This window comes from Caulobacter sp. GW822-FHT01G02 (assembly GCF_058802865.1).
This window is the reverse complement of record NZ_JBXAON010000001.1, coordinates 938,286-995,956: the sequence shown is the minus strand read 5'-3', so window position 1 is coordinate 995,956 and position 57,671 is coordinate 938,286. Positions and strand designations below refer to the sequence as shown.

Annotated in this window: 37 protein-coding genes (1 of these 37 only partly in view); 16 read left to right on the top strand and 21 right to left on the bottom strand. The window is 68.0% G+C overall.

The window, feature by feature from the left end:
* A protein-coding gene (locus AC1RNC_RS04575) for an RNA polymerase sigma factor (RefSeq protein WP_492884063.1) crosses the window boundary here: on the bottom strand, positions 1-507 show its 5' portion. Its footprint begins 114 nt before the window's first position; the window shows 507 of its 621 coding nt (coding positions 1-507); it begins with the start codon at positions 505-507; its stop codon lies beyond the left edge, outside the window.
* 263 nt (positions 508-770) lie between these two features.
* Between AC1RNC_RS04575 and AC1RNC_RS04570 the strand changes: the two genes are divergently transcribed.
* Positions 771-1,145: a hypothetical protein gene (locus tag AC1RNC_RS04570; RefSeq protein WP_492884061.1), complete on the top strand. Its 375-nt coding sequence runs from the start codon at positions 771-773 to the stop codon at positions 1,143-1,145.
* Between the two features lie 33 nt (positions 1,146-1,178).
* Here the strand turns inward: AC1RNC_RS04570 and AC1RNC_RS04565 are convergent, their stop codons facing one another.
* Both AC1RNC_RS04565 and AC1RNC_RS04560 read right to left on the bottom strand, forming a co-directional pair.
* Complete coding sequence (locus AC1RNC_RS04565; RefSeq protein ID WP_492884059.1) at positions 1,179-1,934, bottom strand: DeoR/GlpR family DNA-binding transcription regulator; 756 nt, start codon at positions 1,932-1,934, stop codon at positions 1,179-1,181.
* Between the two features lie 107 nt (positions 1,935-2,041).
* A complete protein-coding gene (locus tag AC1RNC_RS04560; protein ID WP_492884057.1) occupies positions 2,042-5,059 on the bottom strand; it encodes a TonB-dependent receptor in 3,018 nt (1,005 codons plus the stop codon).
* Between the two features lie 298 nt (positions 5,060-5,357).
* Here AC1RNC_RS04560 and AC1RNC_RS04555 point away from each other — a divergent pair, with 298 nt between their 5' ends.
* The 6 genes from AC1RNC_RS04555 (at position 5,358) to AC1RNC_RS04530 (ending at position 15,710) form a co-directional block, all read left to right on the top strand.
* On the top strand, positions 5,358-7,343 hold the full coding sequence (locus AC1RNC_RS04555) for a calcineurin-like phosphoesterase C-terminal domain-containing protein (RefSeq protein WP_492884056.1): 1,986 nt from the start codon (positions 5,358-5,360) through the stop codon (positions 7,341-7,343).
* A 205-nt stretch (positions 7,344-7,548) separates the two neighbouring features.
* Complete coding sequence (locus tag AC1RNC_RS04550) at positions 7,549-10,263, top strand: TonB-dependent receptor (protein WP_492884055.1); 2,715 nt, start codon at positions 7,549-7,551, stop codon at positions 10,261-10,263.
* Complete coding sequence (locus tag AC1RNC_RS04545; RefSeq protein ID WP_492884054.1) at positions 10,251-10,841, top strand: RNA polymerase sigma factor; 591 nt, start codon at positions 10,251-10,253, stop codon at positions 10,839-10,841. Before AC1RNC_RS04550 ends, AC1RNC_RS04545 begins: the two co-directional genes overlap by 13 nt.
* Complete coding sequence (locus AC1RNC_RS04540; protein ID WP_492884053.1) at positions 10,831-11,802, top strand: FecR family protein; 972 nt, start codon at positions 10,831-10,833, stop codon at positions 11,800-11,802. Before AC1RNC_RS04545 ends, AC1RNC_RS04540 begins: the two co-directional genes overlap by 11 nt.
* A 129-nt stretch (positions 11,803-11,931) precedes the next feature.
* On the top strand, positions 11,932-14,586 hold the full coding sequence (locus AC1RNC_RS04535) for a TonB-dependent receptor (RefSeq protein ID WP_492884051.1): 2,655 nt from the start codon (positions 11,932-11,934) through the stop codon (positions 14,584-14,586).
* A gap of 98 nt (positions 14,587-14,684) precedes the next feature.
* On the top strand, positions 14,685-15,710 hold the full coding sequence (locus AC1RNC_RS04530; protein WP_492884049.1) for a phosphatidylinositol-specific phospholipase C domain-containing protein: 1,026 nt from the start codon (positions 14,685-14,687) through the stop codon (positions 15,708-15,710).
* A gap of 39 nt (positions 15,711-15,749) precedes the next feature.
* On the opposite strand, the gene AC1RNC_RS04525 is transcribed toward AC1RNC_RS04530, so the two are convergent.
* From AC1RNC_RS04525 to AC1RNC_RS04515, 3 genes are read right to left on the bottom strand one after another with little or no spacing between them, the layout of a single operon-like run.
* Positions 15,750-17,171 carry an amino acid permease gene (locus AC1RNC_RS04525; RefSeq protein WP_492884047.1) on the bottom strand — a complete coding sequence of 474 codons (1,422 nt, stop codon included), beginning with the start codon at positions 17,169-17,171 and terminating at the stop codon, positions 15,750-15,752.
* Positions 17,172-17,223: 52 nt separating this feature from the next.
* Complete coding sequence (locus AC1RNC_RS04520; protein WP_492884045.1) at positions 17,224-18,426, bottom strand: M24 family metallopeptidase; 1,203 nt, start codon at positions 18,424-18,426, stop codon at positions 17,224-17,226.
* On the bottom strand, positions 18,423-19,688 hold the full coding sequence (locus AC1RNC_RS04515; protein ID WP_492884044.1) for an NAD(P)/FAD-dependent oxidoreductase: 1,266 nt from the start codon (positions 19,686-19,688) through the stop codon (positions 18,423-18,425). The genes AC1RNC_RS04520 and AC1RNC_RS04515 overlap by 4 nt, the downstream gene beginning before the upstream one ends.
* Positions 19,689-19,763: 75 nt before the next feature.
* On the opposite strand from AC1RNC_RS04515, the gene AC1RNC_RS04510 reads away from it, so the two are divergent.
* From AC1RNC_RS04510 to AC1RNC_RS04500, 3 genes are all read left to right on the top strand, one after another.
* Positions 19,764-20,663 (top strand): dihydrodipicolinate synthase family protein, encoded by a 900-nt coding sequence (locus AC1RNC_RS04510; RefSeq protein WP_492839514.1) that lies wholly within the window; start codon positions 19,764-19,766, stop codon positions 20,661-20,663.
* 115 nt (positions 20,664-20,778) lie between these two features.
* Entirely contained in the window at positions 20,779-21,777 is a 999-nt protein-coding gene (locus AC1RNC_RS04505) for a 4-hydroxyproline epimerase (protein ID WP_492884042.1), read from the top strand.
* A gap of 112 nt (positions 21,778-21,889) precedes the next feature.
* Positions 21,890-22,537, top strand: coding sequence for a GntR family transcriptional regulator (locus AC1RNC_RS04500; protein ID WP_492884040.1), 648 nt, complete (start codon positions 21,890-21,892; stop codon positions 22,535-22,537).
* A 10-nt stretch (positions 22,538-22,547) separates the two neighbouring features.
* Here AC1RNC_RS04500 and AC1RNC_RS04495 read toward each other — a convergent pair whose 3' ends face one another.
* Positions 22,548-23,771 (bottom strand): hypothetical protein, encoded by a 1,224-nt coding sequence (locus AC1RNC_RS04495; protein ID WP_492884038.1) that lies wholly within the window; start codon positions 23,769-23,771, stop codon positions 22,548-22,550.
* 99 nt (positions 23,772-23,870) lie between these two features.
* Here AC1RNC_RS04495 and AC1RNC_RS04490 point away from each other — a divergent pair, with 99 nt between their 5' ends.
* Entirely contained in the window at positions 23,871-26,153 is a 2,283-nt protein-coding gene (locus tag AC1RNC_RS04490) for a S9 family peptidase (protein ID WP_492884037.1), read from the top strand.
* 142 nt (positions 26,154-26,295) lie between these two features.
* Here the strand turns inward: AC1RNC_RS04490 and AC1RNC_RS04485 are convergent, their stop codons facing one another.
* The 7 genes from AC1RNC_RS04485 to AC1RNC_RS04455 form a co-directional block, all read right to left on the bottom strand.
* Complete coding sequence (locus AC1RNC_RS04485) at positions 26,296-27,885, bottom strand: S10 family peptidase (RefSeq protein WP_492884036.1); 1,590 nt, start codon at positions 27,883-27,885, stop codon at positions 26,296-26,298.
* A gap of 44 nt (positions 27,886-27,929) precedes the next feature.
* Entirely contained in the window at positions 27,930-29,711 is a 1,782-nt protein-coding gene (locus AC1RNC_RS04480) for a DUF885 domain-containing protein (RefSeq protein ID WP_492884034.1), read from the bottom strand.
* A 46-nt stretch (positions 29,712-29,757) separates the two neighbouring features.
* Entirely contained in the window at positions 29,758-31,527 is a 1,770-nt protein-coding gene (locus AC1RNC_RS04475; RefSeq protein ID WP_492884032.1) for a DUF885 domain-containing protein, read from the bottom strand.
* 25 nt (positions 31,528-31,552) lie between these two features.
* Positions 31,553-33,916: a beta-L-arabinofuranosidase domain-containing protein gene (locus AC1RNC_RS04470; protein ID WP_492884031.1), complete on the bottom strand. Its 2,364-nt coding sequence runs from the start codon at positions 33,914-33,916 to the stop codon at positions 31,553-31,555.
* Positions 33,917-33,928: 12 nt separating this feature from the next.
* Positions 33,929-35,716: a DUF885 domain-containing protein gene (locus AC1RNC_RS04465; RefSeq protein WP_492884029.1), complete on the bottom strand. Its 1,788-nt coding sequence runs from the start codon at positions 35,714-35,716 to the stop codon at positions 33,929-33,931.
* A gap of 34 nt (positions 35,717-35,750) precedes the next feature.
* A complete protein-coding gene (locus AC1RNC_RS04460; RefSeq protein ID WP_492884027.1) occupies positions 35,751-37,412 on the bottom strand; it encodes an amidohydrolase family protein in 1,662 nt (553 codons plus the stop codon).
* 61 nt (positions 37,413-37,473) lie between these two features.
* Positions 37,474-40,332: a TonB-dependent receptor domain-containing protein gene (locus AC1RNC_RS04455; RefSeq protein WP_492884025.1), complete on the bottom strand. Its 2,859-nt coding sequence runs from the start codon at positions 40,330-40,332 to the stop codon at positions 37,474-37,476.
* Positions 40,333-40,903: 571 nt separating this feature from the next.
* Here AC1RNC_RS04455 and AC1RNC_RS04450 point away from each other — a divergent pair.
* Positions 40,904-41,407, top strand: coding sequence for a YybH family protein (locus tag AC1RNC_RS04450; RefSeq protein ID WP_492884023.1), 504 nt, complete (start codon positions 40,904-40,906; stop codon positions 41,405-41,407).
* A 3-nt stretch (positions 41,408-41,410) separates the two neighbouring features.
* On the opposite strand, the gene AC1RNC_RS04445 is transcribed toward AC1RNC_RS04450, so the two are convergent.
* Positions 41,411-42,511: an alpha/beta fold hydrolase gene (locus AC1RNC_RS04445; RefSeq protein ID WP_492884022.1), complete on the bottom strand. Its 1,101-nt coding sequence runs from the start codon at positions 42,509-42,511 to the stop codon at positions 41,411-41,413.
* Positions 42,512-42,910: 399 nt separating this feature from the next.
* Here AC1RNC_RS04445 and AC1RNC_RS04440 point away from each other — a divergent pair, with 399 nt between their 5' ends.
* Genes AC1RNC_RS04440 through AC1RNC_RS04425 form a run of 4 tightly spaced genes read left to right on the top strand, consistent with a single transcriptional unit; the run spans position 42,911 to position 48,890 of the window.
* Positions 42,911-46,351, top strand: a complete 3,441-nt coding sequence (locus AC1RNC_RS04440; protein WP_492884020.1) for a response regulator — start codon at positions 42,911-42,913, stop codon at positions 46,349-46,351.
* Between the two features lie 3 nt (positions 46,352-46,354).
* Positions 46,355-47,176 carry a CheR family methyltransferase gene (locus AC1RNC_RS04435; RefSeq protein ID WP_492884018.1) on the top strand — a complete coding sequence of 274 codons (822 nt, stop codon included), beginning with the start codon at positions 46,355-46,357 and terminating at the stop codon, positions 47,174-47,176.
* Positions 47,173-47,751, top strand: coding sequence for a chemotaxis protein CheB (locus AC1RNC_RS04430; protein WP_492884016.1), 579 nt, complete (start codon positions 47,173-47,175; stop codon positions 47,749-47,751). Before AC1RNC_RS04435 ends, AC1RNC_RS04430 begins: the two co-directional genes overlap by 4 nt.
* Positions 47,748-48,890, top strand: coding sequence for a hybrid sensor histidine kinase/response regulator (locus AC1RNC_RS04425; RefSeq protein WP_492884014.1), 1,143 nt, complete (start codon positions 47,748-47,750; stop codon positions 48,888-48,890). The genes AC1RNC_RS04430 and AC1RNC_RS04425 overlap by 4 nt, the downstream gene beginning before the upstream one ends.
* 46 nt (positions 48,891-48,936) lie before the next feature.
* On the opposite strand, the gene AC1RNC_RS04420 is transcribed toward AC1RNC_RS04425, so the two are convergent.
* The 6 genes from AC1RNC_RS04420 to AC1RNC_RS04395 form a co-directional block, all read right to left on the bottom strand.
* Positions 48,937-50,565, bottom strand: coding sequence for an alkaline phosphatase D family protein (locus AC1RNC_RS04420; protein WP_492884012.1), 1,629 nt, complete (start codon positions 50,563-50,565; stop codon positions 48,937-48,939).
* An 82-nt stretch (positions 50,566-50,647) separates the two neighbouring features.
* Positions 50,648-53,848, bottom strand: coding sequence for a TonB-dependent receptor domain-containing protein (locus AC1RNC_RS04415; protein ID WP_492884010.1), 3,201 nt, complete (start codon positions 53,846-53,848; stop codon positions 50,648-50,650).
* Positions 53,849-53,981: 133 nt separating this feature from the next.
* Positions 53,982-54,971, bottom strand: a complete 990-nt coding sequence (locus AC1RNC_RS04410; protein ID WP_492884008.1) for a FecR family protein — start codon at positions 54,969-54,971, stop codon at positions 53,982-53,984.
* Complete coding sequence (locus AC1RNC_RS04405; protein WP_492884006.1) at positions 54,940-55,542, bottom strand: RNA polymerase sigma factor; 603 nt, start codon at positions 55,540-55,542, stop codon at positions 54,940-54,942. The genes AC1RNC_RS04410 and AC1RNC_RS04405 overlap by 32 nt, the downstream gene beginning before the upstream one ends.
* A 70-nt stretch (positions 55,543-55,612) precedes the next feature.
* Entirely contained in the window at positions 55,613-56,806 is a 1,194-nt protein-coding gene (locus tag AC1RNC_RS04400; RefSeq protein WP_492884004.1) for a hypothetical protein, read from the bottom strand.
* A gap of 84 nt (positions 56,807-56,890) precedes the next feature.
* Entirely contained in the window at positions 56,891-57,670 is a 780-nt protein-coding gene (locus tag AC1RNC_RS04395; RefSeq protein ID WP_492884002.1) for a transglutaminase-like domain-containing protein, read from the bottom strand.
* Position 57,671: the final 1 nt, after the last annotated feature.

Genomic DNA, 57,671 nt, shown 5'->3' with positions numbered 1-57,671 from the left:
CTCGACGACCGACTCCGTGACGCCGAGGCGTCGCGCGGTCTCCTTCTGCGAAAACCCGTGGATGCGCCGCAGCTCGACCACCTGACGGCATACCGGCGGCAACATCGCGATCAACCCCAGCACCCGTTCCAGTTCGCGCCGCGCGCCGATCACCTGCTCGGGCGAAGGATCCTCGTCCATCACCCGCAGAGTTTCCATATCGGTGACGGTCTCGATTCTGACCACCCGTTCGCGGCGCAGGCGCTGCAGCAGAATGGATCGGGCGGCGGCCAGGAAATAGGCCCGCCCATTGCGAATGTGCCCGATCGTGTCGAGCTCGGCGAGCTGACAATAGGTTTCCTGGATGACGTCATCCACGTCGCTTGAGCGCCGCATCGCCCGCATCAGCCAGGCCCGAACATAGGCTTCGTGCGGCAGGATATGCAACGCGACCCAATCGATGATCGCTTCACGACTCTGGTTCACGTCCGCCTCGACCCCGCGCTCTGCGGGCGGGAAGAGCACCATCGCGTGACAGGTTCATGACGCGGGCCGATCCATGCGCCCCCGGCGGTGCGCCCGAGACGCAATCATTTGCCCGTCGCACGGCTGTCCGTGCTACGAGTTCCCCGAGGCGCGCAATCACGCCATTCGGACAGGTTCCCGAGCGAACGGTCCCAAGGTCCCGAAGCGGGAACGCCCTACGCCATCAGCAAATTGCCGGGCGCCCCAAGGGTTCGGACCGACGATCTCCGCGGGTTCTCCGCCTCCGTTAGAATTGGAACGTCGACGTGGTCAGCCGAAAGCTTCTGATGGCGCTGTGCGCGATCGCCTATGTCGGCGCCGTCGGCTTTTCGGTCACGGATCTTCTGCGCGACCCGCCCTTGAAGTCCTACGCCATCGCCCCTGGAGACGATTGGACGCGATGCGTCGAAGTGCGCGCCACCAGCGAGCGCCTGGCCCGTCGAGAAGCCTTGAAACGCCCGCTACCCGTGAAGGCGGAAGGCCACTGCACCACCCTCCCCGTCCTCAAGGCGGTGGACCTGCGCCTGGTGTGGGAGCGCGGCTTCAACGCCCTGCTCGTCGTCTCGGCGATCCTGGCGGCGCTGTGGAGCGCCGAGTTCGCGACCCGCGCCTGGCGCCAAAGCGCCGCGCAGTCGACCTGAGCGCCCGATAGCTCACAAGCCCGGCGGCGGCCCTTAGGCGACCACGACCTCCGCATGGGAAAAGGCGTCCTGGAACGCCGGGCTCAGCGCGGCGTCGGTGACCAGGATGTCGACGTCCTTCAACGACGCGGTGTGGACCAGGCCGATGCGGCCGAACTTGCCCTCGTCCACCGCCAGCAGCACCCGGCTGGCCGTCGAATAGGCGATGCGGCTCATGATCGCCTCGCTGGGCGAGTGGTCCATAAGGCCATGCTCCAGGTTCACCGCGCCGACGGTGAGGACCGACAGGCTTGGCCGGAAGCCCGCCAGGAAGTCCTGGGCGTGGCGGTCGGAGAACGACTGGTAGGCCGCGTTCAGCTCGCCGCCGGCCAGGAACAGGGTGTGGCCCCGATCCTTGCGCACCGCCTGCGCCACGGCCAGGGAGTTGGTGATGATCTTCAGCTGGCGGTGCTCGCCCAGGGCCTTGGCCACGAAGCAGGACGTCGAGCCGCTGTCGAGGAACAGGGTGTCGCCGTCCGAGATGAACTTGACCACCGCCTCGGCGATCCGGGTCTTGCCGGCGACGTTCTTCTGCATGCGCAGATCGAACGGGCCTTCGATCTCCTGCGGCGGCAGGCGGACGGCGCCGTGCAGGCGCACGATCGTCCCGGCCTCCTCCATCACCCGCAGCTCGCGCCGGATCGTCTCTTCCGAGACCGACAGCGCCTTGGCGATGTCGGTGATGGCGCGCGTCTGGTTCGGCTCCAGCAGGTTCAGGATATCGCGCTGACGATCGTAGCGTTTGAGCATTCTCTGTCCGTCTCCGCGGGCCGCGCGACACTATGCCGTGAGTCCCGATAGATGAAGTGCGCCCCGGCCGGCGGGGATTGGGGAGACCGGCCGGGGACGCGCGCGTCCTAGAAGGCGACGCGCAACTGGATCCGCGCGTAGCGCGGGGTCTGGTAGTCGACCGGCTTGCGGAAGTTGGTGTCCGCCACGCCGCTGCCGCCCACGTCGCCGAACTCGTGATAGGCCGTCACCGCGTGCGAATTGAACAGGTTGAAGACGTCCAGCCGCAGCGAGGCGTCGAACCGCTCGCCCGGCGTCGGCAGGGTCACCACCGCCGAGGCGTTGAACTGCGTCACCCAGTCACCCTCGAAGGCCGAGCCGCGCTCGACCACCTTGCCCTGGCAGTAGAAGCCGTAGCCCTGATAGCCGTAGGCGGTGGCGTCGACGGCCTTGGGCACGATGCCGATGCAGCTGTACTTGCGCGGTGACTGCACCAGACCGTTGCCGCCCAGGGTCAGCCAGTCGTTGACCTTGTAACTGCCATAGGCCTTGAACGTGTGGCGGCGATGGTTGGGCAGGTAGCCGTCGGCGCCGTTCAGGAAGCCCGGCGAGTCGAAGTCGGCCGTGGTGTTGATCGCCAGCTGGCCGTTCTCCGAGCGCACGCCGCCCTCGTAGTTCCCCTTCAGGCTGGCCCAGGTGTACGACCCCGAGACCGACCACTGGCCGTCGAACGCCCGGTCGAAGGTGAAGGTCATGGCGTTGTAGTCGCGCTTGGGCTTGGGATAGGTCAGGTCCGCGGCCGACAGGGTGACGATCGGCTTGGAGCCGTCCGGCAGGCTGTTGAGGCGGATCTTCACGTCCTCGCCCGGATTGACGATCACCCACTGGCGACCGCCGCCGAAGCTCGACTGGCACTGGGCGGCGCTGAAGCCGGCCTTCACGCAATAGGCGCGCGCGCCGGTGTCGATGGCCACGTCCTCGACGATGTTGTTCAGCTCGCGGTGGGTGAAATAGGCGCCCACCTTGATCAGGTCGCCGACCCGGCGCTCATAGCCCAGCACGAACTCGTCGGCCGACTGCGGCTTGAGGTTGTGAGCGATGGACTCGGCGGTGTCAGCGACGAGGCCCGAGGCCGAGACCAGGCAGTTCGACACCTTGGTGTCCGGACAGGCCGAAACGCCGTTGGCCGTGGTGATCGCCGCGCCGATGGACGGGTCGCCATTGGCGCCGACGCCGTTTAGCAGGTTGTAGCGAGTGTAGGTCACCAGCGAGCCGGCGAACTTCAGCGACAGGTCGCTGGGCAGCGGCAGGTAGTAGCGGCCGAAGAAGCCGTAGAGCTTGGACTTGCCGTCGCCGAAGGGGTCGCCGGAGACCGACAGGCGCGGCGCCCACTGGTTGCCCGGGTCGTAGAAGCTCTTGTCCTCGGCGTTGCGGTTGTCGAAGCGGTCGTTGCGGACGCCCGCCTCGACCTGCAGTCGGTCGTTGAACAGCGACCACTGATCCTGGGCGTAGAACGCCTGGTTGACGGTGCCGAAGCTGCCGCTGTTGCGATAGACGCGGGTCGTCACGTACTCGACGCCGGCCGGCAGATTGCTCTGGTCCGAACCGTTCGAGCGGTACAGCTTGAAGGCCCCCCGTCCGATCGTCTCGAAGAACTGGGTCGCCGTGTTCTTCTCGTGGTCGTAGCCGATCCGCAGGTGGTGGGCGCCGAACAGGTCGAAGTTGAAATCGGCGTCGGCGCGATAGAACGTGCGCTTGTCGTCGTTGAACGACTGGGCGTCGGTGACCTTGTTCAGGCCGATGTTCACCCCCGCCGTGTTGCTCCGATAGTCGACGACCTGCTCGTGGGTCGTGTCCAGCGGCAGTTGGCCGTCGCGGAACTTGTTGACGCCATAGGCCGCCGACAGGGTGAACCAGGGCGTGAAGGTGCCGGTGTAGCGGCCGATATAGTTCTCGCCGCCCGAGCGCTGGTTGGTGCCGCCCGTCTCCGCCCCAACCGCCTTGGTCGTCGGATCGTAGTTCAGGCTGCGGTTACGCACGTCCTTGGTGGTGTCGAAATAGGTGAACTCCAGGTGCTGCTTGGAGGTCAGCCAGCCGTCCAGCTTGCCGCCCCAGAACGGCGCGTCGTCGCTGACCCGGGTGGCGTTGTTGCCATTGGCCTGGGGCGTGAAGCTCTTCAGCTTGCGCTGGTTGTAGAGGCCGTAGAAGAACAGGCGGTCCTTGATGATCGGCCCGCCCAGCTCGGCCACCCACTCCTCGCGGCTGGACGTGGAGTCCTGGAAGTTGTTGCGGAAGGTGTTGGGCGCGCTGTCGCGCAGGTCGCCTGGCTCCCAGGTCGCCGTCACGCCGCCGTGGAAGACATTGGTCCCCGACTTGGTGACGGCGTTGACGAAGCCGCCGGTCGAGCGGCCGAACTCGGCCGGATAGCCGCCGGTCTTCACTTCCACCGACTTGTAGAAGTCGAACGGCACTTCCACGGGCAACAGGCCCATGCGGAAATTGGTGATGTTCAGGCCGTTCACGAAGAAGGCGTTCTCGATGAAGCTGGCGCCCGAGATCGAGATCTGGTTGGCGAAGCTGCCGTTGGCCGAGGACGAGCCCTGCACGACGCCCGGCGACATCAGGGCGATGTCGCGCAGCGAGCGGCCGACCGGCACGCGCTCGACCAGTTCGCCGATCTCGATCGCCGCGCCGGTGGTGGTGATCTCGAAGTCCGGCGTGCGCATGCGGCCGGCCTTGACCACGATGGCCTCGACCGAGCCGACCGGCGCCAGGGTGAACTGGTTCGACCCGCCCGAACGGCTGATCAGCACGCCCGCTTCCGCATAGGCGTCATAGCCGTCGGCGCTGACCGAGACGCCGTAGGTCCCCGGAGCCAGCTGCGGAATAAAATAGGCGCCGCTGGCGTTGGTGGTCGCCGAACGCTTCACGCCCAGGCTTTCCGAGGTCAGCTGGACCACCGCCCCGGCGATCGGCTTACCTTCCGCCGACTGCACGCGGCCCGAGGCCTGGACGTTGGTGTAGTCCTCGGCGAAGGCCGGCGCCGTCATCAGCGCCACCGCCGTAATGCTCGTGCTGACCAGGGCCAGCGCCCGCAACGCCAGAACGCCGCTCAGGCGCCGCCCGGCTCGAGTTTGTTGCCTCACGACCGACTCTCCCAAAGAGAAATTTGTGCCCGACGAGCGTTGCGGCCGTCCTGCCGGCCGCTGCCCCCTCGCCACGGTCTCCCTTAGGCGCGATTTGTGGATGTGATGTGACATTTGTTGATTTCATGTTCATGTCACGCGAGATTGGCTTGCGCTTTGTGAGCATATTGACCACAAAACCCTCAGATCCCCACACCGAAGCCCTCCGATGGTGGTCAGATCGACGTCACCGCGCGGGCTTCATCGGGATGTGTCAGACGTCCGCCAAACAGGGGCGTCTTCAGCCAAGAGGCCTGTCGTGACCAAGACTTCCCTGCCGATCGCCCTGCTGTGCGCGATGATCCTCGGCGGATGCGCCAGCGCCGCCCTGGCCGCGCCGGCCAGCCCGACGACACCCTATTTCGCCGACATCGACGTGCGCCGCGACGCGCGGACGGACGACAGGACGATCGCCGGCGTCGTATTCGATGACGTCAACCGCAACGGCCGCCTGGACGCGAGTGAACGCGGCGTGGCCGGGGTGAAGGTCTCCAACAGCCGAGAGGTGGCGCTGACCGACAAGGCCGGCCGCTACGTTCTGCCCGCGCGTCAGGACATGGCGGTGTTCGTGATCCAGCCCAGCGGCTGGCGCGTGCCCACCGACACGCGCTGGGTTCCCCGGTTCGCCTATCAGCACAAGCCGGCCGGCACGCCCAAGGCCCTGCGCTATGGCGGCCTGCCGCCGACCGGTCCCCTGCCCTCGGCGATCAATTTTCCGATCATTCCCACAGAAACCGGTCAGACCTTCGACTGCGCGGTGCTGGGCGACGTGCAGCCGGCGTCCAATATCGAGGTCGGCTATGTCCGCGACTCGCTGGTCCGCGAACTGGTGAACGCGCCCAAGAAGCCGGCCTGCCTGCTGGCCCTGGGCGACATCGTCAGCGACGACCTTCATCTGATCCCGCGCACGGCCGAGGTGATGGGCGCGATCGGCGTTCCGCAATGGTGGGTGCAGGGCAATCACGACTACGACCACGACGCCGACCACGACATCGACAGCTCCGACACCTGGCGGCGGCTGTACGGTCCCAACAACTATGCGTTCGAGATGGGAGAGGCGGTGTTCATCGTGCTGGACAACGTCTCGTTCCCCTGCGGCGAGGATCCGCGCGAGGCCAGGGAGCGGCCGTTCTGCAAGCAGTACTGGAAGACCTATAACGGCCGCCTGCTGCCCGACCAGATGACCTTCATCGCCAATGTGCTGAAAACGACCGACCCGAAGAAGCTGGTCGTGTTCGCCGCCCACATCCCGTTCGTCGGTTTCGACAACAGCGAGTCCCAGCCGCACCAGACCGACAACATGGGCGAGCTCTACGCCCTGGTGAAGGACCGTCCGGCCCTGTCCCTCACCGGTCACAGCCACACGCTGGAGAACATGGCGCCCGGCGACTCGATGGCCGGCTGGAAGGAGAATGTCGGCGTCTCGACCATCCCGTTCCGCCACCTGGTGGCCGGCGCTGTGGCCGGTGACTGGTGGGGCGGCGACTACGACATCGACGGCGCGCCGATGAGCATCCAGGGCGACGGCTCGCCGCGCGGCTATGTCGACTTCGCGGTCAAGGGGACGAACTACACGCTCGACTACCGCGCCAGCGGCCTGCCGCGCGACCGGGCCATGTGGCTGTCGGTCAGCACCCCGGCCTTCCGCGACTGGGCCGAGAAGATCTTCGCCTGGCGCGACGCGCCCGAGGACAAGCGCGATCCCGTGCCGCCGCTCAGCGTCCAGGACCTGCCGGACGTCAAGCTGCTGACCCCGACCGACCTGGCCGGCCAGAGCTGGCTGACCGCCGACGTGTGGATGGGCGACTCCACGACCAAGGTCCTGGTCGCCATCGACGGCGGCGCGTCCCGGCCAATGACCCGCACCCAGGACATGAAGGGCGAAACCGTCCACAGCGGCGCGGCCTGGTCGGATCCGTTCGCCCTGCAGCGCCAGCTGACCATGGCCCGCGCCGCGATCCAGAGCCGCTCGGGCGATCCGGAAGCGCAAGGCTACGTCCAGGGTCGCCAGAAGCGCCTGCCGCCGATGCCGCCCCAGCCGCGCGGCTCACGCGCCGACCATTCGCCGCACATCTGGCGCTACGACCTGCCCAGGGACATGGCCGAAGGGATGCACACGGCGGTCGTCACGGTCACCCGCGACCAGGGCGCGCCGTCCCGCGACACCCTGGTGTTCGAGGTCCGACCGACCCGTCCGAAACCGACCTTCGACTTCGAACACTGGGACAAGTTCAAGAACCAGTAGCGAGCCGCCGCCGGACTGTCGTCCGACTGTCATACCCGCTCGCTAAGGAGGCCTCGGCTTCGAGCCGCGCGCCCTCCCGCTTGGCATGTCACCAACCTTACTCCCTTGCACGATCGGGCTCGCCCTGCTGGCCGCGTCGAGTGGGGCGCAGGCCGCGCAGAGCGGGCTTGGCGACAGCCTGAACACGCTGGCCGCCGAAAGGAACGTGCAGATCCTCTTCCCGCCCGACCTCGTCGTCGATCGATCGGGGCGAAAGCCGCCGCGTTTCGTCTCGACACGCCGGGCGATCGAACTCCTGTTGGCGGACGCGCCGGCCCATGTGCGCGAGGTCCGTCGCGGCGTCTTCGTGGTCGAGCGCTCGGGGACCGTCGACACCGCCCGCCCGCCGCTCCCGGAGCCTCCGACGCGGACCGAGGTCGAGCCCGTAACCGTGATCGCGGCGTATGCGGCCAGTCTCGACCGGTCGCTGGCCCTCAAGCGGACCGCCGTCCACGGGCTGGACGCCGTCAGCGCCGAGGACATCGCCCGCCTGCCCGCCGGCAACGCCGCCGAAGCCCTGCAGCTGGCGCCGGGCGTCAGCCTGGAGCGCCATCGCGGCGTGGGCCTCTATGTCAGCGTCCGAGGCCTGGGGCCGCAGTTCCAGAACGTGCTGCTGAACGGTCGTCCCATCGCGCTCAATGATCTGGTCGAGAACGGCGGCTTCCGGGGACGTCAGTTCCGCTTCGAGGTGCTGCCCGCCGACGTCATCGACCAGATCGAGGTGGTCAAGACCACCACCGCCGACATGGACGAAGGCGCGCTGGGCGGCGACATCGACGTTCGCACCTTCAAGCCGCTGGATCGCGGCAAGCGCTCGGTGATGTCGGTGCGCGCCTCCGAGGGACGCGTCGGCAAGGTCGATCCGTCGGTGTCGGGTGTCTGGAGCTGGGTCGACGCCAGCGGCCGCCTGGGCGTGCTGGCCAGCGGCGTGGTCGATCGACGGCGGATCCGCAACGATCGGCTCTACCAGACCGGCTGGAACCTGGACCGGTTCGGGTCGGTGCTGGGACCGGGGCTCTACACCCCGACCCGGACGCGGCCGACGGTGGAGCTGGAGGACCGACGCATGGCGTCCGGCGATTTCGCCCTGCAGTGGCGGCCGACGAATCGTCTCGGCCTCGACTTCGACCTCCTGGCCACGCGCCTGGACGCCCACTACGACGAGTACGGCCTGGACATCTATCCGGACGACCCGTCGGTCTCGAGCCCCCGCTTCGTGGCGGGCACGCAACGCGTCAAGGGCGACACCGTCCAGGCCGGGACCATCGACAACGTCCGCTGGATGGCCTCGCACGAGATCAGCCTGAACCGCCACGACCTGGTCGCCCTGGGCGGTCATCTGCGCTGGACGCCCGGCGCCTGGACGGTCGATGGCGACTGGGGCTATTCGCGGGCGCGCAGCTACCACCCCGACGGTCGCGGCACCGTCCGCGCGCGCGTCGCCTTCTTCGCGCCCCTGACCTACGATTTCAGCCACGGCCTCACTGGCGGCCCGGATCTGCGCACGACGGTCGACTACGCCAATCCGGCCAACTTCGTCGGCCAGTCGTTCGACTACACCTTCAAGGACTCCCGCGACGTCGACGAGACCGTCAAGCTGGACCTCGCTCGGCCCATCGGCGCGTTCGACCTCACCCTGGGCGTCGAGCGCCACCGGCGGGCCCGCGACTATCGCCGACGCGACTGGACCCTGGACACCCTGATGGGCCAGCCGCTGACCAGCCTGGGGACCTCGGCCTACGGCCCGACGCCGTTCGCGGACTTCCTGTCGGGCGTCGGCTCGGACCTGCCGCGCAACTGGGTCGCGCCGAACGCCCAAGCCTTCTACACGCTGCTCTACACGCCAGACGTCGCCGCGCGTCCGCCGTCCACCGCCGACCTGCGCAACTCCTTCGTGGTCGAGGAGAACATCCGCTCGGCCTATGCCCGCCTCGACTTTCAGGCTTCCGCGTTCGGCTGGCCGATCGACGGCAATCTGGGCGTTCGCTACGCCGCCACGCGCCAGGTCTCCCGGGGCGTGCTGTCCAGCGGCTCCGATCCCCTGCCCGCCGAATGGCGCAAGGCCTATGGCGACTGGCTGCCCAGCGCCAATCTGAAGATCGAACTGTCGCCGCGCGTCTATCTGCGCCTGGCCGCCTCGCGCGTGGTCAGCCGGCCCAACGTCATCGACAACGCCCCGCGCATCTCCGTCGCCCGCGACACCCCGACGGCCAACGGCGGCAATCCCGAGCTGGATCCGTTCCTGGCCACCCAGCTGGACGCCTCGGCCGAGTGGTATTTCCCGACAGGCGGGGCCCTGGCCCTCGCGATCTTCGATCGAAGATTGGACGACTATATCACCGCCCAGAACACCTTCATCGAGGTGCCCGGACGCGGCCAGGTGCTGCTGTCGACCAACGTCAACGGCGGGCAGGCGCGGATCCAGGGTCTGGAGCTGACGTTCAGCCGGGTGTTCCGCGACCTGCCCGCGCCGTGGGACGGTCTGGGCGTCCAGGGCGCGGCGACCCTGGTGCGCAGTCAGGCCAACTACTTCGCCGGCGACCGGGTGATCCGCAACACGCTGCTGGGCCTGTCGCGCGCCACCTACAGCGCCCTGGTGTTCTACGAGAAGGGTCGGGGGTCGGTGCGACTCGGCTACAACTGGCGCGGTTCCTATCTGACCTCGATCGGCAGTTCGATCACGGCGCCGGCCACCACGGCGGCGTTCGGATCGCTGGACGGGGCGGCCTCGTGGCGGCTGAACCGCCGCGCCACCCTTTCCCTGGAGGGCGTCAACCTGACCGACGCCCGCCGCTACGTCTATGGCGAGACCCGCGACCAGCCGATGGAAATCCATCACTGGGGCCGGTACCTGTCCGCGAGGATGAGATGGGCGTTCTGACCTTCCGTGGCGCGGGGACGCGCGCCGATCCGCCCGACGGGCCCAGCGAGTCGGCCCCGGCCAATCCGCCGCTGGAAGCGCCGCGCTTCGAGGCGCTGGTGTCGCGCTATCGTCGCCCGTTGCTGCGTTTCTTCCAGCGCCGGTCGGTCGGTGTCGAGGACGCCGAGGACCTGACGCAGGAGGTCTTCATGCGACTGTCGCAGCGGTTCTCGCGCCTGCATTGGGGCAATCCGGACGGACTGGTGTTCACGGTCGCCGCCAACGCCCTGGTCGACCACGAGCGGCATCAGCGCTCGCGCCAGCGCGGACGCCACGTCGAGGTCGACCCCGCCCTCCCCGCCGACGAGCCCACGGCCGAGGCGACCCTGGCCGGACGCGAGCGGCTGGCCAAGCTGGTGGCGGCCCTAGACCACTTGCACCCGAACGCGCGCGCGGTCTTCGTGCTGTGCCGCTTCGAGAACCTGACCCAAGCCGAGGCGGCGGCGCGGCTGAACCTGTCGCTGAGCGCCGTCGAGAAGCACATGATGAACGCCCTGACGCGCCTGCGCGAAGCGATCGAGACCGCGCATGACGCCTGACGACGACATGGATCCCCGCCGCCTGATGGCGGCCAGCCTGACCCGTCCGCTGAGCGCCGCCGAACAGGCCGCGCTGGACGCCTGGTCGGCGTCCTCCGCCGAGGCGCGCGAGGAAATCGCCCGCACGCGCGAGGTGTGGCTGGCCATGGGCCTGGCCGCCGAGGATCCGACCGTCCGCGCCCTGCGCCGCGAGGTCCGTCGAGAGGCGCGCCTGGACCGCCCGGCCGCGCCGGATCGTCGCCCGCTGGTCGCCGGCCTGGCCCTGCTGGCCGCCGCCCTGGTCGTCGGCGTGGTTCTGAAGGTGCAGCCGCAAGTCGACACCTATGCCGCGCCCGCGCACGCCCCGGCCCGCCTGACCCTCGCCGACGGCAGCCACGTGGTGCTCAGTCCGGGCGGCCGCCTGACCACGCGCTTCAAGGCGCGCGCTCGAGACGTTTCGCTGGACGCTGGCGACGCCTTCTTCGAGGTCGCCCACGACAAGACCCGGCCGTTCGAGGTGGCCACGGCGGGCCGGACGCTCACGGTGCTGGGCACCCGCTTCAACGTGGCCGGCGGCGGTCGGCTGACCGTGTCGCTGGTCGAGGGCTCGCTGCGCGTCAGTCAGCCGGGCGCGGCCAGCGTGCTGCTGCGTCCCGGCCAGCGCTATGTCGGGACATCCGGGGTGGGCGGCGACGCCCAGGCCGGCGACGTGAAGGGCGATGCGGCATGGACCGACGGCCGCGTCGTGCTGGCCGATGTCAGCCTGTCCGAAGCGGCCGAACGGCTGTCGCGCGCCTCGGGCCGTCACGTCGCGCTGACGGATCCCGCGCTGGCCCGCCTGCGCCTCTCGGGCTCGCTGGACATCGGCCGGATGGACGACGTCGGCGCGGCCCTGGAGGCCCTGCTGCCGGTGCGCGCGCGCCTCACGCCCGAGGGAGACCTGAAGCTGTCTCCGGTCGCCGGTTCGTCTCGGCACGGATAAAATCCAGACTTTTCAACAGGATCGTCGCAAATATTTCACCGATGCCGGACTGAGGTTCGGCGTCGCTCCCTCCGTTCTTCTGCCCTGACCCGCGCCTCCCCGCGGGCCCAGCAAAGACCGGGGGATACCATGTCCAACTCGAAGTTCCTGTCCGCGCCCTGCGCGGGCGCCGTCGCCGTCCTCGCCTTCGCCGCCCTCGGCGCGGGCCAGGCCCAGGCCGCCGACACCGCCGCCGAAACGGCCGCGCCAGCCGCCGCCGAAACGGCCGACACGGTCGACGCCGTCGTCATCACCTCGTATGGCAAGAGCCTGCAGGCCGCCGCCGCCCTGAAGCGCTCGGCCGCGTACGGCCTGGACGCCGTCAACGCCGAGGACATCGGCAAATTCCCGACCCGCAACGCCGCCGAGGCGCTGCAGCTGGTCACCGGCGTCACCATCGACCGCCAGCGCGGCGCGGGCCTCTATGTCAGCGTCCGGGGCCTGGGCCCGCAGTTCCAGTACACAGAGCTGAACGGCCGCTCGATCGCCGTCAACGACCTGATCGAGAACGGCGGCGCCAAGGGCCGTCAGTTCCGCTTCGAGGTGCTGCCCGCCGAACTGATCTCGCAGATCGAGGTCGTGAAGACCCCGACCGCCGACATGGACGAGGGCGCCCTGGGCGGCAATATCAACATCAAGACCTTCAAGCCGTTCGACCTGGGCAAGAAGGCCGCCTTCTCGGTGCGCGAGACCTATGGCGACGTGCGCAAGAAGGCCGACCCGTCGGTCTCGGGCCTGGGCAGCTGGACCAATGCCGACAAAACCATCGGCGTGCTGGCCTCGGGCCTCTATGACGAGCGCCACGTGCGCAACGACCGCCTGTACATGGTCGGCTGGAACCTCGATAAGTTCAAATCGGTGTTGGGCTCGGGCCTCTACACGCCCACCCGCACGCGTCCGACCGTCGAGACCGAGCACCGCAAGCTCTATTCGGGCGCCATCTCGGGTCAGTGGAAGCCCAACAACGACTTCCAGACCGACGTCGACCTGCTGGTGACCCGGCTGGACGTCGACTACGACGAGTTCGGTCTCGACATCTATCCGGACGACGCCACCTTCGCGACGCCGCAGTTCGTGGCCGGCAGCCAGAAGGTCGTCGGCGACACCGTCGTGGCCGGCACGATCAACAACGTGCGCTGGATGGCCTCGCGCGAGACCAGCATGAACCGCCACGACCTGACGATCTTCGGGATCAAGCAGGCCTGGACGCCGGGCGCCTGGACGTTCAACGCCGAGTACGGCTATTCGCGCGCTCGCAGCTACCATCCGGACGGCAAGGCCACGACCCGCGACCGCATCGCGTTCTTCGCGCCGCTGAGCTTCGACTTCTCGCGCGGCTCGACGTCGATCCCGCAGCTGACCACCAATGTCGACTACACCAACCCGGCCAACTTCGTGGGCCAGGCGTTCGACTACACCTGGAAGGATTCGCGAGACAGCGACGAGACGTTCCGCCTGGACGGCGCGCGCGTCTTCTCGGGCTGGTTCACGAAGATCGCGTTCGGCGCCGAACAGCACAACATGAACCGCACGTACCTGCGTCGCGACTGGGTGCTGAACGACATCCTGAACACGCCGCTGACGACCCTGGGCGCCAGCTTCTACGAGGCCATGCCCTATAAGGGCTTCCTCAAGGACTTCGCCGGCAATACGCCGCGCACCTGGGTCACCCCGACCAGCGACGCCTACTACAACAAGCTGTTCACCTCGGCCGTGGCGGCTCAGCCGTGGTCGGCGGCCGACCTGCGCAACTCGTTCATCGTCGACCAGAAGATCCACAGCGCCTATGTGCGCGGCGACTTCAAGTTCGACCTGGGCGGCGTGCCGGTCAGCGGCAATCTGGGCGTCCGCTACGCCGAGACCAAGCAACTGGCCAGCGGTACGCTGACCAGCGGCTCGACGCCGGTGCCCGTGGGCTATCTGAAGGAATACAAGAACTGGCTGCCCAGCCTGAACGTCAAGCTCGACCTGCGTGACGACCTGGTCGGCCGCCTGTCGGCCTCGCGCGTCGTCAACCGTCCCAACGTCACCGACAGCGCCCCGCGCATCAGCGTCAGCCGCGACTCGCCGACGGCCTCGGGCGGCAATCCGGACCTGGATCCGTTCCTGGCCGACCAGTACGACGCCTCGCTGGAGTGGTATCCGGCCCCGACCACGGCCGTGACCGCCGCGGTGTTCATCAAGACGATGGACAACTACATCACCGCCCAGAACACCACGATCCAGGTGCCCGGCCGCGGCGACGTGCTGCTGTCGGCCAGCGTCAACGGCGGCGACGCCGAGGTGCGCGGCTTCGAAGCCGCCTACAACCAGTCGCTGTCGTTCCTGCCCGGCCCCTTCGACGGCTTCGGCGTGCAGGCCTCGGTGACCCTGGTGGACAGCAAGGCCAACTATTTCGCCGGCAACCGTCAGATCAAGGACGACCTCGTGGGCCTGTCCAAGCAGAGCTACAATCTGGTCGGCTACTATGAGAAGGGCCCGATCAGCGCCCGCCTCGGCTGGTTCTGGCGCTCGCGGTATCTGCAGTCGATCGGCAGCACCACCACCGCTCAGTCCTATATCGCCCCGTACGGCTCGCTGGACGGCTCGCTCTCCTACCAGATCACCCCGCAATACGCGGTGACCCTGGAAGGGTCGAACCTGACCGACGAGGTCCGCTTCACCTACGGCAAGACCAAGGACCAGCCGATGGAGATCTATCACTGGGGCCGCACGGTCTCGCTGACGCTCCGCGGCAAGTTCTGACCCCTCCCCTGAACGCCCTCTGCTCTTAGAGGTCGTCACCTCGCGCGGACCGGTCATACGCCGGCCGGTTCGCGCCTTTTCCTTCCCATGAGGTCGCCATGCGCCCGCTGTTTCTCGCCGCCGCCCTGTCGGTCGTCGCCTTCGCAACCCAGGCGGCCGAAGCGCCGAAGATCAACGGCCTGCATTGGCTGGGCTCGCACAACAGCTACCGTCCCGAGCTTGATCCCGCCGCCCTCGCGCACCAGCGCCAGGTGATGGGCGAGCGCTCGCGCGGCGTCGAATACGGCCATCCGCCGATCACCGCCCAGCTGGACCTGGGCGTCCGGCAGCTGGAATTCGATCCCTACGCCGACACGGCCGGCGGCCTCTACGCCGGCCCCTACGCCAACGACCCGGCCAAGCTCGCGATCATGAAGACGCCGGGAGCCAAGGTGCTGCACGCCCCGGTCGTCGACGCCCGCACCCTGTGCCTGCGCCTCTCGGACTGCTTCGCCGAGGTGGCGACCTGGTCCAAGGCCCACCCCGATCACCAGCCGATCGTGATCTTCGTCAACACCAAGGAAGAGCCGTTCAACACCCCGGCCATTCCGAACCCTCCGCTGTGGACGGAGGCCGACTTCGCCGGCCTGGACGCCGACGCGATCAAGGCGTTCGGCCGCGACCGGATCATCGCGCCGGACGATGTCCGTGGCGCGCGCGCCACCCTGCGCGACGGCGTGACGGGCGGCGGCTGGCCGACGGTGGACAGCGCGCGCGGCAAGGTCCTGCTGGTGCTGGACGCCAATCCCCGCATCGAAGAGGCCTATCGCGCCGGCCATCCGTCCCTGAAGAACCGGATGCTGTTCGGCCTCTATGCCGACGACCAGGCCGAGGCGGCGGTGTTCAACATCCAGGACCCGCGCCCGGCCCAGGCGATGATCAAGGCGCTGGTCGCCCAGGGCTTCCTGGTCCGCACCCGCAGCGACGCCGACACCACCGAGGCCCGCAACCACGATCTGGGCCGCCTCGAGGCTTCGGTCAACTCGGGCGCCCAGATCATCAGCACCGACTACTATCCCGGCGCCCCGGACCCGCTGGGCCTGGGTTTCGTCATCCGTCCGGCGTGGTTCGACGCCAGGCGCTAAGAGAGTACGTCGGCGGCGGGCGTCCGCCGCCGACGGGCCTCAGGTCGCCGTCGAGGGCGTGTTGAGGAAGCTCTTGCGACGGCCGTAGAGCAGGTAGACGACGATGCCGACCAGGTTCCACACCAGGAACCGGCCCAGCGTCGCCGGCGGCAGGCTGATCATGAAGTAGAGGCAGCCGACCACCGCCAGCGGGCCGACGACCCACACCGCCGGGCAACGGAACAGGCGCGGCAGATCGGGCTTGGTCACCCGCAGCACCATCACGCAGACGGCCACGCAGATGAAGGCCAGCAGGGTGCCGGCGTTCGACAGCTCGGCGATCTCGTCCAGTCGGAACAGGCCCGCGACCACCGCCACGAAGGCGCCGACCATCAGGGTCAGCATCACCGGGGTGCCGCGACGGGGATGCAGCTTGCTGAGGCTGTGCGGCAGCAGGCCGTCGCGCGACATCACGAAGAACACCCGCGTCTGGCCGAACATCATCACCAGGATGACGCTGGGCAGGGCGATGACCGCCGCCGCCGCGATGGCGACCGCCGCCCAGGGGTGGTTCAGGCTGCGCAGGATGAAGGCCAGCGGCTCGCCGCTGCGGGCGAACTCGCTATAGGCCCAGGCCCCGACCGCGCAGGTGGCGACCAGCATGTAGATCAGGGTGCTGACGATCATCGAACCGACGATGCCGATGGTCAGGTCGCGCTTGGGGTTCTTGACCTCCTCGGCCGAGGTCGAGACGGCGTCGAAACCGAAGAAGGCGAAGAACACGATCGCGGCGGCCGCCATGACGCCGCGCGTGTGGCCGTTCACGGTCTCGGAGGCGAAGCCGTAGGGCATGAACGGCGTGAAGTTCTCGGGTTTCAGCGCCGTGATGGTCAGGAACACGAACACGGCCAGGGCCAGGATCTTGATGGCCACCAGGGCGATATTGACCACCGCGCTCTCCTTGGCGCCGCGGATCAGCAGGGCGGTGACCGCCAGTACGATCAGCACCGCCGGCAGGTTGACGATACCGCCGCCGTGCGGTCCGGCCAGCAGGGCCGCCGGCAGGACGATGCCGGCGCTCTTCAGCAGGCCGACCATATAGCCCGACCAGCCCACGGCCACGGCGCTGCAGGTCACCGAATATTCCAGGACCAGGCTCCAGCCGACGATCCAGGCCAGCCCCTCGCCCAGCACGGCGTAGGCGTAGGTGTAGGCGCTGCCGGCCGCCGGGATCATGGTGGCCATTTCGGCATAGGTCAGGGCGGCGAACACGCAGAGCACGCCACAGGCCGCGAAGGCCAGGATCACGGCGGGGCCGGCCCGCTCGGCGCCGATGCCGGTCAGGGTGTAGATGCCCGTGCCGATGATCGCGCCGATGCCCAGGGCGATCAGGTGCGGCCAACTCAGCGTCGGCTTGAGGCGGCGGCTTTCCTCGACGCGGAGCACCGCGTCCAGCGCCTTGCGGCGCGTCCAGAAGGTCATCAGTCCCAGTCCCCTGTTGCTGTCGCGCCCGGCCCCCTCGCCGGTCCGCGCTTTACGAAAATGGCCTGTCGATCGAGGCCGAAGGCTTGGTGAACCAGGCCGCGCCATCGGGCGTGACATGGAAATGGTCTTCGAGCCGGACGCCGAACTGGTCGGGCAGCACGATCATCGGCTCGTTGGAAAAGCACATGCCAACCGCCAGCGGGGTCGTGTCGCCGCGCACCAGATACGGCCCTTCATGGATCGACAGGCCGATGCCGTGGCCGGTGCGATGCGGCAATCCTGGCAAGGCGTAGTCGGGACCCAGGCCATGACGTTGCAGCACGTCGCGCGCCACCTGGTCGATCACCTCGCAAGGCACGCCGGGTCGCACGGCCGCGAAGGCGGCGGCCTGGGCCTCATGCTCGATCGCCCAGATCCGCCGATGCTCGGCGCTGGGCGTTCCGAAGACATAGGTGCGGGTGATGTCGGAGTGGTAGCCGTCGATCTGACAGCCGGTGTCGATCAGCACGAGGTCGTCCTCGGCCAGGCTCTGCTCGCCCGGCACGCCGTGCGGATAGGCGCTGGCGACGCCGAACTGCACCGCGCAGAAGGTCGAGCCGTTGTCGGCCCCGCAGGCGCGGTGGGCCGCGTCGATGAAGCGCTTGACCTCGCCGGTGGTAATCCCAGGGCGCAGGATCGCGGCGGCGCGACGGTGGACCTCCAGGGTCAGGCTCTTGGCGTACTGCAGCAGCGCCAGCTCGGCCGGCGACTTGATTCCGCGGCAGCCGTCGACGACGGGCGCTGCGTTCAGCACGGTGAGGTTGGGCGCGGCCCTGCGGACATCGTCGAAGGCCTGGAAGGACAGGGCCGGGTCGAAGGCCAGGGTCGTGACGCCCAGCGTCTTCAGCATCCCGGCGACCAGCTCGCCCGGCGGCTCGTCCTCCTGCCAGAGGCGGATCTCGGCCTCGAGACCGAGGCTGGCTTGCAGCGAGCCGAGCTCGAAGGCCGGGCAGATCATGATCGGTTCGCCCTCGACGGGCAGCAGCATGGCGACCAGCCGCTCTGTCGCGCCCCAGGTCACGCCGGCGAAGTAGCGCAGGCTGGCGCCGGCCCCGATCAGCAGCGCCTGCGCGCCCAGCGCCCGTGTCAGGTCCCGCGCCTTGGCCAGGCGGACCTGGCGCTCGGCGGCGTCGATCGGCGCGGGCCGGCCGGGCGGCGGCGCGAGGTCAGCGAGTTCCTGTTCGGCGGAAGATCCGCCAATGCCGGTCGTCATGCGGCGATCTCCTTGGCGCGTCGCACGACGCCGGGGGCGAAACGGTCCAGGTCGAAGGGCGTCAGGTCAACCGACGCCGCGCCGCCGCCGGCCAGGGCGGTGACGATCTCGCCGGTCGTCGCCGCCAGGGTCAGGCCCAGATGCTGATGGCCGAAGGCGTAGATCAGGTTCGGCGCCCGGCGGCTGACGCCGATGGCCGGCAGGTAGTCGGGCAAGGTCGGACGCGCGCCCATCCACTGGCTGCGCGACGCCGCCATCGGCAGGCCCAGTTCGTCGACGTGCTTATGCAGACGGGCCCATTTGCGCGGATCGGCCGGAGCGTCCTGGCGGGCGAACTCGACGAAGCTGGCGGCTCGCAGCCGGTCGCCGAACCGGGTGACGATCATCGACCGATCCTCGAACACCACCGGCGGCAGGTCGCCCCAGGCCCCCACGTCGCCTTCGATATGGTAGCCGCGCTCGGCGACGATGGGCGCGACGTGGCCGAGGCCCCGCATCAGGGTCCCACTGCCGACGCCGGCCGCCAGGACGACCTGATCCGCTCGCAGCGCCTCGCCGTCGTCCAGCGCGACGACCGCGCGACCGCCCTCGAGCCTCAGCGCCGTGACCCTCGCCGAACGAATCATGCCGCCCAGGGCCACAAAGGTGTCGCGCAGGGTCCGCAGGGCCAGGCCCGGATCGCTGATCTGGCCGCTGTTCTCGAAACGCAGGCCGCCCGCCGGAGCGACGGCCAGACGGCTGGCGACCTCCAGCAGTTCGATGCCCCGCAGGTCGCGCGTCCGCGCCTGGCCGATGTCGGCCGCGCCCCAGGCCGCCCTGCCCTTTTCGGCGCTGGCCAGGCTCTCCCAGACGACGATGTGGCCGCGCTCACTCAGCAGGTCGGGCCGGCCGGCCGCCGCGGCAAGACGTCGCCAGGCCGGAATCGCGTCGGCGAGCAAGCCGCCCAGCGCCGCCTTTCCGTGATCGAAGGCGTCCGGCGCGCAGGCCTGGACATAGCGTCCCGCCCAGGCGCCCCATGAGAGGATGTCGACGAATCTGAAGTCCAGGGCCCCGCCCCGCGGGAACCAGCGCGCCGGCGCCGATTTCAGCGCCTTCATCGAGGCGATCGGTTCGACCTGTTCGATGGCGATATGGCCGGCATTGCCCCATGACGCGGACGGACCGGCGCCCTCGTCGATGAGCAGCACGTCAGCGCCCGCGCGTCGGAGACCCAACGCGCAGGCAAGCCCCACCACGCCTCCGCCGACAACGACTATACCCATTGAACAGCCACCAGGCCTTTACCTCGAGATCTCATATCGTATATGGTAGACGAACATCACAGAGGTGCAAGCGGTATGAATTCGATCTCCTGGCGCGGCGTCTATCCAGCGGCGACCACTCAATTCAATGCGGACTCGTCCATCGATTTCGAGGCGAGTCAGGGCGTCCTTGACGCTCTGATCAAGGACGGCGTCCACGGGCTCATCGTGCTCGGCACCTGCGGCGAAAACAACTCGCTTGACGCCGATGAGAAGCGCGCGGCGCTGAAAGCCGCCGTGGAAGTCGTCGCGGGGCGCGTTCCGGTGGTGGTCGGTGTCTCGGAAATGACCACCGAACGCGCCGCCAAGTTCGCCAAGGACGCCGAGGCCATCGGCGCCGACGCCCTGATGGTGCTGCCGGCCATGGTCTATGTTCCGACCGAACTGGAGCTGGAGCACCACTTCCGCACGGTCGCGGCGGCCACCAGCCTGCCGCTCATGCTCTACAACAACCCGCCAGCCTATCGCGTCTCGATCACCACCAGCGTGCTGCAGCGACTGGCCGACGTGCCCAACATCGTCGCGGTCAAGGAAAGCGCGCCCGACACCCGCCGTTTCACCGATCTGCTCAACGTCTTCGGCGATCGCTACATCCTGATGGCCGGCCTCGACGATGTCGCGCTGGAAGGCCTGCTGCTGGGCGCCCACGGCTGGGTCTCGGGGCTGACCAGCGCCTTCCCGCAAGAATCGGTGGCCCTTGTGGCCGCCATCGACCGCGGCGACCTGGCCGAGGCCCTGCGGATCTACCGCTGGTTCATGCCGCTGCTGCACCTCGACGCTGAACATGATCTCGTCCAGTCCATCAAGCTAGCCGAGCAGATCATGGGCCGGGGCTCCGAGCGGGTCCGCGCGCCGCGCCTGCCGCTGGCCGGCGCCCGTCGCGCCGAGGTGACCGCCATGGTCGAGAAGGCCGCGGCGACCCGTCCCGTCGGCTAGATCATTGTTCGATCCAACCGGATCGGACAATGATCCAGACTTCTGTTTGACGCATTTTCCGACGACCGGCCGGCGGCCGCTTCGTCGGAAAATGCTCTAGGACCACCAATCAGCCATGCGCCACACCTTCTTCTGTATTGACGGCCACACCGCCGGCAATCCCGTACGGCTGATCGTCGGCGGCGCGCCCCTGCTCCGGGGCGCGTCGATGAGCGAGCGCCGCCAGGACTTCCTGGAGCGCTTTGACTGGATCCGTACGGGCCTGATGTTCGAGCCGCGCGGCCACGACATGATGTCCGGCGGTTTCCTCTATCCCCCCACCCGCGACGACACCGAGGCCGGCATCCTGTTCGTCGAGACCAGCGGCTGCCTGCCAATGTGCGGCCATGGCACGATCGGCATGGTCACCTTCGCCCTGGAGAACGGCCTGATCACCCCACGCGTCCCGGGCCGCCTGAAGCTGGAAGTGCCGGCCGGCGTCATCGACATCGAATACAAGACGGCCGGCGACAAGGTCACGGCGGTGAAGATCGTCAACGTACCGGCCTATCTGGCGGCGACCGACATCGAGATCGACGTTCCGGGCCTGGGCCCGCTGAAGCTGGACGTCGCCTACGGCGGCAACTTCTACGCCATTGTCGAACCGCAGGGCGCGTACAAGGGCCTGGACGCGTTCAGCGCCCAGGACATTCTGCGCTACAGCCCTATCGTCCGCGAACTCGTCCGCGAGAAGACCACGCCGGTCCACCCGCTGGATCCGACCATTCGCGGGGTCAGCCACGTCCTGTGGGCCGACGGCCCCAGCACCGAAGGCGCCGATGGGCGCAACGCGGTGTTCTATGGCGACAAGGCCATCGACCGCAGCCCCTGCGGCACCGGCACCTCGGCCCGCCTGGCCCACCTTCACGCCAAGAACAGGCTCAAGGTCGGCGAGACCTTCGTGCACGAGAGCTTCATTCGCAGCCGTTTCATCGGCAAGGTCGAGGCGGAAACCGCGATCGGGAACCAGGCCGCGATCATTCCGTCCGTCGAAGGTTCGGCGATCTCGACAGGCTTCAATACGATCTGGATCGATCAGGCCGACCAGTTCTGGCGAGGTTTTCAAGTCGTTTAGGGCGTGGTCGACGATTTCTTGTTTGCACTGGCCGGTTACAGGGACCTATGACCGTTGAGGGCGCGCTTCGCGTCGCCAAGCCTTTGCGCTTCTTGAGAGACACGCCCACCCGATGACCATCGTCGTCCGCACCCTCTCCGACCAGACCTACGAACTGGTCCGCAAGCGCATCCTGCTGGGTCAGATGGGTCCAGGGACGCCGGTGCGACAGGACACGATCGCCGAGGAGCTGGGGGTCAGCAAGATCCCGCTGCGCGAGGCCCTGAGCCGGCTGGAGCAGGACGGCCTGCTCAGTTCGTACCCGAACCGCGGCTACGTGGTGCGGCCGCTGTCGGCCGACGAGGCCAACGAGGTGTTCGAGCTGCGCCTGAAGCTGGAGCCCAGCGCGGCGGCCGCGGGCTGCAAGAAGGCCACGCCCGAGGATCAGCAGAAGGTCAAGACCGCCCTGGCCGCGCTCGAGACGGCTCAGCAGACCGGCGCGCCGGGCGACCACGTGTCGATGAACCGCGCCTTCCACATGGCGATGATCCGCCCCTCCGGCGGTCTGGTCACCTACCAGTTGCTCGAGCGTCTCCAAGTCCTGGCCGAGCGCTATGTGCGCGTCCACCTGGAGCCTTATGGCCGCGAGGCCCGCGCCGCCGAGGAGCATCGCGAACTGCTGGACGTCTGGCTGCGGGGCGACGCCGCCAAGGTCGAGTCCCTGACCGCCGCCCACATCCGGGGCACGATGAAGGATCTGCAGCAGCAGCTGTCGGCTTAATCTTCTAGGATCAGCGCCGCCGCGCCGTGATGATGGTGTCGATCTCGTCGGCGCGAGGGTTGATGAACTCCAGCTGGACGCGGCCGTCGGCCAGGGTCTTGACCGTGGCCGGGACCGAGCTGTTGGTCAGCACCCAGCCGGCGGGCAGCACCACGGTGTTCAGGGGCCGGCCGAGCGACCGGCGCCAGACCAGCTCGTCGCCGACCAGCTTGTAGCGCTCGGCGTCGGTATAGGTCTCGCTGAAGCGCAGGCGCGCGCTCTGGCCTGGCTTCACGGGATCGAAGTGGAACACGATGGCCTCGGTCTCGGGCGTCACGCCCTTCTGGTCGGGCGCGGCCTTCAGGATGTCGGCGCCCTTCAGCATCTCCCACTTCAGGGCCGCGCCGGTGTCGAGGTTGCGCGCCGATGGCTTGGAGGCGGCGCTGCCGGCCCGGACGATGTTGACATAGACGCCCACGCCCGGCCGGGTCTCGGTGTAGTCGTGATAGAGATCGAAGCTGTGGGTTTCCGGCGGCTGCAGGAAATACATGATCTCGCGGTTCTGGTAGGCGCGCTCGTCCAGCGCCTTGGCCAGGGAGGAGACCGCCGGCTTCAGGTTCGGCGAGGGTCGCGCCTTGATCACCAGCGGGGCCTGGGCCGAGGTGTTGTTCCAGAAGGCGATCTTGATGCGGCCGTCGGCCTCCTGCAGCACCTGGGCCGGATAGTTGCAGGACACCAGCTCATAGCCGGCCGGCAGGACCACCGCGTTGCGCTTCACGCCCAGCGGCCGGTCGAAGACGATCAGCTCGCCCTCCTGATAGTAGCTCTTGGCGTCCTCGTAGGTCTTGTCGATCAGCACCCGGCCCTCGCCGCCGTCGGCCGGCACCGGATGGGCCAGTTCGACGCGGATATAGCTGCCGTCGGGGCTCGCGCCGCGTACGCCGCCGGCCTTGGCGACATCGCCGGGCACGACATCGAACTTCAGCGGCTTGCCGGTGGCGCGGTCGTTGACGCGCTCGTCGGTGGCCACGCTGCCTTGCCGGATCGGGTTGTAATAGGCGGTCGCCCCGGCGGTGCTGGCGGTGATCTCGTAGACGATCCGGAACTTGTGGCTGCCCGGGCCAAGCAGTTCGTAACGCGTATAGCCGTCGGACTCGGTCTGTTGCGGCGGCGTGGCGGCCGTCTGTGCTTGGAGCGGTCCCGCGAGCAGCAGCGTCAGGGCCGTCCCGGCCAGCGCCTTGCGAAATACCGACACGCTTCCCTCCCCTTTGGGCTTCACCTCGCCAAGCGCCACCGTATACATAATACGATAACTCGACGAGTGTCCTGAGGACTGTACATGCGGACTGGCGGAATGATCCTATTGGCGTTGGCCGTGCAGGCGACGCCGGCCCTGAGCCAAGTCACCGCTCAGGACATGACCCGCTCGCTGCGGCTGCGCGAGACGCAGATGTACCTGACCCGCGACGTCGCCGATCCGGCCGCCTGGTCGGGCGACGACAAGCTCTTCTACCGCAAGACGGTCGAGGGCGGCTTCGCCTTCGTCACCTACGACGTCAAGACCGGCGCCAAGACGCCCAGCTTCGACCAGATCCGCATCGCCGCCGGCCTCGGCAAGGCCGCGGGCGCGACCTTCGACCCGCTGCGGCTGCCGTTCGAAAGCTTCACCTTCGCCGACAAGGGCGCGGCGATCCGCTTTTCGTTCAACGAGACCGGCTGGCGCTGCACGCTGACCGACTACAGCTGCGCCGAGGCGCCCCGGCCGGGCCGGCCCAGCGGTTTCGGTGTGGTGCGCGACCTCTCCGTCCCCGCCGCCAATCCCCCGCGCCGCTCGCCCGACGGCCAGTGGGAGGCGCGTGTCGAGAACTTCAACATCGCCGTGCGCCCGGTCGGCGGGACCTGGAAACGGATCAGCACCGACGGCTCGGAGGCCAACTTCTACGATCCGGAATCGATCGTCTGGTCGCCGGACTCGGTCAAGCTGGCCGCCTATCGCGTCCGCCCCGGCTTCCGCCGGATCGTCTATCGCGTCGAGGCCCGCCCCGCCGACCAGGTGCAGCCCAAGCTCCAGACCCAGCTCTATCCCAAGCCCGGCGACGCGGTGGACATCGAGCAGCCGGTCGTCTTCCTGCCGGCCGAGGGCAAGCAGCTGCCGACGCCGGACGACCTGTTCGCCAACCCTTACGACCTCTCCAAGCTGGAATGGCGCAAGGACAGCGCCACCGTGTCCCTCATCTACGAGCAGCGCGGTCACCAGTTGGCCCGCGTGGTCGAGATCGACGCCCGGACCGGCCAGCCGCGCGCCGTGGTCACCGAGACGGCCAAGACCTTCATCAACGAGGGCCGTCGCTTCCGGCAGGACATCGACAACGGCCGCGAAGTCCTGTGGATGTCCGAACGCGACGGCTGGAACCACCTCTACCTGTTCGACGGCAAGACCGGCGCGGTGAAGACCCAGATCACCAAGGGCCCGTGGGTGGTGCGCCAGGTGCTGAAGGTCGACGAGGCCAGGCGACAGATTTACTTCGCCGCCAGCGGCATGGTCGCCGGCCAGGATCCCTACTTCCAGCACGTCTACCGCATCGGCTTCGACGGCAAGGGCCTCACCGCCCTCACCACCGCCGACGCCTATCACGACGTGGCCCTGTCGCCGGACGCCAGCCTCTATGTGGACACCTATTCGCGCGTCGACCTGCCGCCGGTCTCGGAGCTGCGCCGCACCCGCGACGGCGGCCTGGTCGCCACGCTCGAGAAACCGGACATCAGCCAGTTGGTCGCCGCCGGTTTCAAGCCGCCCGAGCCGTTCGTCGCCAAGGGCCGCGACGGCAAGACCGACATCCATGGCCTGATCGTCCGCCCTCGGAACTTCGATCCGAACAAGCGCTATCCGGTGATCGAGAACATCTATGCCGGCCCGCATTCCAGCTTCGTGCCCAAGACCTGGTGGCCGTTCGGCTATCACGCCGGCGGCGACAAGGTGGTGGGCATGCAGTCCCTGGCGGACCTGGGCTTCATCGTCGTGCAGATCGACGGCATGGGCACGCTGAACCGCTCGAAGGCCTTCCACGACGTGGCCTGGAAGAACCTGGCCGACTCCGGTTTCCCCGACCGCATCCTCTGGCACAAGGCCGTGGCGGCCAAGTATCCCGGGTACGACATCAGTCGCGTCGGCATCTACGGCGGCTCGGCCGGCGGCCAGTCGACGGCCCTGGCCCTGCTCTACCATCCGGAGTTCTACAAGGTCGGGGTGGCCTTCGCCGGCTGCTTCGACAACCGCATGGACAAGATCAGCTGGAACGAGCAGTGGCTGGGCTGGCCCGTCGACCAGAGCTATTCGGCCGCCTCGGCGATCGACAACGCCTGGCGCCTGCAGGGCAAGCTGCTGATGATCGTCGGCGAGCAGGACAAGAACGTCGACCCCGCCTCGACCCTGCAGTTCGCCGACGCCCTGATCAAGGCCGACAAGGCGTTCGACCTGCTGGTCGTCCCGGGCGAAGGCCACGCGGTCGGCCGCTCCACCGGCCCGATCGACTACGGCCAGCGCAAGGAGTTCGAGTTCTTCCTGCGCCACCTGGCCGGCCAGGAGCCGCCGAACTGGAACGCCCGCGCGATGGTCACCCCGGTGGCGGCGCGATAGCCAACCTCAAGGCGCCAAACTCTTGTCATCCCGGAAAGCGCGGAGCGCTTGTCCGGGACCCAGGGGGAGCGTGAACGCTGTGCGCGCGGCCCCTGGGTCCCGGCTCTACGCTTCGCTTCGGCCGGGATGACAAGGAGAGGGCTTAGTTGCCTTGGGTCGCGCTGTCGTAGAAGGCGTCGAGGTCCTTCTTGAACTGCGTGGTGACCGCCGGGTTGATGTAAACCATGTGCCCGGACTCGTAGTACCTGTAGGTCAGGTTCTTCCGCAGGGTCGGGTCGATCTGCATGTGCTTCAGGTCATACTCCGCCCCGAAGAACGGCGTGGCCATGTCGTAATAGCCGTTCTGCGACAGCACCTTCAGCTTGGGGTTCTGGCGCATGGCCATCGACAGGTCGAGGGCGGTGTCGGCCAGGGCCATCTGAGCGCCGCCTCCGCGTCCGCCCGGCGCCCTGTGCTTCTGGTCCCACTTTCCGCCGCCGATCTGGGCGTAGTAGTTCGGGCGGTAGCTGAGCTTGGTCTTGTAGCCCAGGGTGCCGAACAGGTACTTGTTCAGCGCGCCGATATAGGCCCCGCTGATCGAGGTGTCGGTGGCGTCGAACTCGGGACCGTCGCCGCCATCATCGACGTCGATGCCCTTGAAGCGCGAGTCCAGGCGGCCAACGGTGCGCGACTGGTCACGCAACAGCTCCTTGCGGAACCGGCCGAGCTCGACACGCAAGTCGACGCTGAGCAGGAACTTCTCGGACAGACCCGTATAGGCGCTCATCTGCTTGGCGATGGCCGAGCGTTCGGCGTCGCTGAGGTCCGAGCCCTTGGCCATGGCCGTGGCATAGGGCCCGCGGGCCCATTCGCGCACCTCGGTCAGGAACGGCTCCAGCGCCGCCGGGCGGTTTTGCAGGCGGTTGTGGTACCAGGCCGTGGCCGCGTAGCTGGGCAGGTAGGTGACGAAGATCTGGTCGAAGCCCGGCTGGCGGATGCCGTAGTTCAGGATCGACGACAGCAGGACGACGCCGTTGACCTGCACGCCGCGCTCCTGCAGGGCGTGGACCAGGCCGGCCGAGCGCAGGGTGCCGTAGCTCTCGCCGAACAGGAACTTGGGGCTGTCCCAGCGGTCGTTGATCGTCAGGTAGCGCATGACGCCGCGCGCGAAGGCGTCGATGTCCTGGTCGACGCCATAGAACTCCGGTCCCTTCGACTTGCCGATCGGCCGCGACAGGCCCGTGCCGATGGCGTCGATGAAGACGATGTCGGTCTTGTCCAGCATCGTCTCGTGGTTCTCGGTGATCTTGTAGGGCGCGGGCGCGGCGACATCGACCAGCGGCGTCTCGACGTGCACCGGACCGATCGAGCCCATGTGCAGCCACATGCTCGAGGAGCCCGGGCCGCCGTTGTAGGTGAAGGTCACCGGACGCGGGGCCGAGCCCTTGGGGCGGTCGGCCACGTAGGCGACGTAGAACATGCTGGCCACCGCCTCGCCGTCGTCGTTGCGGATGACGACCGTGCCGGGGGTGACGGTATAGCCGATGACCTTGCCGCCGACCGTCACCGAGCCGCGCTTGGGCTGGGCGTCCTCCTCGGCGGTGGCCTGGGCCAGGTCGGGGGCGTCGGCCTTGGCGGCCTTTTCGGAACCCTTGGCCGGGGCCTCGACGGCCGGCGGCTTTTCCTGGGCCAGGACAGGCTGCGCCGCGAGGGCGGCCAGGCCCAGGGCGGCTATGAGGGGATACGCACGCATGGAAATCTCCGGATGGAAGTCTTGTTCTGGTCTGCGGGAAGGTCCTAGGGGGCCGGCGTGGTCGGGCTCGCGCCGCCGTCAGCGATGTACTTGTCGATCCGCGCCTCCAGCACCGGCAGCGGCACGGAGCCGAGCGCCAGGATGACGTCGTGGAACTTGCGCTGGTCGAACTTGGGACCCAGCTTGGCCTCGGCCTCGGCGCGCTTCTTGCGGATGCTCAGCTCGCCCAGCTTGTAGGCCAGGGCCTGGCCGGGCCAGCTGATGTAGCGGTCGACCTCGGTCTCGATATCGTGCTGGGCCAGCGCGGTGTGGCTGGCCAGGTAGTCGATGGCCTGCTGGCGGGTCCAGCCGTCGTGGTGGATGCCGGTGTCGATCACCAGCCGCGCGGCGCGCCACATCTCGAACGACAGTCGGCCGAAGTCCTCATAGGGCGTGCGGTAGATGCCCATCTTGGTCCCCAGCCACTCCATGTAGAGCGCCCAGCCCTCGCCATAGCCCGAGAAGTAGGTCTGCTTGCGGAAGGCCGGCCGACCGGTCTGCTCCAGCGCCACGGCGGCCTGGAAGCTGTGGCCCGGATTGCACTCGTGCAGGGTCAGGGCCGGGATCTGGTACAGCGGTCGCGACGGCAGGTCGTAGGTGTTCATCTGGCAGGATTCCAGCCCGCCCCGGCCGGACGTGTAGTAGGGCGCGATGGCGGCCGGCACCGGCACGATGGTGAAGCGGTAGCGCGGCAGAAGGCCGATGGTGTCCTTCAGCTTGCCGTCCACGCGCTTGGCCACATAGGCCGACACGCCCAGCAGTTCGTCGGGGGTCTTGGCGTAGAACTGCGGGTCGGTGCGCAGGAACTTGAGGAAGGCGGGCATGTCGCCCTTGAAGCCGCTCTGGTCCTTGACCTTCTCCATCTCGGCCGAGATCCGCGCCACCTCCGACAGGCCGATCTGGTGGATCTGTTCGGCGGTCAGGTCGGTGGTCGTGAACTCCTTGATCTGCGCCTGGTAGTAGGCCTTGCCATCCGGCAGGGCCTCGGCGGCGATCGTCTTGCGGGCCTTGGGCAGGTACTCGTTGCGATAGTAGGCCAGCAGCTTCTGGTAGGCCGGCGCCACCGACTGGGCGATCACCTGCCGGGCCTCGGCGCGGAGCTTCTCCTGCTCCTCGGCCGGGATCGACGAGGGCATGTTGGCGAACGCCTCGTAGAAGCCGTTCTTGGCCGGGTCGGGATCGGTGAAGGCGGCGATGGTGGCGTCGCGGCCGTTCAGGGCCTCGCGCGGCACGGTGAAACCGCGCGCCACGCCGGCCTTCATGTTGGCGATCTGCTCGTCGAAATAGCGCGGGACGTCGCGCATGCGGCCGATGTAGCGGCGATAGCCTTCGGCGCTGGAATAGCCGCTGCGCGCGGACAGGCCGGACCAAAACTGGCTGTCGGCGTTGAACGGCGCTTCCCAGGTCCGGTACTTGCCCTGGGCGACGAAGGCCTCGAGGCTGGTGCGGAACACCGCCGCGTTGATCTTCTCCTCGGGCGACAGCTGATCGACCGGGATCTTGCTCAGCTCGGCCAGGGTCTTGGTCCAGTAGGCCAGGCGGGTCTCCTGGGTGGCCGCATCGACATGCTGCAGCTGGCCGGCGCCGCCGCTGAACGGCGCATCGCTGGCCAGTCGCCCGAACTCCTTCTGCCGCCAGGCCCACTCGGTGTCATAGAGCGCCTTCAGGCGGCTGTCGGCGTCGCTGGCCGAAGCGGCGGCCGGCGCGGCGGTCTGGGCCAGGGCGACCGCCGGAGCGCTGGCCATCAGGGCCAGGGCGGAGACAAGCATCAGGGAGCGAACGAACAAGGGAAGTCTCCATCCAGGACGGGCGGGAAATGTTCAGGGACTAGGGTCAGGAAACGGTCGCGGGGTTGGGATTCTTGCCGCCGCCGGCGATCCAGTCGTCGATGGCCTTTTCCAGGGTCGGCAGCGGCACCGAGCCCAGGCCCAGGATGACGTCGTGGAACCAGCGCTGGTCGAAGTTGGCGCCCAGCTTGGCCTCGGCTTCCGCGCGCTTGCGGCGGATCAGCATCTCGCCCAGCTTGTAGGCCAGGGCCTGACCGGGATCGTTGATGTAGCGGTCGACCTCGATGGTCACCTCGTGGTCGGACAGGGCGGTGTGGCTGGACAGATAGTCCAGCGCCTGCTGGCGCGACCAGCCCATGTGATGCAGGCCGGTATCGACCACCAGGCGCGCGGCGCGCCACATCTCGTAGGTCTCGCGGCCGAACTCGTCATAGGGCGTCTCGTAGACGCCCATCTTCGTGCCCAGCCACTCCATGTAGAGCGCCCAGCCTTCGCCATAGCCCGAGAAGTAGGTGCGCTTGCGGATCGCCGGACGGTTCGGGCCCTCCAGCGCCAGGGCGGCCTGGAAGCTGTGGCCCGGCACGCACTCGTGCAGGGTCAAGGGCGGGATGGTGTAGAGCGGCCGGGCCGGCAGGTTGTAGGTGTTCATCAGGCAGCTCTCGAGGCCGCCATTGCCGCCCGTCCCGAATGGCGCGATCGCCGCCGGCGTCGGCACGATGGTGAAGCGATAGCGCGGCAGCAGGCCGATGGTGAACTTCAGCTGACCGTTGGCCTTGTTGGCCACATAGGCCGACTTGGCGATCAGCTCGTAGGGCGTCTTGGCGTAGAACTGCGGGTCGGTCTTCAGGTACTTGAGGAAGCCCTGGAAGTCGCCGGTCCAGCCCGCCTGCTTCATCGTCGCCTGCATGTCGGCGTCGATCCGCGCCACCTCCTTCAGGCCGATCTGGTGGATCTGCTCGGCGGTCAGGTCGGTGGTCGTATATTCGCGGATCTTGGCCTGGTAGAAGGCCTTGCCGTCCGGCAGGCTCTCGGCGGCGGTGTTGGTTCGAGCGTGCGGGATGTAGTCGTCGCGCACATAGGCCAGCAGCTTGCCGAAGGCCGGCGCGGCGGCGCCGGTGACGGCGGCCCTGCCCTCTTCCATCAGCTTGTCGCGCTCACCGGCCGGGATGGACGACGGCATGTTGGCGAACGGGCCGAAGAACGGATTGGCCGCCGGGTCGCTCGAGGCCAGCGGGGCGATCGTGGTGTGACGGCCCTCGATCGACGCCCTGGCCTTGGTGAAGCCGCGCGCCTGCCCGGCCTTCATGTTGGCGATCTGCTCGTCGACATAGCGCGGCATGTCGCGCAGCCTGCCCAGATAGGCGCGGTACTCGGCGACGGTCCCGAAGCCGGTTCGCGGCGCCATCCAGGTCCAGAAGCCGAACGGGTCCTCGTATTCCTTGAACTTGATCTGGCTGACGAAGGCTTCCAGCGCGGTGCGGAACACCGCGGCGTTGACCTTCTCCTCGGGCGACAGCTGGTCGACGGGGATCTTGTCCAGCTGGGCCAGGGCGTTGGTCCAGTAGGCCAGCCGGCGCTGCTGGCTGGCGGGATCGACGCGCGGCAGGCGGTCGCCCGCGCCGCCGCCCTCGTCGTCGGCGTCGCGGCCGAACTCCTGGGCGCGCCAGTTCCACTCGGCGTCGTAGAGCGCCTTAAGGCGCGCGTCGGCGCTGGTGGCGGCGCTCATGGCGGGCTTCGCCGGCTTGGTCTGCGCCAGCGCCGGCTGAGCGACCAGCGCCATGCCCAGCGCGATCGCCAATCCCGAAACTCGTCTCATAACGCCCCTCCTCCCCATGCCCTGGTCAGGTTGTTCTCGAAGACCCCGACGGCGCATAGATCCGCACGCCGAAGACCGGACCACAGCGGGTCGTGTCGTCGGCGGGCTGGAAGCGCACGGTCACGCTTCCCTTGCCTCGGGTCAATTCGCTTGGGATCGGATAGTCGACATCGAAGAAATCGCCCGGATGCTGACCGGTCAGCGCCTGGGTCGCGATCCGCACGCCATCGATCAGGATGTCGAAGCGTTTGTTGCGCTCCTCACCCCAGTAGGTCGCTTGCAGGATCAGCGGCCCCGGCTTCACCGCGGCCTTGTATTCGAAGAAGCCGAAGGTGCGCGCGTCGCGCCCGTGGCGGCCACGATAGGTGACGGCGTAGCTGTTCTTGGCGGTCAGGCCATGATCGCGCTCGGCCTGCATCTCGCCCAGGTGCATGACGTCGACCGAACGCCGCGCCAGGTCCTGCAAGCGCGCCTGCTCGGCCGCGTAGGCGACCTGCTGTTTCTTCCAGCCGGGTTCGTCGAAGGTGGCGAAATAGACCGCGGTGCGGCGGTCGCGCTGCTGGAAGAACGGCGCGAACGACAGGTCGGCCGGCTTGCCGATGCCCTTTGTCCGGTACTGGCCGAGCGCCGGTTCGACGGGAACGAAGCCGGTCAGCGGATCGCGAGCGACCAAGGCCGGAGCGGGTCCGTCATAGGGCTGGCTGGACGGCCCCAGATCGGCGGCCAGCACCACCGGCCCCTTCAGCACGGCCAGCACGCTGGAGTCGTCGACCGTGGCCTCGGTCCGCAGCGTCATGGGCAGGTCCAGCCTTACCCGGTCGCCCTTGCGCCAGGCGCGGCGCAGGATCGTGTAGTCGCCGGCCGGGCCCGCCGACATAGCCTCGCCATTGACGCTGATCCGCGCGCCCCGGCACCAGCCGGGAACGCGCAGCGCCAGGCCGAAGTCACCTGCCCCCTCCAGATCCTCGACCACGATCTCCACCCGCTCGCCGAACGGATAGGCGGTCTCCATGCGGAACGTCGCCCCCTGTTCGGCCCAGCGGGCGGTCGAGGGGATGTAGAGATTGACCAGCAGGGTGTCGCCGCTGCGCCACCAGATGGAGTCGCCATGCTTGGCGTGGCTCTCCATGCCCGAGCCGACGCAGCACCAGAAGTCGTCGAACGGCCGCGAGAACCGGCGCGCCGAGCCCGACATCAGCGGCACCATGTAGGCGAACATGCCGGTCGACGGGTCCTGGTGAGCCAGGATGTGATTGATATGCGCGCGCTCGTAATAGTCGAACAGCGCCGCCCGGGGCTGCCAGCCATAGAGATGCCGGGTCAGCTTCAGCATGTTGTAGGTGTTGCAGCTCTCGCAGGTCTGCTCGGTGATGTGCCGCGAGATGGTGCGGGGCGCGGTGAAGTATTCCCGGTCGGCGTTGCCGCCGATCACGTAGCTGTAGTCGCGGGTCACGGTCTCCCAGAAGAAGTGCGCCGCCACGGCCTGGTCGGCCTTGCCGGTCAGCTCGTGCAGCCGCGCCAGGCCGATGACCTTGGGGATCTGGGTGTTGGCGTGGATCCACGGCAGGGAGTCGCGGCGCTGGCTGAGCGGGTCCAGCACCTTGGCGTGGCGCAGGCGCTCGGCCAGGGCCAGCCAGCGCGGGTCGCGGGTGCGGGCGTAGAGCTCGGCGAAACTCTCGTTGATGCCGCCGTGCTCGCAGTCGAGGACCGTCTGCACCTGGGCGTCGGAGAGCCGCGCGAACACCGCGTCGATATAGCCGCCCAGGGCCACGGCGACCTTCAGGGCCTGCTGGTTGTCGCAATAGGCCTGCGCGTCGAGCAGGCCCGCGAACAGCTTGTGCCAGTTGTAGAGCGGCACCCAGCAGCCGTTGAGATCAAAGCCCATCGAGCGGATGTCGCCGGCGATCAGCTCGGGGAAGATCGCCTTGCCGTCCTCGACCACGTCGCCGCGCTTGCGCGTGAACCCGGCGACATAGCCGTCGCCATGGGCGGCCTGGACCACCGCCAGTTCGCCGACGATGTAGTCGACCCGCCGCTTGCACTCGACGTCGCCGGTCTGGGCGTACATCAGCGACAGGGCCGTCAGGTAGTGACCCAGGGTGTGGCCGGCGATGGTGTCGCTTTCCCAGCCGCCATAGACCGCGCCCTTGGCCGGAAGACCGGCGCTGGTGCGGAAGTTGTGCAGCAGCCGGTCGGGCTCCAGGGCGTGGAGGTAACGGCGATTGGCCTCCACCGCCTCCAGCCACGGAGAATCCAGCAGCCGCACGTCCGTCAGCGGCAACGGGCTGGCCGGCCCGAGCGGAGCCAGGGGCGCGGCGCTCAGCAGCGACGGCGCCGAGGCGGCCAAGCCGGCCATGGCCAGCAACATGCGTCGATCGATCGACTCCACGGCGCCTGCTCCCTACTTGGTTTCGGGCAGGGCCGGATTGAAGCCCGGCGGATTGACCCCGCCGTCGGCGATGAACTGGTCCAGCCGCGCCTCCAGGGTCGACAGCGGCACCGAGCCTAGCGCCAGGATCGCGTCGTGGAAGTTGCGCTGGTCGAACTTGGGACCCAGCTTGGCCTCGGCCTCGGCGCGCTTCCGGCGGATCACCATCTCGCCCAACTTGTAGGCCACCGCCTGGCCCGGCCAGGCGATGTAGCGGTCGATCTCGGTCTCGATCTCGTGCTCGGACAGCGCGGTGTGGTCGCGCAGGTACTGCTGGGCCTGCTCGCGGGTCCAGCCGTAGTGGTGGATGCCGGTGTCGATCACCAGGCGGCTGGCGCGCCAGATCTCGTAGGACAGCCGGCCGAAGTTCTCATAGGGCGTGTCGTAGACGCCCATCTTGGTGCCCAGCCACTCCATGTAGAGCGCCCAGCCCTCGCCATAGCCCGAGAACGAGGTCTGGCGGCGGAAGTCGGGGCGGTTCTTGGCTTCGGCCGCAACCGCCGCCTGGAAGGCGTGGCCCGGATTGCACTCATGCAGGGTCAGGGCGGTCAGGGTGTACAGCGGCCGCGACGGCAGGTCGTAGGTGTTCATCAGGCAGCTGTCGAGGCCGCCGCGACCGCCGGTGTAGATCGGCGCCAGGGCCGGCGGCACGGGCAGGATCGCGAAGCGCCGGCGCGGCAGGAAGCCGATGGTGTCGGCCAGCTTGCCGTCGACGCGCTTGGCCACATAGGCCGAGAACGACAGCAGCTCCTTGGGCGTCTTCGGATAGAACTGCGGGTCGGTGCGCAGGAACTTCAGGAACTCCGGCATCGTACCCTTGAAGCCGGTCTGGGCCTTGACCGCCTCCATCTCGGCGCTGATCCGCGCGACCTCCTCGAGGCCGATCTTGTGGATCTGCTCGGGCGTCAGGTCCAGGGTCGTGAAGCCCTGGATCTGGGCCTGGTAGAAGGCCTTGCCGTCGGGCTCGGCCTCGGCCGCCAGACTGGTGCGGGCCTGCTTCATGTATTCGTCGCGGATGAAGGCCAGCAGCTTGGCGTAGGCCGGGATCACCGTCCCGGTGAGCACCTGCTGGGCCTCGGCCTTGAGGGCGGCCTGCTCCTCGGCCGGGATCGAGGCCGGCATGGTCTCGAACGGGGCCAGGAACGGATTGTCCGCGCCGGTCGACAGGTTGGGCTCGATGGTCTTGTCACGGCCGGTGACCACCACGCGCGGCACGCTGAAGCCGCGCTTGAGACCGCTGCGCATATTGGCGGTCTGCTCGTCGAAATAGCGCGGGATGTCGCGCATCCGGGCAATGTAGTTGCGGTAGTCCTTGGCCGTCTTCAGCGCGCCGCGCGGGGCCAGGCCCGACCAGAAGAAGGTGTCTGCATTGAACGGCGCCTCGTAGGTCTTGAAGCGGGCGTTGTCGGCCAGGGACTTCACCGAGGCGCGGAAGATCTCGGCGTTGATCTTCTCCTCCGGCGACAGTTGGTCGACCGGGATCTTGTCCAGCTCGGCCAGGACGGCGGTCCAGTAGGCCAGGCGCGCGGCCTGGCTCTTGGCGTCGACGCGCGGAAGATGATCGGCGCCGTCGCCCCAGCGGCCGTTCTCGTCGCGGACCCGGCCCAGTTCGCCCTGCCGCCAGGCCCACTCCCGCTCGTACAGCGCCTTCAGCCGCGCGTCGGCGGCGCCGGCTTGAGCGGAGGCCTGTCCGGCGCTCGCCATGACGCTCGCGGCCAGCAAGGCCGCCGCGATCGTCCGTCCCATCGAAACCTTGCTCATGCCCCTACTCCCACGTCACGCGAACCAACGAAAATCAGTGAGTCAGATCGACCGCCTCGATCGGCATCGGTCCGGCGGGCAGTCCCCGCGCCGTCTTGTCCTTGAGCACCGACTGGCGGATCTCCTCGCGCAGCTTGCGCGCGTCGTAGAGGATGCCGTCCTTGATGGTCCAAGCCACGCCGCCGACACGCTCGACCTTGCCGGTGTCGTCGTTCAGGCGCAGCGAGCCGGTGCCGAACAGCAGCTTCAGATTGGCCAGCGGATTGCCCTGGACGATGACGAGGTCGGCCTTGCGGCCCACGCGGATCGTGCCGACCTGGTCCTCGTGGCCCAGCAGCCGCGCGCCTTCCTGGGTCGCCGAATGGATGACCTCCAGCGACGAGAAGCCGGCCTCGCGCAGCAGCTCCATCTCCTGGATGTAGCCGAAGCCATAGAGGTTGTAGATGTAGCCGCTGTCGCTGCCGACCGTGACGCGCCCGCCGCGGTTCTTGTACTCGTTCACGAACCGCATCCAGAGGCGGTAGTTGTCCTTCCAGGCGACCTCGTCCTCGGTGGTCCAGTCGAACCAGTACGAGCCGTGATGGACGCGGCTGGGGCGGTAATAGTCCCACAGCGCCGGCATCGTGTAGTCGTCGTGCCAGGTGGCGCGGCTCATCCTCATGAGATCGCGGCTGGCCAGGTAGGCGGTGAAGGTCGGGTCCAGCGTGAACTTGCGGTCCAGCAGGGTCTGCATGACCTGTTCCCACTTGGCCGAGCCGGGCGCGGCGGTCTGGGCCCACAGCCGGCCGGATTCGCCGAAGCGCTCCTGCTCGTCGTTGTTGACGAAGTCGGTGGGCCAGCTCTGCAGGCGCTTGTCGGTGAACATCGCCTCGGGCAGGCCGTACCAGTGCTCCATCGACTCCAGGCCGTGGGCCGAGGTGGTCAGCACGTTGGCGAAGGCCACGCTGGGCTGGGCGTGGTGCATGGTGGTGTGGAGGCCGATCTTGTGGGCCTCCTCGATGGCGGCGAACAGCACATCCTCGGAGCCGCCGATGAACTTGACGCCATCCGCGCCGCGCGCCTTGGCCTCCTGCACGGCCAGGCGCGCCTGGACCGGATCGTTGACGGGCGTGTTCCGGATCTTGTGGAAGAACGGATAGATGTCGATGCGCGGCGCGACGATCTCGTTGCGGGCGCTGCGGGCCTTGATGTCGGCCAGCCATTCGATCGGCCGGCTGCTGCCCACCTCGCGCACCGAGGTGACGCCGTTGGCGATCCAGAGCTTGAGGATGTAGTCCGATGGCACGGCTTGCGCGTCGTTCAGGTCGTGCAGGTGGACGTGGGCGTCCACGAAGCCCGGCATCACGTAGTAGCCGGTCAGGTCCAGCTCGTAGTCGCCCTTGGCGGCGCGGGCCGAAGGGTCGATCGCCTTGGGCGCGCCGATGGTGCGGATCTCGGCGATGCGGTCGTTGACCAGGACGATGTCGACCGGCCCCTGGGCCGGCGCGCCGGTGCCGTCGATCATGGTGACGTTGCGCAGCACCACGCGGTTGAACGGACCGATCCCTTCCGTCCGCTTCGGGATCGGATCGGCGACCTTGCCCGCCTTGGCGGCCGGCGCGTCGTCCAGCGGCGCCGCCGCCGATGCGGTCAGCGGCGCGCTCGCCATCATCACGGCCGCGACCGAGGTCAGCAGCACTCGAGCCAGTCTCTTCATCGTTTCCCCTCCCCAGGGTCGAAAGGCCGCGAGCGTTTCGCTCGCGGCCCTCGACATTCGCCTAGAAGCGCAGTCGCGCCCCCATGAAGTAGCGCCGGCCCAGCGTGTCGAAGAGCGACACGTCGGTGTTGGCGTCGCCGACCAGGGTGGTGCCCAGGATCGGCGGCTGCTTGTCGAGCAGGTTGTTGACCCCGCCGAACAAGCTCACCTGCTTGGTCACGTTCACCGCGAACGAGCCGTCGACGTACCAGGTGGGATCGACCTTCTTCACGACGTTGGTCGCGGTCGGGTACAGTTCCAGCTCGCCGATCATCCGGGCCGCCAGGCGCAGGGTCACGTCGCCGCTGGTGTAGTTGGCGCTGAGGTTCAGCTTGAAGTCCGGGGTGATGAAGCCGCCGGTGCCGCTGGAGCAGCCCGCGCCGTAGAAGCCGGCGCAGTCCTGCGGCTTCTGGTTGGCCAGGACCTGGGTCGAACGCTCGAGCAGCCAGCTGGCCACCGCGGTCAGCGACAGGTTGGCCGGCCCGCCCAGCTCCAGCACCGACGGCAGCGGCAGCTTGTAGTCCACCTGGGCGTCGACGCCGCGCACCTTCAGCTGGCCGATATTGCTGTTGCTGGTGCGGACGAAGTCGATCTGGCCGCTCGACAGGCGCTTGACCGCCTGACAGGTGACGCTGCTGAGGTTGAGGTTGGTGAAGCAGTCGTTCAGCGTCTGCTGGGCGTTGATGGTCGTGATCGCGTTCTTCACCTCGACGTTGAAGTAGTCGACCGTGATGTTCAGGCGCGGGATGATCGGCGGCGAGATGACCGCGCCGATCGTGAAGGTGCTGGACTTCTCCTCCGTCAGGTTCGGGTTGCCGCCGCTTTCCTGGGTGAGGCCCAGGGTGGCCTGGGTGAAGGTCTCGATGTCGGCGGCCGGAACGCCTTGGGCGACGCAGAGCTGCTTCTGGGCGGCCGTGGGCTTCTGGGCCGTGGCGCAGGGGTCGGTGCCGCCGGTGAAGCCTTGCGCCCGGGCCGAGTAGAGCTCGGCGATATTGGGCGCGCGGATCGCGCGGTTATAGGCGCCGCGGAACCGGACCCAATCGATCGGCGCGTACTCGCCGCCGGCCTTCCAGGCGAAGACCCCGCCGATCGATGAATAGTCCGAATAGCGGGCCGCGCCCTCGACGGCCAAGGTCTTGACGAACGGCAGGTCGGCCAGGATGGGCACGCGCAGCTCGCCGAAGACTTCCTTGACGTCGAACGAGCCCTTCAGGGCGTTCGAGGACGCCGCGCCGTATTCGCCGTTCAGGTCGAAGGCGCTGGGACTGGAGGCGTACTGATCCTTGCGGTACTCGGCGCCGACCGCCATGGCGACGGGACCGGCCGGCAGGGTGAACACCGTGCCGCTCAGCGAACCGCCGCCGACCTGACGTTCGAAGATGTCGTGAGCGTCGCGATCGGGAGTCAGGAACTTGCCGGCCGCCGGGCTGATCGAGGCCAGGCCGAAGATCGACACCGGAACGCAGCCTTGCGCGCCGCTGCGGCACACCACCTGTCCGGCCGAATTGACGATGGCGTCCAGGCCCTGGCTCAGGCGCGTCTGGTTGATCGTGCCTTCGTTGTGGGTGTCGGTGCGGTTGCGCATGTACTGGTAGAAGGCGTCCCACCGCCAGGTGTGGTCCATCACCTCGAAATCGCCGCGCAGGCCGGTGGTGATCTCGTAGGACTGACGCTCGTAGAACGAGTTGCGGGTGCCCAGTTCGTCGGCGCGCCGCCCGCCGCCGACCACCGAGGCCGTGCCGGTGCGACCGGGATCGAAGATCGCGGCGTTGCTGACGAAGAACTGCCGAAGCGCCGGCGTCAGCGCCGCGTTGGTGGCGTAGTTGGGCACCAGCAGGGTCGAGGACGCCGCGCCCGGCGTCACCGGCGTGAACGAGTCCGGCGCCAGGATCGAGTTGTTGCGCGAGTTGACGAAGAACGCCTCGGCATAGGCCGTGACGTGATCGGTCAGATTGTAGTGGCCGATCGTCGAGACGTTGTAGCGCTCGAGCGGTCGCTGCAGCAGGTTGAACGGCGCGTAGTTATAGGTGTCCTCCGGCTGGCAGTACGGCAGCACCACGCCGCCCGCGCCGAAGCGGATGCCGGTGACCGAGGTGCAGGTCCCGCCGGGGGTCAGGTTGACGCCCACCAGTTGGGCGCGCTGGGTGGCGCTGAGCGGCACGCGCGTGCCGGGGATGCTGCCCGAACCCGAATAGACCAGGGCGCCGTTCACCTCGCCCAGCGGGGTCTTGGAGAAGTCGCGGTCGTTCTGGGTGATCGGATCCTGCTTGGTGTAGGACAGCGACATGGCGACATTGCCGCGTCCGCCGTCCAGGTTGGCGCCCATCGTCAGGTCCAGCTTCTTGGACTTGGCGTCACCGCGATCGGTGACCCCGTACTGACCCGAGGCCTCGAAACCCTCGAAATTGTCCTTCAGAATGAAGTTGACCGCGCCGGCGATGGCGTCCGAGCCGTAGACCGCCGAGGCGCCGCCGGTGATGATCTCGGTCCGCTTGATCAGCGTATCCGGGATGCTGGCCAGGTCGACGTCGGCCGCCGAGTTGGCTGGAATGAAGCGCCGGCCATTGACCAGCACCAGGGTCCGGGTCGAGCCCAGGCCGCGAAGGTTGGCCGTCAGCACGCCCGAGCCGCCGCCGTTGTTGACGGTCGAGGTGTTGCCCGAGGCCAACTGCGGAAACTGGTTCAGGGTCTTTTCGAGCGTGACATTGCCCGACTGCTTGATCTCCAGCTCGCCGACCACCGTGGTCGGGCTGGGCGCCGTCAGGTCCGTCCGCGCCAGACGGGACCCGGTGACGACGATCTCCTCGACCGTCGCGGGCGCATCGCCCGGCGTTGTCTGGGCCAGAGCTGGAGCTCCGATCGCCAGGAACCCGCCGATCATGCTGGAACATAGAACGATAGAGCGAAGATTTTTCCGAGCCTCGCCCGTATTCTGATCACCACTTCTCATGCTCATCCCCCAATTTCTGATCTATTTCGTAGGTGTTTTCGGACCGTCAGTTCTCACTAGATAAAGCAAGTACGTTCCCGCGCGCCACCAACCAGGCGAGCGAGAGCGCTCGATACTCGTCTTTCGAAGACAAGCACCGCCTAGGACGGGTTCAGGACCAGAAACCTTCTCGATCCGTACCGTATACAGAATACGGTATATTGGATCAGAAATTGGTCAAGCCCGTGTTTCCGATTTGTGAAGGGTTGGAAGGCAAGGGGCCGACCTGCCGCTCTATTAGTCAGGCCGCGCCCACGATCCGCGCCTTCGCCCGCCTCCCCTTCCGAGCAAGGGGACCGACGAAACACGGCGTGACAGGAGCGGCGAGCCGCCGCCAGAACGCGGTGTGAGCCGAAGTTCCCTAGACGCCGGCCGGGCGGTTGGCATTCTGCTTCCCCTCACGCCGATATTTATAATAACGTATACAATATTAGCAGCGACGCAAACAGGGACTTCATCGCGCATGGACGCATCAATCGAAGGCGCCAGCCGGCGCGGCCTGGCGGCCCTGGCTCTGGCCATGATGGCGACGCCGGCCCTGGCCGCGCCCGGGGCTTGTCCCCGCGTGAAGGACGAGGCGGCCGAAACCGCCGCCATCCTCAAGGTCATCGCCGACATGCAGGCGGCCTGGAACCGAGGCGACTTCCCCGGCTATATGGCCGGGTTTCTCAATCCGGGCGTGGTGTTCGTGTCGAAGGGCCGTTTCCAGACCGGCTGGCAGGGCACGCTGGACCACTACATCCGCGACTACGGCGCCTCGGCCGACACCCGCGGCCAGGTGCGGTTCTACGACATCAAGGTTGAAATCCTGGGGGCGGACGCCGCCCAGCTGATCAGCCGCTATGAGTTGAACCGGCCAAAGCAGGCCCAGCGCGGGATCAACACGCGCCTGATGCGCAAGGTGGACGGGCGATGGGTGATCGCCCTGAACCACGTCTCGGCCGAGGAAGGCCCCTCCCCGGCCTGATCGCTACGGCTTCTCGGAGCGGGCCAACAGTTCCGCCAGATCCTTCTTCCAGAACCTGGCCCAGGTGTGCGTGCCGTGACCGCGCGTCTCGGGCGTGGCCTGGATCAGGATGAACTTGCCGTTCTTCAGCCGCTTGGCCGCCGGCTCGGCGATGCCGAGGCTGGGCGGGTTGATGAAGTCGTCGCTGGAATTCACCCAGGTCATGGGCGCGGTGATCTTTTCCAGATCCGCCGAAGGATCGTAGTCGCTGGACGCGGCCACCTGATAGAGCATGTCGTTGGCGTCGCGCGTGGGCAGGTCCTTGGCGAAGCGATCCTCGAAGAAGGCGTCGGCCGCGTCGCGGGTGGGCGCCTGCTGCTGCCAGGCCGGCGGGGCCGAGCCCGCGACGATCATCAGGTTGACCGCCCCGCGCAGGCCCAGCACCGGCTGCTGGTCGTAGTCGCCGCCGCGCCAGGCCGGGTCGGCCTTGATCGATTCCATCGCCGCCTTGCGCCAGACGCGGTTCAGGCCAGCGATCTGCACCGGCAGACAGGCCATCGGCATGATCGCCCGCGCGAATTGCGGATGCAGCTCGCCCCACATGAAGCCGTGCATGCAGCCCATCGAGGTGCCCATCAGTAGGCGCAGGCGGTCGACCTTCAGGCCGTCGACCAGCAGCAGGCGCTGGGCCTCGACCATGTCGGCGTAGCCGTAGTGGGGAAACTTGGCGCGCAGGCCATTGCTGGGCTTCGACGAGCCGCCATGACCGATGCCGTCGGGCAGGATGATGTAGTAGCGGGTGATGTCTAGCGGCTGGCCCGGGCCGTACAGCTCGTCGGCGAACTGCGGCTGCAGGAACTGCGCGCCCGTGCCGCCGGTGCCGTGCAGGACCATCACCGCGTTGGTCACGTGGCCTTGCGCGTCGCGCCTGGGCTGACCCAGCGTGCGGTAGTGCAGCTTCAGGCTGGGCAGGGTCTCGCCGGACTTGAACGCGAAGTTCGGGACGACATAGTCGCCCTGGGTGACCTGCTGCTCGTAGGGCGTCGCCGCCCCGGCCGGGCCGCCTATCGCCAGGATAGGGGTCGCCAGGAAGAGCGCGCTGATCGCGGCGGCCAGGATCCTCATGCGCTTCTCCCCTTGCGCGGTTTACGCCCGAATTGATCGTATACGTTATGTGCTTTGACAAGATCCAGACTGAAGACCGTGGGCGCGCATCACGGTCGCGGCGTCGCGAAGCGCGACCGATCCGCAAAGGCCCGACCACGGAACCTTTACGGCCTTTAGTCGTTAGAGGCTCGCGTTCAGGGGCGCGCGGTCAGGGATATCCAGTGAGTTTCAAGCGTATCAGGCAGCTTTGCGTCGGCAAGCCGACGGTCCGCGCGCGCGAACAAGGCTACCGCCCCGTCGGGACCGAGCCGCCCTTGCCCGTCCCGCGCGCTTGCTGATCTCCGCAAGATCGTCCATCCCGCCATCGTCCGTCATCTTAGGCGGGCTCCGCCGCACAGCCTCCACGTCGAGAACCGCATGTCCCTGATCGAACCGCGCAAAGCGTCCGCGACCGGCGCCCGAACGGAGCTGTGGTCGGCGCTGGGCATGGGCCTGGCCCTGGCCTTCTTCCTGATCAGCGGCGTGATCGCCTATCGCAACATCGAGACGCTGCGGATCAACAGCGAGAAGATCTGGCACACCCACGAGGTGCTGATCGCGCTGGACGACCTGCTGTCCACCACCCAGGACGCCGAGACCGGCCAGCGGGGTTATCTGCTGACCGGCAACGACCGCTATCTCGCCCCCTACCAGCGCGCGGTGACCGACGTCGCCACGCGGACCGAGGCGGTCGGCTCGCTGACCAAGGACAATCCCATCCAGCAGGCCAATCACGTCCAGCTCAGGCGCCACATCGACGCCAAGCTGTCCGAGCTGACCGAAACCGTCGCCCTGCGAGGCAGCCAGGGTTCGCAGGCCGCTCTGGCCGTCGTCAACACCGATCGCGGCAAGGCCGAGATGGACGCCATCCGCCAGCAGATCGACGTCATGCGCGCGGAGGAAAACCGCCTGCGCGACATCCGCCTGACCGAGATGAACATCGCTCATCGCACCGCCTTGATCAGCAGCGTGTTGTCGGCCGTGCTGGGCGCGGCGCTGACCTTCGTCGTCTTCGCCCTGATCCGCCGCGGCGGTCAGGCCCGCGCCCGCCAGCAGTGGCTGCAGGCCGGCCAGGTCGGCCTGTCGGAAGTGATGATGGGCGACAAGACGGTCGAGGAGCTGAGCGACAGCATCCTGCACTTCCTGTCCCAGTATGTCGGCTTCCAGGCCGGCGCGCTGTTCAAGGGCGAGAACGGCCGCTTCTACCGCGCCGCCGCCCTGGGCATTCCGGCCGACGCCGACACGCCGCTGCATTTCAATATCAAGGAGGGCCTGCTGGGCAAGGTGGCGGCCGAAGGCCACACCACCATCGTCCGCGACGTGCCCGACGGCTATCTGACCATCGGCTCGGCCCTCGGCCACGACAAGCCCAAGCACCTCGTGCTGGCGCCGACCCACGCCGACGACATCGTCAACGCCGTCATCGAGCTGGGCTTCCTGCATGCCGTCGACGACCGCATCCTGGAGCTCCTGAGCCAGGTGTCGACCTCGATCGGGGTCTCCCTGCGCTCGGCTCGGTACCGCTCGCAACTGCAGAACGCCCTGGAGGAAACCCAGCGCCAGTCCGAGGAACTGCAGGTCCAGAGCGAGGAACTGCGCGTCTCCAACGAGGAGCTGGAGGAACAGGGCCGCGCCCTGAAGGAATCCCAGACCCGCCTCGAACAGCAGCAGGTCGAGCTGGAACAGACCAACAGCCAGCTGGAGGAACAGGCCCAGACCCTGGAGGCCCAGCGCGACGAACTGGAGCGCACCGGCGCGGCCGTGCAGCTGAAGGCGCGCGAGCTGGCCCAGGCCAGCCAGTACAAGTCCGATTTCCTGGCCAACATGTCGCACGAGCTGCGCACGCCGCTGAACTCGCTGCTGATCCTGTCGAAGCTGCTCAGCGACAACACGGCCGGCAACCTGTCCAGCGAGCAGGTCAAGTTCGCCCAGACGATCGAATCCTCGGGCAACGACCTCCTGACCCTGATCAACGACATCCTCGACCTGTCGAAGATCGAGGCCGGCCATATCGATGTGCGCCCCGAGAGCGTGCCGCTGCAGCGCCTGACCAACGACCTGCGGTCGCTGTTCCAGCCGCTGGCCGACGAGCGCCAGCTGGGCTTCGAGATCAAGGTCGCGACCGATACCCCGCCCCTGCTGGAGACCGACCGCCAGCGCCTGGAGCAGATCCTCAAGAACCTGCTGTCGAACGCCTTCAAGTTCACCCAGGCCGGCCAAGTCACGCTGGCCATCACCCCAACCGGCGACAACGAGATCGCCTTCGCGGTGACCGACACCGGCATCGGCATCGCGCGCGAACAGCGGGAGAGCATCTTCGAGGCCTTCCGCCAGGCCGACGGCACCATCAGCCGCAAGTACGGCGGCACGGGCCTGGGCCTGTCGATCAGCCGCGAACTGTCGCGCCTGCTTGGCGGCAAGATCGCGCTGGAGAGCACGCCGGGCGAAGGCAGCACCTTCACCGTCACCATCCCGCGATCCTACGACCCGGCCCGCGTCGCGCCGCGTCCGGAACCTTCGGCCTCTCCCGCGCCCGCTCCGGCAGTCCCGGCGGCCCCGGCCCGCGCACGTCCCGCCGCGCCGATGACCCGCACGATCGAGGACGACCGCGACCAGCTGGCCAACGGCCGCCGCGTGCTGCTGGTCATCGAGGACGACGACAAGTTCGCCAGCATTGTCCGCGACCTGTCGCGCGAGCTGGGCTTCCAGTGCCTGGTCGCCGGCACCGCCGAGGACGCCCTGAAGCTGGCCCGCCAGTTCAAGCCCAGCGCCGTGGTCCTGGACGTCGGCCTGCCCGACGAGTCCGGCCTGATGGTGCTGGACCGCCTGAAGCGCGACGACGCCACGCGGCACATCCCGATCCACGTGATCTCGGGCGCCGACCACAGCCAGACCGCCCTGTCGCTGGGCGCGATCGGCTACATGATCAAGCCCGTCAAGCGCGACGACCTGGCCCAGGTCTTGACCAACCTGCAGTCGAAGCTGTCCAGCACGGTGCGCCGCGTGCTGATCGTCGAGGACGACGACGTGCAGCGCGACGCCGTCGGCAAGCTGCTGTCCTCGGGCGATGTGGAGACGGTTGGGGTCGGCACCGCCGCCGAATGCCTGGAGCTGCTGAAGACGCAGACCTTCGACTGCATGGTGCTGGACCTGTCGCTGCCGGACGCCTCGGGCTTCAGCCTGCTGGAGACGCTCAGCCAGAACGGCGACCACGCCTTCCCGCCGGTCATCGTCTATACCGGCCACGACCTGTCGGCCGACGACGAGCAGCGCCTGCGCCGCTATTCCAGCTCGATCATCATCAAGGGCGCCAAGTCGCCCGAGCGCCTGCTGGACGAGGTCTCGCTGTTCCTGCACCAGGTGGTGTCGGAGCTGCCGCCCGAGCAGCAGAAGATGATCAAGAAGGCCCGCAACCGTGACGCGGTGCTGGAAGGCCGCCGGGTGCTGATCGTCGAGGACGACATCCGCAACGTCTATTCGTTGACCAACGTGCTGGAGCCGCGCGGGGCCATCGTCGAGATCGCCCGCAACGGCCAGGAGGCCATCGAGGCCCTCGACCGTTCGGCCCAGGGCGACCCGGCCAACGCCATCGACCTGGTGCTGATGGACGTGATGATGCCGGTGAAGGACGGCCTGACCGCCACCCGCGAGATCCGCGAGGACGCCCGCTGGGCCAAGTTGCCGATCCTGATGCTGACCGCCAAGGCCATGCCCGACGACCAGGCGCGCTGCATCGCCGCCGGCGCCAGCGACTACATGGCCAAGCCGATCGACGTGGACAAGCTGCTGTCGCTGGTCCGGGTCTGGATGCCGAGGTAGCCGGTGTCCGAGATCGAAGACCTCGAGATCCAGCTGCTGCTGGAGGCGCTGTTCCAGCGCTACCACTACGACTTCCGCCACTACGCGCGGGCGTCGATCAAGCGCCGCCTGATTCAGGCGCGCCTGCATCTGGGCTTCGCGACCATCTCGGCGATGCAGGATCGCGTGCTGCACGACGCCTCGATGCTGCCGCGCCTGCTGGACTTCCTGACCGTGCAGGTCAGCGAGATGTTCCGCGACCCGACCTACTTCAAGGCCCTGCGCGAGAAGGTGCTGCCGCATCTGCGGACCTATCCCTCGCTGAAGGTCTGGATCGCGGGCAGCAGCACGGGCGAGGAGGTCTATTCGCTGGCCATCCTCTTCAAGGAGGAAGGCCTCTACGACCGGACGATCTTCTACGCGACCGACATCAATCCCGAGGCGCTGGCCGCCGCCGAGGCCGGCGTCTACGCCATCGACCGCATCCGCAAGTTCACTGAGAACCACCAGAAGTCCGGCGGCAAGTCGTCGCTCTCGGACTACTACACCGCCGCCTACGGCCGGGCCGCGTTCGACAAGACGCTGCGCGAGCGGGTGGTGTTCTCGGACCACAGCCTGGTCACCGACGCGGTGTTCGCCGAGATGCACCTGATCTCGTGCCGCAATGTGATGATCTATTTCGATCGCCCGCTGCAGGACCGCGCCATCGGCCTGTTCCGCGACTCCCTGACCCGCAAGGGCTTCCTGGGTCTGGGTTCGAAGGAGAGCCTGCGCTTCTCCAGCCACGCCGGCGCCTTCACCGATTTCGTGCCGGGCGAAAAGATCTACCAGAGGCGCGAGCCATGAGCGGGACACCGATCCGGGCCGTCGCGATCGGGGCCTCGGCCGGCGCGGTGCAGGCGCTGCTGGCCATCCTGCCCGCCCTGCCCGCCAGCTTTTCGCTGCCCGTGCTGGTGGTCGTCCACGTTCCGCCCGACCGCTCCAACATGCTGGTGCCGCTGTTCCAGTCCAAGTGCCGGATCACGGTCAAGGAGGCCGAGGACAAGGAGCCGGTCGAGAAGGGCGTCATCTATTTCGCGCCCTCGGACTATCACATGCTGGTCGAGACCGACGGCTGCGTGGCCCTGTCGACCGACGAGCCGGTGAACTATTCCCGCCCTTCGATCGACGTGCTGTTCGAAAGCGCGGCGGACTATTATGGATCCGCCCTCGTCGGCGTCATCCTCACCGGCGCCAATCACGACGGGGCCGCGGGGCTCAGGGCCGTGGCGGACGTCGGCGGCGTGGCGGTCGTCGAGAACCCGGACGGGGCCTATGCCTCGGCCATGCCGCATGCGGCGCTGGAGGCCACCCCATCGGCCACGATCATGAAGCACGACCAAATCCTATCCTACCTGTCGAGTCTGGGGACCGCGCGATGACGGCGGACAAACCGATCAACTTCCTGCTGGTCGATGACCTGGAAGAGAACCTGTTGGCGCTCGAGGCCTTGCTGCAGCGCGAGGGCCTGACCTGCCTGAAGGCGCGCTCGGGCGAGCAGGCGCTGGAGCTGCTGCTGGTCCACGACGTGGCCCTGGCCCTGCTCGACGTGCAGATGCCGGACATGAACGGGTTCGAGCTGGCCGAGTTCATGCGCGGCGCCGCCCGCACCAGCCACGTGCCGATCATCTTCGTCACCGCCGGCGTCGCCGACGCCACGCGGCGCTTCCGCGGCTATGAGGCCGGCGCCGTCGACTTCATCCAGAAGCCGATCGAGGCCGACATCCTGCGCAGCAAGGCGGCGGTGTTCTTCGACCTCTACCGCCAGCGCCAGCAGATCGAGGCCCAGCGCGACGAACTGGAGGTCGCCGCCCAGGCCCTGCGCCGCGCCGACCGGCACAAGGACAGCTTCCTGGCCGTCCTGGCCCACGAGCTGCGCAACCCGGTCGCCGCGCTCAGCGGCGGCCTGCACCTGCTGGGCAAGGACATCGCGCCCGAACGCGCCATCGACATCCGCACCCGCATGGACCGGATGCTGACCCACCTGTCGCACCTGGTCGACGACCTGCTGGACGTCTCGCGCGTCAGCCAGGGCAAGATCTCGCTGCGCAAGCAACGGATCGAGCTGACAGAGGTGCTGCGTTCGGCCACCGAGGCCAGCCAGCACAATCTCGACGCCGGAAAGCACCAGTTCGTGGCGGAGATGCCGGACGAGCCGATCTGGCTGGACGCCGATCACACGCGCCTGGCCCAGGTGGTGTCCAACCTGCTCAACAACGCCGCAAAATACACCCCCGAGGGTGGAACGGTAACCCTGTCGGCGGTCGCCGACGGCGCCATGGCCGAGATCCGCGTCGCCGATACCGGCGTCGGCATTCCGCCGGACATGCAGTCGCGGATCTTCGAGATCTTCGCCCAGGTCGAGGACCACCTGACCAAGGCCCAGGGCGGTCTCGGCATCGGTCTGGCCCTGGCCAAGCAGTTGGTGACCTTGCACGGCGGCACGCTGACCGTGGAGAGCGCCGGTCAGGATCAGGGCAGCACGTTCACGGTGCGCGTTCCGGTCGCGGTCGACGCTTAGGGTCTGTCCCGTTCAGATGGAACCATCAGAACGGGACAGACAGGCTCTAACCCGCGAACACCTTCCGCCCCCGCTCCACCGACATCCGGTGCGAGCCGGCGACCGCGAGGCTCCGCGCCTTGATGGTCTGCATGAACAGCCACTCGCCCGTCACCCGCTGGGGCGTGATCCGCAGCATCATGTAGCCGCGCTGGCTGGTGTCGGCCCACTTCATCTCGGGATTGGCGGCCATGAAGCCCGCCGCCACCGTCTTGGGATCGGGCGCGAAGGCGTTTTCCATGCCGTTCGAGGTGACGCTGTGGCCCGCGAACTCGACGCCGGCGGGCCGCCCGTCCTCGATCAGGCCATAGGCCCAGGCGTTGTGGCTGTCGCCCGACAGCATGACGAGGTCGGCATCGGCGCCCTGCGCCGCCTTCAGCAGCCGTGAGCGCGCCGCCGGATAGCCGTCCCAGCGGTCCATCCACATCGGCAGGCCGGCCTGTGCGGCGCGGACATTGTCGCGGAAGCCGTTGATGCTCTTCTCGGTCGCGTCGGGGCGCAGCCAGCCGACGGCGTCCTTCGGCATGACGGTGCGGCCCAGGATCGTGCCCATGCCGACCATCTGCCAGCCCTTATTGGCTTTCAGGGCGTGGTTCAGCCAGCTCTCCTGGGTCGAGCCCAGCATGGTCGCCGATGGATCCCTCCAGGGCCCGTCGCGGAACGCCCTCAGCGCCGCGTCCGGGTTCTCGGCCTTGAAGGCCGCGCCCATGCTGATCTGCTGGGTGCGGCCCAGCAGGCGCGACTCGGTGCGGTAGAGCGTGGCCAGCGCGCCGATCTGGTAGGCCTTCCACGGCTCCTCGGAGACCGGCATCCACTCGCGATAGACCTGCATGGCGGCGGCCTTGCGGACGCCCCAGTCGCCCTCGGTGGCGGCCTGGTGATTCTGCGCCCCGCCCTCCCAGCTGTCATTGGCCGACTCGTGGTCGTCCCAGAAGCCGACCATCGGAGCCATCTGGTGCAGCCGTTGCAGGTCCGGGTCCGCGCGATAGCAGGCGTAGCGGAGGCGGTAGTCGGCCAGGCTCAGGATCTCGGTGACCGGTTGCAGCATCGCCTTGCGGCCGTCGGCCCAGTCGCTGTCGCGGGTCGAGGCCAGGCCGTATTCGTAGATGTAGTCGCCGGTGTGCAGCCACAGGTCCAGATCATCGCGCGCGGCGGCGTGGCCATAGGCGTTGAACCAGCCCACGGGCAGGTTGGCGCACGAGAAGACCGCCAGGTTGAAGCGATCCACCGGCCCCAGCGGCAGGGTCTTGGTGCGGCCGACCGGGGACTTGTCGCCGTTCGGAGCGATGAAGCGATACCAATGGATCGCGCCGGGCTTCAACCCATCGACCGTGATCTTGGCCGTCCAGTCGCGATAGGCGCCCGTGCGGACGACGCCGCCGGCCACCACCTTGGCGAAGTTCGGGTCCTGGGCGACCTCGACCCGCAGGGTCGGCGTGCTCTCGCCCGCCGCCGGGACATAGCGGGTCCACAGCAGCATGGAATCCGCGCCCGGCTCGCCGCTGGCGACGCCGTGGGTGAAACCCGTGGCGCCCAGCACCTCGGCGGCCAGCGAGCGGCCCAGCGGCGACAGGAAGGCGGCGGCGCCCAGGCCGCCGGCCAGGACCAGGCGGCGGCGATCGATCTTCAGAACCATGACGCGATCCTCGGGCTGTGAATTTGGGAAAGGAGATGGCCGCGCCCAGGGGAGAGGCGCGGCCATGGAAGGGATCGGCGACCTAGAAGGTGCCCTTGATCCCCACGTTCCACATCGAGCCGTAGATGCTGTACTGCTGCACCCGGCTGCGATCGTTGGAGTAGACGATGTCCGGCTTGTTGAAGATGTTGCGGCCGGCCAGCATCACTTCGAACTGACGATTGATCTTGTAGCTGGCGCTGACGTTCCACAGCTCGCGCGAGGCGCGGTAGAGGATGCCGTTGTTGGCGGTGGTCGGCGTGTTGCTCAGCGCGCTGGTGCGGGCCGACGACTGATAGTTGCCGGTCAGCTGAATGTCGAACTTGCCGTAGCTGTAGCGCAGACCCCAATTGGCCGAGGTCTTGGGCAGGTTCACGCGCTCGCCGTCCGGATCGACCTTGGTCACCGAGGCCCGCAGGCCCAGGCCGCGCAACGCGCCCGGCAGGAAGGTCAGCTGCTGGTCGTATTCCAGCGTGACGCCCTTGTTGGTGCTGGTGCCCGGCAGGTTCTGGGCGCTGCGGAAGGTGTAGCCGGCGTAGTCGGCGGGATTGTAGCCGACGTCCGCGGGATCGACGGTGACGCCCGTCACCTGCATGTCCTGCACGTCCAGCTGATAGGCCGAGATGGCGATGATGCCCGACGGTTCGAGATAGTACTGCAGGCTGGCGAAGTACTTGGTCGAATGCTCCGGTTTCAGCAGCGGGTTGGGCACGGTGACGATCAGGTTGTTGTCGTCCACGGCCACCACGCCGCCCAGGTTGCCGTAGTCGGGACGCAGGATCGACTGGCTGAAGGCCAGTTGGCCGACCAGCTTCTTGGTCAGGTCGTACTTGACGCCGCCGCTCCAGAACCAGTCGTCATATTCGCCCTCGCGGGTCGTGTAGGTCCCGTTGCGATACTGGTACAGCAGGCCGGCGACGGTGCTGGTCGACAGGCCCGCGGCGGTCACCTCCTTGGCCGAACGGATGTCGGCGACGCGCGCCTCGGTCTTGGTCTTCTCGTAGCGCAGGCCAAGGTCGAACTGGGCCTTGCCGACGCGCGGCTGCACCTCGGCATAGGCCGCGCTGACCTCCTCGCCGATCTTCTTGTTGTTATCCAGCTGACGCTTCAGGTTGCCCACGGTGTCGGGGACGAAGTAGTCGGGGTGCTGGGCGTAGATGTCGTAGACGCCGTAGTTGCTGTCGGCGCGCCAGTGCTGGTCATTGAGGTTGCCGGCGTCGAAGCCGTGGATCTTGAAGGCGTAGTTCTGGGTGGCCGGGATCATGGCTTCCGGCGCCTTCTGGCTCAGGTCGCCGGTCGGGCCGACGTACTGGAACTGCTTGAACGAGCCCTCGATCGTCTTCCAGGCGTTGGTGCGATAGCCCGCGCCGGCCAGGACCTTCAGCTGGACCTGACCGAAGGCCAGCTTCTTCTTCAGATCCAGATTGGCGCCGTACATCTGGTTGTTGGCGTTCGACTGCGACGTGCGGATGTTGTTGCCGATGTCGTCGTCGCGGTTGAAGCTGGCCGGGTCGCCCCACGGACGGCCGGCCGTCTGCTTCAGCGTCCAGGCGTTGGAGTCCTCCGACGCGCGGTCCAGGGTGAAGCCGATCCGGGTCAGGTAGCTGTCGGTGCGGACGAAGAAGCCCCGGTCATTGTCCTCGAAATTGAATTCCGAGCTGGAATAGTTGGCCCGCAGCACGGCCTCGAACGTGTCGCCGCGATATTCCAGCTTCGGCGCGAACACCCAGGCCGGGGTGCCGGCGTAGCGGTGCGAATATTGGGTGTGCAGCCGCGTATTGGTCCCGTTCGGATTGACGACGATGTGCGTGCCGGTCGAGTCCGCCGTGGCCTGGGTGGCCGTCGTCGTGCCGAAGATCAGGTAGGTGTACTGGTTGAAGTACTCGACGTCATAGAACGAGTAGGTGCTGCGCAGGGACAGCGCCAACTGGTCGGTGATCTTGTAGTCGACGCTGAGATTGGCCGCCTTGCGGTGGGTCAGCTTCGGACCCGGGCGGTACATCAGCTGGTACGGGATGACCCGGCCGTTGGCCAGATACGACCAGTCGGTCTGGATGCGGTCCTGCTGGACGAAGTTGGCGTTGTAGCTGGCGTTGAAGGCGACGCCGAGGCGGCCGTCCAGGAACACGTCGGCATAGCCGACCTGGGCGGACGGGAAGATCGTCGAGTGCTTCTTGTCGTCCGGCAGATACTGGCGCGACAGCGTGGAGTCGGACGTGCCGACGCCGCCGACCTGGAAGCGCAGCAGGCGGCCGTTGCGCTGGAAGGCGTACTTGCTGCGCAGGTTGATGGACCCGCCGGGGCTGTCGGCGTCCATATTGGCCTGCAGGGTGTTGTTCAGCTCGATCGAGTCGATGCCGGTGATCGACATCTGCTCGAAGGAGTTCTGGCGGCCGGCGTTGTTGTTCGACGTGGCCGTGGCCATGCGCGCGCCGTCGGTGGTGAAGGTCGAGTACTTGGGATCGAGACCCCCGATGCGGACGGCGGTGGCGTCGACCTCGGTGTAGTCCAGCGACAGGCCCGGCATGTTCTTCATGAACTCGCCGACGTCGCCCATGGTCAGGGCGCCGAAGTTGTCGGCGGCCACGACGGTCTTGGCGTTGGTCGAGGCGCGGCGCTCCATGATGGCCGCAGCCTGGCCTTCGCGCTTGGCGGTGATGGTCACCGCCTCGACGCCTTCGCTGGCCAGGGCCGCGTCCGGCGGCTGCAGCGAGAACTCGACGGTGGCGGTCTGGTCCGGGGTGACCGTGACGATCTGCCTGGACTCCTGCAGGCCGGTGTACTTGACCACGACGGTGACGTCGCCGGCCGGCACGCCGGTCAGTCGAAAGTCGCCGCCGTTCTCGGACAGGGCGACGATCGGCGTGCCCTCGACGCGGATCTCGGCGTTGCGGACGTACTCATGGGTCGCGGTGTTGAAGACCCGGCCGCGCACCATGCCCGAGCCCACGCCGGCCTGGGGGCGCGAAGCGCCCGAGGCGGACGCGGCCTTCAGAGTGATGATCTGGCCGTCATCGGTGTCGATCCGCAGCGGCGTGCCGGCGATCAGGCGACGCAACGCCGTGCGCACGTCCATCGTGCCCTTCACGGCCGGGGTCTGGATTCCGCCGAGGTCGCGCGCCGGAGCCACGATCTGCACCTGCCCCTGGCGGGCCAGTTCGGGGATGGCGCGGACGGCCGCCTGGGCCGGGATGTCGAAGACGCGCTCCTGCGCGAAGGACGGCGCGGCGATCGCGAGCGCCACGATCGACGTCCCACAGGCGAGGACGGAGTAACGGGAAATCATAGGCAAGCACCCCAAGGTCATCGCGTTGGTCGCGACCTTCGCGATTGAGAGGAACCGGCCGAGGCCTTCCGCTAACGGTAATAAAAACTTCTTATTCGGCGACCGATCGGCGGCTCAGCACCACCGTGTCGCCCTGCTGGTCGAGCCTCGCGTCGAACACCCGCGCGATGGCGCGGCTGAAACCCACGGGATCATTGGCGGCGAACAGGCCGGTGACCGGTTCGCGCGCCAGGACGGGGTCGCCGATCTGGATGCGGGTGTCGCTGTAGCGGGCGAAGACCTCGGCCGCCTGCTTCAGGGTCTCGCCCTCGAAGGCCAGCTTGCCCTCGCGCCAGGCCAGCTCGCGGCTCACCGTCTCCGGGGTGATCGCCCGCGGGCGCTCGGCGGCGGGACCGTCGGAGAGCAGCAGGCGGGTGTTACTGGCCAGCCGGACCGCGTGGGCCGACACCAACGCCGGCGCGACCTCCACCAGGCCCTGATTGACCAATACGTCGACCGGCGCCTGGTCCAGCTTGCGGACGCGGAAATTGGCCTGGGCCGTGCTCAGCCGTCGGCCGTCGACCTCGACGATGAACGGTCTCCGGTCATCGCGCGCGACCGAGAAATAGGCCTCGCCCTTCAGCAGGGCGACGATCCGCCGGCCCTTGTCGTAACGGATGCGGATCTTGGTCTCGGTGTTCAGCAGGACCGTGGAGCCATCCTTCAGCGGCGCCAGGCGGATCTCGCCGCGCTCGGTGCTGATCACCGTGCCGGCCGCGGCTGGCAGGCCGATGGCCAAGGCGCCCAGGGACGCGCCGACGGCCGCGCCGCCGCCCCAGGTCAGGGCCTGGCGGCGGGACAGGCGCGAGACCTTCGGCGCGGCGAAGTCGGCCGGGTCGAAGTCGTCGCCCAGCGCCTGGGCGGACTCGCTCATCATCGCCATCGCCTGGGCCCGCAGCATCGCGCCCTTGCGGCGCGGATCCCCCTTCAGCCAGGCCTGGAAAGCGTCTTCCTCCCTCGCGGACAAAGGCCCACGGTCCAGCCGCGCCGTCCAGTCGGACGCCGCCTGATCAATGTCTCGACTGGATTCTCGCTGGTCCATCTACCGGGGCAATCTCCGCTTTCACGGTCCTAGAGGTTTGGGGTCGTCTGTTTCCGCTACGACCAAACCAATCAATCAGGAATAGAACGCCTCGGGATATGTGAGTCTCGACCGTATTCTCTGAAATTCGCATCCGCGCGGCGATCTCGCGCTGTGGCAAGCCCTTGACCCGTCTGAGCACGAAAGCCTCGCGGGTCTTGGCGGGCATCGCCGCGATCGCCTGGGCCAGCCGCCGAAGTTCGTCCCGGTCTATGGCCAGACGTTCCGGCGAGGCCGCCTCGTCGGGATGCTCCAGGCGCTCCAGGTCCTCGACCGTCTGGATCGAGACGATGCGCGCCCGGCGCACGTGGCGGACCACGATCGAACGAGCCACCTGGAAGAGATAGGCGCGCGGATGGCGGATGCCCTCGACGCTCTCCTGCTCGGCCAGGATGGCGTAGGCCTCCTGGATGACGTCGTCGGGGTCGACGCCGACCGGCGCGCCGCGCGACAGCCATCCCCGCAGCGCGGATTCGTGCGGCAGGATGTTGCGCAGGAACCACCGTGTTCTTTCCCTGTCGGCGCCGCTCATCGTCCACCCGCTGACTGGATTCGTCTCACCACGGAGCCTTCGCCTAGAGCCCTATTGTGACAGCCAGACCTCACCGCGCGGCAGGGTTGTCCGCCAGCTTTCGCAACTCGTCGGCGGTGACGGGGACGAACGGCTTGTGGGCGTCGCCGGTCCAGCGGTTGAGCGTCAGGTCGGCGGTCTGGCCGTCGGGCGTCTTGGCGTTGACCGCCAGATAGAACAGGCCGGCGCCGACCGGCTGCAGCCCGACATCGGCCTTCTGGTTCCAGCCGCGCACGTCGGTGGCGGGGTCCTTCAGGCCGTCGTCGGCGAGCGGCAAGAGCCTCCCCTGCTCCCAGCCCTGCCCCGCCTTCACGCCGATCAGGTCGCCGGTCTTCGGCTGCGCGGCGGCGTCGAAGGCGTACAGACCGTAGTTCGGCCACGACGGCTTCTGGCCCGGATAGACGCCCATGAACCAGCGCTTGGAGGCCGGGTCATAGGCCAGGTTCTGGACGCCGTAGCGGGTGTTGCCGGTGCGGACGAAGACCTTGGCGTCCACCGCCGCCGGCCCGTTGCGATGCGGCGCGGCTTCGGTCAGCGGGCCGGCGTAGCGCCCCCAGTCGCCGACGTCGTACTGCAGCAGCACCTGGTGGTCGTTGTCGGTCCGCGTCGTGTTTCCATAGACGCCGTAGGCCACGGTCAGGTAGCGCTTGCCATCCGTCTGGCCGAACGCCGGACCGAACGACACGCCGTCGATGCCCGAGGCGTCGTAACGGTGATCGGGCGAGGCCACGACGTCGCCCTTGAACTTGCCGTCGTCGCCCTCGAACACCCCGTCGCCGTTCAGGTCGGCGCTGTAGTCCCTGACCACCTCGGGCAGGTAGACGGTGCGGAAAAGCGCGCTGCCGGACGCCTCGACGCCGACGCGGTCCAGCCGGGCCACGTCGATCACGGCGATATAGAAGGCCTTGTCTTCCTTGTACTCCAGCGAGCCGTAGACCTTGCCGTCGGCCGGATTGAAGTCGAGGTCGCCCAGGTGTCCGGTCCAGCCGACCAGCGTGCCGATCAGCTTGCCGCTGAAGTCGTACTTCGCCAGCAGGGTCGTGAACGAGTAGTAGATGAAGCCGCCCCGCACATCGACGGCGACGCCCTGCACGTGGCCGGCCTTCCAGGTCCCGCCGTTCTGGGTCAGCGGCAGGTTGGCCAGGCCCCCCTCGGCGAGCGCCGGACCGCCGACGCACAAGGCCAGGATCGAAGCGGCCAGGGCCAGGCGATGACGAACGGACATGGTGAAGACCCCGACCTAGCGTTGGCGGGCGGACCTAGGGCGTCTTGGCGACAGCTTGATGACAGTTCGGCGTCAGAGCCGGCGTCAGGGCGCCTCTCGGATCGAGAAGCTCTGCTCGATCAGGGTGGCGCGGCCGAAGATGGTCATGAAGGCGATGTCGGCCGCGTCCCGCCCCGTGGCGACCCGCACCAGGCCGTCGATCGGCGCCTTGCCCGTGGCGTCGACCAGGCGCCAGCGGCCGCCCAGATAGACCTCGGCGATGGCGTGCAGGTCCGGCGGCTCCAGCTTCCAGGCATAGGCGCTGACCGCTCTGGCCGGGATGTCGGCGGCGCGGCACATGCCGATGATCAGGTGCGTGAAGTCGCGGCAGACGCCGGCCCGGTCGACCAGGGTGTCGATCGCCGTGGTGCCCGAGTTGCTGACTCCGCCCAGATATTCGATGTGCTCGGCGATCCAGTCCAGCATCGCCTGGACCTTGGCCCCGCCCTTGAGCTCGCCGAACTCGCGCTCGACGAACAGCTCGAGGCGATCGGACGGGCTGTAGCGGCTGGCGCGCAGGAACGGCAGCACCTCGCTGGGCAGGTCGCGGATGGCCATGGCCGGCGCGTCGGCCAGGTCGTGGTCGCGCCGCATGACCTCGACCTGGGCGCGGTAGAGCGCGTTGACCGTTCCCGTGGCGGTGAACACCGTACGCCGCTCGAAGGTCACCGGATCGTCGACCCGCACGGCCTCGACATTGGGCCAGAAGGTCAGGGCTTCCAGCCCCACCACCTGGTCAGGTCCGTGGGCGGCCTCGACCAGCAGCAGCACCTCGCACGGGGCCGCGAAGTCATAGGTCAGCGAGGCTTCGACGTCGAAACGCATG

Coding starts and splice junctions, on each gene's coding strand:
- AC1RNC_RS04410 (WP_492884008.1), bottom strand. CDS start 54,971: ATGGACCAGCGAGAATCCAGTCGAGACATTGATCAGGCGGCGTCCGAC.
- AC1RNC_RS04445 (WP_492884022.1), bottom strand. CDS start 42,511: ATGAGGATCCTGGCCGCCGCGATCAGCGCGCTCTTCCTGGCGACCCCT.
- AC1RNC_RS04490 (WP_492884037.1), top strand. CDS start 23,871: ATGATCCTATTGGCGTTGGCCGTGCAGGCGACGCCGGCCCTGAGCCAA.
- AC1RNC_RS04510 (WP_492839514.1), top strand. CDS start 19,764: ATGAATTCGATCTCCTGGCGCGGCGTCTATCCAGCGGCGACCACTCAA.
- AC1RNC_RS04425 (WP_492884014.1), top strand. CDS start 47,748: ATGACGGCGGACAAACCGATCAACTTCCTGCTGGTCGATGACCTGGAA.
- AC1RNC_RS04545 (WP_492884054.1), top strand. CDS start 10,251: ATGGGCGTTCTGACCTTCCGTGGCGCGGGGACGCGCGCCGATCCGCCC.
- AC1RNC_RS04400 (WP_492884004.1), bottom strand. CDS start 56,806: ATGTCCGTTCGTCATCGCCTGGCCCTGGCCGCTTCGATCCTGGCCTTG.
- AC1RNC_RS04525 (WP_492884047.1), bottom strand. CDS start 17,171: ATGACCTTCTGGACGCGCCGCAAGGCGCTGGACGCGGTGCTCCGCGTC.
- AC1RNC_RS04430 (WP_492884016.1), top strand. CDS start 47,173: ATGAGCGGGACACCGATCCGGGCCGTCGCGATCGGGGCCTCGGCCGGC.
- AC1RNC_RS04515 (WP_492884044.1), bottom strand. CDS start 19,688: ATGGGTATAGTCGTTGTCGGCGGAGGCGTGGTGGGGCTTGCCTGCGCG.
- AC1RNC_RS04395 (WP_492884002.1), bottom strand. CDS start 57,670: ATGCGTTTCGACGTCGAAGCCTCGCTGACCTATGACTTCGCGGCCCCG.
- AC1RNC_RS04565 (WP_492884059.1), bottom strand. CDS start 1,934: ATGCTCAAACGCTACGATCGTCAGCGCGATATCCTGAACCTGCTGGAG.
- AC1RNC_RS04455 (WP_492884025.1), bottom strand. CDS start 40,332: ATGATCGGCGGGTTCCTGGCGATCGGAGCTCCAGCTCTGGCCCAGACA.
- AC1RNC_RS04535 (WP_492884051.1), top strand. CDS start 11,932: ATGTCCAACTCGAAGTTCCTGTCCGCGCCCTGCGCGGGCGCCGTCGCC.
- AC1RNC_RS04485 (WP_492884036.1), bottom strand. CDS start 27,885: ATGCGTGCGTATCCCCTCATAGCCGCCCTGGGCCTGGCCGCCCTCGCG.
- AC1RNC_RS04530 (WP_492884049.1), top strand. CDS start 14,685: ATGCGCCCGCTGTTTCTCGCCGCCGCCCTGTCGGTCGTCGCCTTCGCA.
- AC1RNC_RS04500 (WP_492884040.1), top strand. CDS start 21,890: ATGACCATCGTCGTCCGCACCCTCTCCGACCAGACCTACGAACTGGTC.
- AC1RNC_RS04450 (WP_492884023.1), top strand. CDS start 40,904: ATGGACGCATCAATCGAAGGCGCCAGCCGGCGCGGCCTGGCGGCCCTG.
- AC1RNC_RS04460 (WP_492884027.1), bottom strand. CDS start 37,412: ATGAAGAGACTGGCTCGAGTGCTGCTGACCTCGGTCGCGGCCGTGATG.
- AC1RNC_RS04475 (WP_492884032.1), bottom strand. CDS start 31,527: ATGAGACGAGTTTCGGGATTGGCGATCGCGCTGGGCATGGCGCTGGTC.
- AC1RNC_RS04520 (WP_492884045.1), bottom strand. CDS start 18,426: ATGACGACCGGCATTGGCGGATCTTCCGCCGAACAGGAACTCGCTGAC.
- AC1RNC_RS04540 (WP_492884053.1), top strand. CDS start 10,831: ATGACGCCTGACGACGACATGGATCCCCGCCGCCTGATGGCGGCCAGC.
- AC1RNC_RS04505 (WP_492884042.1), top strand. CDS start 20,779: ATGCGCCACACCTTCTTCTGTATTGACGGCCACACCGCCGGCAATCCC.
- AC1RNC_RS04465 (WP_492884029.1), bottom strand. CDS start 35,716: ATGAGCAAGGTTTCGATGGGACGGACGATCGCGGCGGCCTTGCTGGCC.
- AC1RNC_RS04440 (WP_492884020.1), top strand. CDS start 42,911: ATGTCCCTGATCGAACCGCGCAAAGCGTCCGCGACCGGCGCCCGAACG.
- AC1RNC_RS04420 (WP_492884012.1), bottom strand. CDS start 50,565: ATGGTTCTGAAGATCGATCGCCGCCGCCTGGTCCTGGCCGGCGGCCTG.
- AC1RNC_RS04405 (WP_492884006.1), bottom strand. CDS start 55,542: ATGAGCGGCGCCGACAGGGAAAGAACACGGTGGTTCCTGCGCAACATC.